Source organism: Ruegeria sp. CK2, from assembly GCF_056536585.1.
This window is the reverse complement of record NZ_JBQFPW010000017.1, coordinates 56,202-111,621: the sequence shown is the minus strand read 5'-3', so window position 1 is coordinate 111,621 and position 55,420 is coordinate 56,202. Positions and strand designations below refer to the sequence as shown.

Genomic DNA, 55,420 nt, shown 5'->3' with positions numbered 1-55,420 from the left:
GGGCCACTTTCCAAGATCGAGGCGGGCATCCAGGCAGCGCTCATTCCCGGCAATAACAGCGTATAAATCCACAGGACAAAGCCTACCGAAAGCCCAACCAACGCTCCGGTCCGCGTCGCCCCGCGCCAAAACAACCCTCCGACCAAAGCGGGCAGAATCTGAGATATCCCGGCAAAAGCAATCAGTCCGATCGACGACAGCGCGGTCCCGCCGCCAGACAGGCTGTAGTAGAAATAGCCCAGCGCCATAATCACGGCGATCGAAACCCGGCGTGCCATCAATACGATGTTGCGTACGTCGCCCGAAATCGAACCAGAACCTTCCTGAGTGCTCAGCCAGATCGGCATGACCACGTGGTTCGACACCATGGTGGACAGGGCCATCGCGGTCACAATCACCATGGATGTGGCCGAAGAAAACCCACCGATAAACGAAAGCATCGCCAGCCAGTCATTGCCTTGCGACAAAGGGACCGTCAGAACAAACAAATCCGGGTTTGAGCCTTCGGGCAGCAAGTCCAACCCAACAACGGCGATCGGAACCACAAACAGGCTCATCAGCAGCAAATACAATGGGAAGGCCCATGCAGCCGTCCGCAAATGGCCCTCGTCATCGTTTTCGACGATCATAACCTGAAACATACGCGGTAGGCAGACGAAGGCGGCGGCGGATAGAAAAATAAAGGTGGTCCAGCGCCCGGCATCCACATTCCACTGGCCGATTTCCGAGGCGTCGATGCGGTCCATCATCGGGCCCATACCACCCGCCACGCCCCAGACCACAAAGATACCCACCGCCAACAAAGCAAACAATTTGACGACTGATTCCAATGCAATGGCGGTAACAACGCCATGGTGACGCTCATTGGCATCCAGATTGCGCGTGCCAAACAGAATAGCAAACATAGCCAGCCCGACAGCCACCCAGAATACACTCGACCCTTCGCGATACAGACCCGAAGTGTCCGCTTCGGCAAAGATCGAGAAGGACAGGGTGATCGATTGCAGTTGCAACGCGATATAGGGCGTGCCCCCGAGGACAGCCAGAATGGTGACGCACACAGCTAAGGTGTTTGACTTTCCATAACGCGAGGACAGCAAGTCGGCAATCGAAGTGACCCTCTGACTGCGGCCTACGCGCACAAGCTTTCGCAATCCCCACCACCAACTCACCATGACCAAAGTAGGGCCTAAGTAAATGGTCACGAACTCAAGCCCGGATCGTGCGGCATTCCCGACTGCGCCATAAAACGTCCAAGCGGTGCAATAGATCGACAGGGACAAGGTGTAGATCACCGGAGACCGCAGCCACCTGCCCCGCCCAGCCGCAGCCATGCGATCGGCTGCAAACGCGACACCGAACAGCAAAACGACATACCCCAGACAAACCAGGATCAGGATGTTCAGCGTTGCCATCGATCGGTATCCGTTTCGGGGTCCTCGCGCGTCCTCAGACGGCGGGCCGCCACGCCGAAGATCAAGCCAACCAGGATCAACCCGCCCCAGCAAGCGAAGATGTAGAACATTGCCGAAGACAGTGGAACTGCCTGGCCTTCAACAGACTGCCCAGGCCAAAGCAACGGCAGTGCAAACAGCGCCGCCCCCAAAAACGGCAGCAAACGTGCTGCATCCGTAAGCCTGCGACGGCGATAACTCTGTCGCTCCAGAAAAACTGAGGGCCTTGGACCCGACGGCTTAGCTTCGGAATTTTCCTCTGCAGTCATAACCGCGTTGCCTGAGCATGCAGGTCGCGTACAGCGGTCAGCACCTCGGCATTTGAAAAGGGTTTGGTCATAAACCGGCTGACGCCGGCGTTTTCGGCCATTTCACGGTCACGGGACTGGCCACGCGCGGTCAGCATCAGCACAGGCAGGCTTTGCATGCCGTCCTGCTCTCGCAGGTCACGCAGAATGTCCATGCCACTTTTGCCCGGCAACATGACATCCAGAATCACCAGATCGGGATTCGCGGCCCGAATCACCTGGAGCGCATCCGCACCATCGCCATGCGTTTGAACCTGCCACCCCTCACGGGTCAGCAAAAACCGGATCGCCTCAGCTATGTTCGGCTCATCCTCAATCAACAGAACCTTTCGGCTCATATTTTCAATTCCTCCCCATGACGGATCGCACACATGGCAACCCGCCGCGACCAGATTAAGCGCTCTGTCAGGAAACTGTCAAAAACCTTCGCTCAAAATCGATGGCTCACGTCGCGACTCGCAGTCACCACTGGGGCAAACACGGCAGTTTGGACCGACAGTCGTCGCGGTCGTGCCAAGCGCGCTATCCCCCGCCGGACGCACCAGCATCACCGATCGATAGGCCGGAGTCAGGTCATAGCCAGACACCGAATGTGGCCAGGCATACGCGTGGCACTCGAACTCTGCCGCACTGCGCCCCAGCTGCACAACACGCCTTCGTATCGGCACCAAAGGTTGGTTCAAGGCAGAGTATAGCGGCCATAGTGGGCAGGCCTCGCCATGCCTCGGTAGGGCAAGGCCAGGAATCTGCTTGATAAACAAGATACCGCCGGACGCATCACATATCGCAAGGCCCGCGGGACGCTGCAGACAGCCTTCGGGCAAGAAGGCAAGTCGTCTGAGAACTGTGGCCATGTCGACGGAGAACATCTGCGCCAACTCAATCGGTTCAGGCTCTTTCTCCTTCAAGGCGGCCTTGAGCTTATTCAAGGGCATGGCACGCGCATCAGCAGCGCAGAGGTTCAGCAAATCGCGGGCAACTTTGCGGGCGGCCGCAGTGTTCAGGCCGCCCAGGTCAATAGCCCCGGCATCACCATCAGTTTCAAGCTGAGGAAAGCTGTGGCCCCGCGCTTCAAAGAAGGCTTCGACCTCCTCCAACGGGACCCCGCGCGGATCCGCGGCTGAGTCACTATCATCCAGATAAGTGACCAGCGCCTTGGAACTGTCTGCCAATCTTTCGGCATCCTGATGCAGGTTCCGGTGAAAACGATCCTGCCACTCATCGTCGATATCCTGGGTGTCCGCCAAAATGGCCGCGGTTGATCTGATTGCGGCCGCCGTAGAAAGCACCTCGTGCATAGATGCCGCAAGATGGGGATCATGAGTCAGCCTGTCGGACAGGGTCTCTACTGTGCGCTCCAACGACACGACACGCCTATGCATCTGCGCAAGAACGCCGGCCCATCCCGGGAAACGTCCGGCGAACTCCTCAAGCACGTCCAACTCGGCCTGGTGACCAACAGAGTCCACCGCGGCTTCGCGCAATGCCGAAATCAAAGTGGCTTCGATCCCCTGCGTCAAAAGCGAGGGTTCGACCGACAAAGCCCGCGCGATATCGACCAGGAGTTTCCCCCCAATCCGGCGTCGGTTGTGTTCAATCAGATTCAGATAGGAGGCTGAAATCCCGACCCGACGCGCAAGCTCGGCCTGCCGCAATCCTGCGATCTGCCGTCTTTCTCGGATTCGGCTTCCAGTCAGCGTATTGCGCATTCGTCACAATCCTCGTGGCAAGTGGCCCTACATTAGAAGCAATCACTTTTCAGAACATCTTATCAATTCCTGCGACTTACGCACTAGTTTTCAACTTTCCTTTACAGCTTTGACAACGAAAACACCGCCCGCCGCACCCGTGCCTTAGGTTCTGGTGGGCAAGACCATGCATCACCCCTTCATTTCCACTCGGTTTCCCTGCACCATAGGCAGATGAGTGACCCCGCCTTTGAATATGCTCCGATCGGACTGGTCGAATTGGAAAACCGGGTTATCCGACGCTGCAATTTGCAGTTTGCGCGGACCTTCGGCGGCGAAGAAGTCGAGTATCGCAACATGCCCTTGCTGCAACTCTACCCCTCGGTTGCTGACTGGGAGAGGATCGGCGAACGCAGCCTGCAGGTGATGAGGGACACCGGGTATTACTCCGACGAGCGCGTCATGCGTCGGCGCAATGGCGATTTGTTCTGGTGCCGTGCACGGGGGCGGTCTCTGACGCCCGAGGATCCGTTTCGCCACGGGATCTGGAGCTTTTCCGACATCTCAGAAGAGAGGCCACTAGTTGAGCTCACCGTCCGGGAACGCGAAGTGGCGATCCTGTCGTGCCGCGGCCTGTCTGCCAAGGAAATCGGCATAGAATTAGGACTGAGCTACCGCACGATCGAGGCCTATCGCGCCCGACTTCTGGAGAAACACGGTGCCCGCAAGTTGCCGGAACTGGTGGCGAAACTGTCGGGAATGCCCTTGTGATCGAGCCGACCGTTTCCGGGCCTGCTTGACCCTCGGATTAACATTGCCAGACTGCGCTTTTCATGACACATCGCATAGCTTATAACGCTGCGTAATCAGATCAAAGCCCGCATGAAACAGACGGGCCAAAGGGGAACCGTCGAGGACACTCATGACAGATACCAAACACGAAGCGGATGTTGCGTTCATCAAAGCACTGGCCGAATTGCTGCGTGACAACGACCTGACCGAATTGCAGGTCAAGCGCGAGTATGGCGAAGAAGACAGCCTGAACGTCCGCGTCAGCCGAATGATGCAAGCCGCCCCTGCACCGGTCCAGGTTGCCGTTCCAGCCGCTGCAGCACCTGCTGCTGCCCCAGCCGCGGCCCCTGTAGCAGAGACCCCAGCGGCGCAGGAAGATCCGGCCAGCCATCCCGGTGCCGTGACCTCGCCCATGGTTGGAACCGTCTATATGCAGCCCGAACCGGGCGCACCGTCTTTCATTAGCGTTGGCGCGTCCGTGTCCGAAGGCGACACGTTGCTGATCGTCGAAGCGATGAAAACCATGAACCACATCCACGCACCCAAATCGGGTACCATCAAGCGTATTCTTGTCGGTGATGGCGATGCCGTTGAATTCGGCACCCCCCTGGTCATCGTTGAGTAAGGCGGGCTCATGTTTGATAAGATCCTGATTGCCAACCGGGGCGAGATCGCCCTGCGCGTGATCCGCGCTGCCCGCGAGATGGGGATAAAGACGGTCGCCGTCCACTCCACCGCCGACAGCGACGCGATGCATGTGCGCATGGCCGACGAATCGGTCTGTATTGGCCCCCCGCCCAGCCCGCAAAGCTATCTGTCAGTGCCTGCGATCATCTCAGCCTGTGAAATTACCGGCGCGCAAGCAATCCACCCTGGCTACGGCTTTCTGTCCGAGAATGCCGAGTTTGTGCAGATCGTCGAAGATCACGACATCACCTTTATCGGCCCCACCGCAGAACATATCCGCGTCATGGGCGACAAGATCACCGCCAAGGACACCATGAAGGAACTAGGTGTTCCTTGCGTTCCCGGTTCGGACGGCGGCGTTCCCGATCTGGCTGCGGCCAAAAAGATCGGTGAGGAATTCGGCTATCCCGTCATCATCAAGGCCACTGCAGGTGGCGGCGGGCGCGGCATGAAAGTCGCGATGAGCGCGGATGAGATGGAAAGTGCCTTCATGACGGCGCGGGCCGAGGGTAAAGCGGCCTTTGGCAATGACGAGGTCTATATTGAGAAATACCTGACCACACCGCGCCATATCGAGATCCAGGTCTTCGGTGACGGTAAGGGCAAGGCCGTGCATCTGGGCGAACGCGACTGTTCCTTGCAGCGCCGCCACCAGAAGGTCTTTGAAGAGGCCCCAGGCCCCAGCATCACCCCGGAAGAGCGCGCCAAGATCGGTAAGGTCTGCGCGGATGCGGTTGCCAAGATCAACTATATCGGCGCAGGCACCATCGAATTCCTCTATGAGAATGGCGAGTTCTATTTCATCGAGATGAACACCCGCCTTCAGGTGGAACACCCGGTGACCGAAGGCATCTTCGGGGTCGACCTGGTCCGCGAACAAATCCTTGTCGCAGCCGGAGAACCGATGTCTTTCGGGCAAAACGATCTTGTAATCAACGGCCACGCGATCGAGGTTCGGATCAATGCTGAAAAGCTGCCCAACTTCTCGCCCTGCCCCGGCAAGATAACGGCCTATCACGCGCCCGGCGGATTGGGCGTGCGGATGGATTCAGCGCTGTATGATGGCTACTCGATCCCGCCCTATTACGACTCGCTGATCGGCAAGCTGATTGTACAGGGTCGCGACCGGGACGAGGCACTGGCGCGCCTGAACAGGGCACTGGGAGAGCTGATTGTAGATGGCATCGACACCACGGTACCGTTGTTTCACGAGCTTCTTCAGAACCCAGATATCCACAGCGGCGATTACAACATCCACTGGCTGGAGCACTGGCTTGCGGAGAATATGTCCGAATAACAACGCTGGGCTGGTGGGTCACTCACCGGCCCTCAGGCGACCCAAATGAGCCTGTCCCCTGAACTTTTGCTCCACGGTTACTCCATCGGCATCTTCCCGATGGCGGAACATCGTCATGATCCGGAGCTGTTCTGGGTCGATCCCAAAATTCGGGGCGTTTTTCCGTTGGACGGGTTTCACATCTCACGCAGCCTTGCCCGCCGGATCCGAAACTGCGGATTTAATGTGACCATTGATCAGGATTTTGCCGGTGTCGTGGATGGCTGTGCCGACCGCGCCGACACCTGGATTAACGACGAACTACGGAGCCTGTATCAGCGCCTGCACGTTTCGGGCCACGCGCATTCCCTTGAAATCTGGGACGGAACCTTGTTGGTGGGCGGAGTTTATGGCGTCGTTCTGGGGGCTGCATTCTTTGGGGAAAGCATGTTCTCGCGCCGCAGGGATGCATCGAAAATCGCGTTGGCCTATCTGACAGACCGTTTGCTGCAAACCGGGTTTCAACTGTTCGATACGCAATTTCTAACCGCACATCTCGCGTCCTTGGGGGCCATCGAAATACCGCGCAGTCGGTACCGTTCATTGCTGGAAGAAGCGATAAACACCAGCGCCGATTTCTCTGCGCCGCTGTCTCAGTCCGCCGAAGGCGTGATACAGCGGATCACCCAAACGTCATAGCGCGCGTGATCCAAAGCATTCAGCGCCGGTGAGGTCGCTATCATCCAGCCATCAAACAACTGATCCGCTTTGCCTGTGTCCCAGATTGTAAGATAGGCGAAGGCATCCCCGGTTGGATTGTCCACCGGATAGCGGCAATCGCCCAACGCCACATCCAGCCCAAAAACCGATTGGGTCTGGCCGTTCTGCATCTCAACATCAACGGTCTGCCCATTCACTTTGTCCAGACCGCGCAACAAGGCACCGGGACCGGATTGAACCTTTTGCTGTGCTGCGGCGCTTGTTCCCACCAGCAGCAAAGACATCAGGACCGCACGCATCATTCGCTGCCATCCCCGGCCACGAACTTGACCAGCAGAGAGATCAGGCTGACTGCGCCTTGGGTATCTTCGATCTCGTCCCCGGGTTCGAAAAAGAAAGGCGATCCGCCTGGCATAACTTCGACGAAGTTCCCGCCAAGCAGCCCTTCGGACGAGATCACGATGGCGCTGTCATCCGGAACAAGAATACCGTCTGCTACCGAAAACGTCGTATCGGCACGGTAAGTATCCGGGTTCAAGGCCACGTTTGTGACAGTGCCAATCTTGACACCGGCCAGCCGCACGTCAGTGCCGACACCAACGCCTTCAAGTGAGCGGAACGATGCGCCCAGCTCATACCCGGCGCTGTTTTGCGACAGGCCAGTGGATTGGCTGGCATATACACCAAACGCAACGGCACATGCCAATACAGCGCCACCGACAATAACTTCGGTCCAATTGTGGGACATTGCTCGCCTCGTTTATTCCGGGCTCCAGGCCTCGTAATCCTTACGCTCAACCGGTTCAGCCCGGCGCAACGACCCTGCGGGAGTATAGGCAAGGGCCGTTCCCGTCAGGTTCTCTTGATGCGGTTTTTCCCAAGATTTGTGTGGCAACGGCTTGTCTGTTGGTGGTTCATCCCAGGTCCGGTGCAGCCAACCGTGCCACTCGGGATCAACCCGGCTGGCCTCGGCTTCACCGTTGAAAATCACCCAGCGCTTGCTGTCATCTGCATTGCGGTAAAACACGTTGCCTTCGTTGTCTTCGCCAACTTTAACGCCCTTACGCGCGGTATAGATTTGTGTGTTCAGGGTTGCCCCGTTCCACCACGTCACGGCCCGCAAAAGAGTGTTCAGGATTCCCATTGGCTGCCTCCGGCATTTCGGTCGAGCAAAGGTATGGACCAAAGGCCCGCCAAGGTCCAGTGCCCGACCTAGGTTCAACGTTATTCAGGCAGAACTGCGGTGACTTCTATTTCGATCCGGTCTTTCGGTGTGATGAGGTTACATTCGACCACCGTTGCTGCGGGTGGGTTTGCACCGAATGCGTCCTGCAACAACGGCCAACACAGTTCGAATTCACTCATATCCGGCAAATAGTAGTTCACGCGGACCACATCTTTGAAACCCGCTCCGGCCTCGGCCAGGGCTTTTCCAATCGCATCCAAAGACGATTGGCATTGACCAACAATATCTTCAGGAATGTGATCACCTTGGGCGCAAGTTCCGGCGACGAAAACAAAACCATTTGCAACCACTGCACGGCAATAACCAACCTTCTTTTCATATTCTCCGCCGGAGTGAATTCGTTTGATCATTTGGCTACTCCTCAAACAGAAGCGGCGCGGGTATCACCGCGCCGCTTTTCGAACAATCTGCAGATACTCAACCGGCCGAAGCAGACTCCTGCGCAGCATCTGCGTAGATGATCAGCGGTTGCGCTTCCGAGTTTACAGCCTCTTCGTTCACAACAACCTCGGTCACGTTCTTCATACCTGGCAGTTCGAACATGGTATCCAATAGGATATCTTCGAGGATCGAGCGCAATCCACGTGCACCGGTTTTACGTTCGATGGCTTTCTTGGCAATCGCCTTCAGCGCATCGTCGGTAAAGCCCAATTCGGCATCTTCCAGCTCGAACAGGCGCTGGTACTGCTTGACCAATGCGTTCTTCGGCTTGGTCAGGATGGTGACCAGAGCGTCCTCGTCCAGATCTTCAAGCGTTGCCAGAACCGGTAGACGGCCAACAAATTCGGGGATCAGGCCAAATCGCAATAGATCTTCGGGTTCGAGCTCCTTGAAAATCTCGCCTACACCTCGATCATCATTGTCCCGCACATCAGCACCAAAGCCCATAGCCGAGCCTTTGCCGCGTTGCGCAATGATCTTGTCCAGCCCAGCAAAGGCACCGCCACAGATGAATAGGATGTTCGTCGTGTCCACTTGCAGGAATTCCTGCTGCGGGTGCTTGCGTCCCCCTTGCGGAGGAACGCTGGCAACAGTGCCTTCCATCAATTTCAACAACGCCTGCTGCACACCCTCACCCGATACATCGCGGGTGATTGAGGGGTTTTCAGACTTGCGCGTTATCTTGTCGACCTCATCAATATAGACGATGCCACGTTGGGCGCGTTCGACATTGTATTCGCTGGACTGCAGCAGCTTGAGGATGATGTTTTCGACATCCTCACCCACATAGCCCGCTTCGGTCAGCGTGGTTGCGTCAGCCATTGTAAACGGCACATCGAGAATGCGCGCCAACGTCTGCGCCAGCAACGTCTTACCACAGCCCGTTGGACCGATCAGCAGAATGTTGGATTTGGCCAATTCAATATCACTGCCAGACTTCTGAGCGTGATTGAGCCGCTTGTAATGATTGTGGACCGCTACCGACAGAACCCGTTTGGCGGTGGCCTGTCCGATCACGTAGTCGTCCAGAACCTCGCAGATATCCTTTGGTGTCGGCACACCGTCCGAGGACTTCAGCCCACTGGCCTTTGTCTCTTCGCGGATGATGTCCATGCACAGCTCGACACATTCATCACAGATAAAAACGGTCGGGCCCGCGATCAGCTTACGCACCTCGTGCTGGCTTTTGCCGCAAAAGCTGCAGTAGAGCGTATTTTTGCCGTCACCGCCTGAATTCGTCGCCATGATCTACCTTTCGGGCTCCATCCCTGCGCCCCTTTGCGGAACGCGTTTGCGCCTGTTCATGCAGCTTAGGCCAGCACTGTGACGGCTACAATCTCAAAATGACCCCCGCGCCGGTGACGCGGAGTTTTGGCATCAGGCCTCTTCCGTATCCATTTTTGCGCGGTTTTCGACGATCTCGTCGATATGACCCCACTCTTTGGCTTCTTCCGGGCTCATGAAATTGTCACGGTCCAGCGCTTTTTCAACCGACTTTTTGGTCTGCCCGGTATGACGAACGTAGATATCATAAAGGCGATCCTTGAGTTTCTGCGTCTCGGCCGCATGAATCATGATATCGCTGGCTTGCCCCTGATACCCACCGCTTGGCTGGTGCACCATGATGCGACTGTTGGGCAGGGAAAAGCGCATGCCATTCTCACCACCGGCCAGCAAAACCGACCCCATCGAGGCCGCCTGACCGATTACCAATGTCGAACACTTTGGCTTAATGTACTGCATTGTATCGTAAATCGACAAACCGCTGGTCACCACGCCACCCGGCGAGTTGATATAAATCGAGATTTCCTTGTTCGGATTTTCGGCTTCAAGATGCAGCAACTGGGCCACGACCAGATGGCTCATCCCATCGTGGATCGGTCCGTTGATGAAAATGATCCGCTCTTTCAGCAGACGCGAGAAAATGTCATATGCGCGCTCGCCCCGGCTGGTCTGCTCGACGACCATGGGAACGAGCGTATTCATGTAGGTATCTACTGGATCGAACATACGGAACCTGCCTGCTTTGCTATGGATCGGGATTTTATCCCAACGAGAGTTACCCGAGTCTTAGTATTGCCACCGGGGGGCTGCAAGGGGGGTGTTCGAGAACAATAGCCGATTGGTGCACCGCCCTAAACCACACAACGGGTCCAGCTATCGACCGGCACAGCCCGATCCTTATCGAGTGCAGCCTGTATTTGGCCTTTCGCGATACCGGGGAAATTCGCCTTTAGTTCCCCTTTTGCTCATCACAATATTCTGATTCATGCGCTTGCAAATAAGCATATAAGGCAAGTACAAATGCGGATCGTCCTTAAGGGTCGCACCGCCACTGGAGCAGCACCCAACTGACGGGTTCGCAAGGAAGACGATTATGGCACTCCCCCAGCTGTCCCACGACATGTCTAAGGAAGACATGGATCTTATGATCGACAATGCGACACGAGCATCAAATTTCCTTAAGGCGATAAGCCACGAGGGCCGCATGATGATCCTGTGTCACCTGACCTCGGGCGAAAAATCCGTGACTGAGCTGGAAGATCTTCTATCGGCGCGGCAAGCTGCAGTGTCGCAACAACTGTCCCGCCTGCGACTAGAAGGTCTGGTCACACCTCGGCGCGAGGGCAAAGCGATTTACTATCGCCTGGCAGATGAGCGTCCGCGCCGCATGCTTGAAGTCGTGTACGAGCTTTTTTGCAGCGATAACAACGCCTAAGGTCAACCGACCGATCGCAATAAATTCGAACCATGCCCATTCTCAAAAGATCAGCGCTAGCTAGGTGAATAGCCAAGTTGCGCTTTCAAACCAGCTTGTATCAATATGCGGCTAAGGCACTGGTTCAGGTGCGTAAAAGATGTTACCGAAGGAGAATTATGTACTGAGGAGACACGTATGATCCGCGTAATTTTGATTGGCCTGAGCCTGTTCGCACTGACAGCTTGCGAAACCGCAAAAGGCGCTGGCAAAGACATTGAAAACGCTGGCGATGCCATACAAGGCGCAGCAACTGACGTTCAGGAAAACCTCTGACCCGCAGCCAAGTGTAGCTGGCTTGTTTGCAACGCCTAAGCTGACCAAACACCGCATCACATGACGTGAAAACGGGGCTCTTTTGCTGTCGCAATGGGGCCCTGTCTTGCGAGCGTTTTGGGATGTAAAAACCCTCCCAAGCACAAAATCACTCGGCGAAACCTTCAATTCTCCCCACCGACCGACAAGGGCAGCATACCCTCGCTTAGATCGAAATTGCGGGATTTTGTACAGCACTCAGACCCCCAGTCTTTCGAGTTGCACAAAAGGCAAGGTCCAGATGATCTGGGCCGAAGAACGCCGCATTCTGGCGAAGTGGCGGACTGGATTCAATCGCGGGCGGCGAAATCGCCGCCCGGCCCACTTCCCCCCGATGGGGGCGTTGGTTCCGATTATGAGAAGCGCTCTGACCCGAGCGGGATACTGATTACACAATGCCGCGTTCAAATAATAACGGCGGTACATACCCCCTCAACCCGTCGGGCCAGAGACGCTTCAGTTCACCTGACGCTCTAGAACAACGCTGTACGCTGTCCCTCGGCGCAGGCTACGGAAATCCGCATAAATTTTACCGTCCTGATACTTGGCATCCACCAGTGCGTTCACACCAATCTCTGGGTCGGCCGAGCTTTCGACCAATCCGATCGTGCCTGACCCATCCAAGCTGACGGTGCCGGTGGCATCATATACCCGCCAGTCCGCATCGCTGTTCGGCCGCCACATGCTGGGTCCCCAGAACAGGTTTTCCTGCTGCGTTTGGATGTCGAGCACCCATTCGCCATTGTGGAAACGCGGGGCGTCACCGGTGGCAGTGCGGGACGGGGACACCTTGGTATAGGTGCCGATCCAGGTGCCGCGCAGGTCTGGCGATGTATCGGCCAAAGCGGCGGTTCCAAGAGTGAGGCTCGTGGCCAAAGCGGCTGCTCCGGCAGTCATATATCTGGTCATGGTCTCTCCTCCAAACTGTGTGGCCATCGTTGGCCGTCCTTAAACAGATTGGGAGGGTTCGGGGGGCATACAAGTTTTCTAAAGGAGGCTTAATGTTGGCTTCATGTTCGCCTCAGGCCCAGGCCAAAGCGGTGCCGAGGATGACCAGAGCGATGCCAAGCCCCTCGCGATACGAGAAGTTCTCGCCGAACAAAAAGAACGAGGCGATGGCGATCAGAACCACCTCGGCCCCCAGAATGCCGGTATAGATGATGCCCAGCCGTTCCTCGCGCAGCGCGGCGAGTTCGAGCGTCGCCCCGGCCAGAAGGGTCGCTACGATCAACAGGCCGAGGCCCACGCCGGGGAGCTTCCACCAGAACTTCATCGCGATCATTGCCACAGAATAGAGACCCGCCGACCCGAGGGCGATAAGGGGGATCATGGACGTGGACATCTGCGCCTCCTCGGACGGTTTCCGATGGATCAACAGTAGCAGGAGGGTGGAAGGGAGGCTGTGAGGTTGGTCACAGTGGATTGGGTGACCGGTTAAAACAAATTTTCAATAAGAGTTTTACTCTTCGAGAAATGCTTTTAAAGCTTCCGCAGCATTTAGCTTTCCAGTCAAAGTCCTTAGTTTGATTTCAGTTAAAGGTTCGGCTTGAAAGTTATCTGCCCAATTTAACCATCTCCGCGCCTCCTCATATTTTCCACGCTTAAAAAGGTGTTCGGCTAGTGACAGGTAATAGCTCACATCCGAGGGGTCTAGACTAATTAGCTTTTTTGCAATCTCCACATATAAGGCATCACGACCTTGCTGCTCTAGTAAATACAGATACGGTCGATAAACATTTTCGTCATCAGGAGAAAGTTTCAGTGCGAGCTCATAGCTCTCTGCGCTTTCCTCGATACGTCCCAAGGTTCTCAGGGCAACTGCCTTATTTCGAAGCCCTGCGGCTCGAGCTGAATGATCTTCATTTTCTACACTCTCTATGAATTTCTGAGAAAAATCAACCAACTCCTCATAGTAACTAATCTCGATCAAAGTGTCACAGATCCGTCGAAACCAATTCGTATTTCGCTCCGATATTACAAGACACTTAGATTTTTCTAACGCCATTTTTCTTTCTTTGTGCGATAGCTCGGCTAACAGCGCCAAATACTCAATCTTTGCAGACTTATTCTCTGGATCGGTTTCGTGAGCCTTCCTATACAGCTTCATAGCTAGTGATGTACGCTTCGCTTGCCGCATTAAATCGCCCGCCAGCTCCAAATCGGGTGACGTAACATCATCATGCTCCAAGAGCTTTAGGCATAGTCCCGCCTTAATTGCCGAGCTTTCAGATTCCCTCGCTTGAAGGTAGATATCGAAAGCGCTTTCGTTATCAACGTCTGGAATTGAGTCCCGAAGCTTTCCGAGTTGCTTAGTCGCCTGATCAAATAGCTCCTGTGTCGCTGCTTCCTTAATCGAGATTTCAGATGAAAACTGATCAAATCTTTCATTCAACTCGCTCATACGGGAAACTTGTCGTTGAAAAATTGAATCTGAGTTAGAAATCTTTTCTTGAATTGCAGAAAGAGTTTCACCAAGTTTTGCATTAATGATCTTTTCGGCAACTCTTTCGGTCTCTGCCCTATTGGCTTTAAACTCTCGAATCACAATATAACAAACAACAACAATGATAGTAACAGTAATAAGTGTTGGAAACTGTTTTGCTACTGCTTCGAAAAACTCATCCATGAAAACACCTCAAAAAGTATTCGGATTGAAACACACGCAAGAATAGATTACGATAACCACAATACTGCAAAATGTACACTACGAAACTGCAACCGACCACGTCAACCGGCTTGACAATACATTAGCCGCCCCACCCAACAAAGAGATATTGGAATGTTGCTCCGAGACTGTACGTGGGCGGCTCTGGGATGACCACGTTAATAAATTTCAAACATCATTTCCACGTGGATATCAAAAGAACCCCTTCGCATCGTCTTTCAAGTTTTTTCTTACAGTCAAAAAGGTAATGTATCTGCTGTTCTCGTCCCTACACGCTTCAACTATCCATCTTCAACGCTGAAATAAACGCCTCCTGCGGGATATCCACCTTCCCGAACTGACGCATCTTTTTCTTACCCGCCTTCTGCTTGTCCAGCAGTTTGCGTTTCCGCGTGGCGTCGCCTCCGTAGCATTTGGCGGTCACGTCCTTGCGCAGCGCCGAGAGGGTCTCGCGGGCGATGACCTTGCCTCCGATGGCGGCCTGGATCGGGATTTTGAACATGTGGCGCGGGATCAGGTCTTTGAGCTTTTCGCACATCGCCCGGCCCCGCATCTCGGCCCGGTCGCGGTGAACCATGGTTGACAGCGCATCGACCGGTTCGTCATTCACCAGCACCGACATCTTGACCAGATTATCCTCGGTATAGCCGGTCATCTGGTAGTCGAACGAGGCATAGCCCTTGGTCACCGATTTCAGGCGGTCGTAGAAGTCAAAGACGACCTCGTTCAGCGGCAGGTCATAGACGACCATGGCGCGGGTGCCCGCATAAGTCAGGTCCAGCTGGATGCCGCGGCGGTCCTGGCAGAGTTTCAGCACGTCGCCGAGGTATTCGTCGGGCACCAGAATGGTCGCCTTGATGCGCGGCTCCTCGATATGGTCGACCTTCGACGGGTCGGGCATGTCGGCGGGGTTGTGCAGCTCGATCATCTCCCCCTCTGAACCTTCTTTGGCTTTCATGTAGACGTGATAGATCACCGACGGCGCGGTGGTGATGAGCTCGATGTCATATTCGCGTTCGATGCGGTCGCGGATGACCTCGAGGTGCAACAGCCCGAGGAAGCCGCAGCGGAAGCCAAAGCCAAGTGCAGCCGAGGTTTCCATTTCAAAGCTGAAGCTGGCGTCGTTCAGCGCCAGTTTGTCGATGGCGTCGCGCAGGTCTTCGAATTCGGAACTGTCCACGGGGAAGAGGCCGCAGAATACGACGGGTTGCGCGGGTTTGAAGCCGTCCAGCGCGTCTTCGGTGCCGTTGCGGTCATTGGTGATGGTGTCACCAACGCGGGTGTCGCGGACCTGTTTGATCGAGGCGGTGAGGAAGCCGATCTCACCGGGGCCGAGGCTGTCGACCATCTCCATCTCGGGCCGGAAGACGCCGACGCGGTCGACATGGTGCAGGGTGTTGTTCGACATGAACTTGACCCGCATCCCCTTTTTCAGCGTGCCGTCCATGATGCGGACCAGAACGATGACGCCGAGATAGGCGTCGTACCAGCTGTCGACCAGCATCGCCTTGAGCGGCGCGTCGAGCGTGCCTTTGGGCGCGGGTAGATGGGTGACGATGGATTCCAGCGTCTCGTGAATGCCCTGCCCGGTCTTGGCACTGACCTGAATCGCCTCGGACGCGTCGATGCCGATCACATCCTCGATCTGTTCCGCCACGCGGTCACAGTCGGACGCAGGCAGGTCGATCTTGTTCAGCACCGGAACGATGTCATGATCGGCGTCGATGGCCTGATAGACATTCGCCAGCGTCTGCGCCTCGACGCCCTGCGTCGAGTCCACAACCAGCAGCGAGCCTTCGACCGCGCGCATGGAGCGGCTGACCTCATAGGCGAAGTCCACGTGGCCGGGGGTGTCGATCAGGTTCAGCACGTATTTCTCGCCATTATCGGCGGTATAGTCGATGCGCACCGTGTTGGCCTTGATGGTGATGCCGCGCTCGCGCTCGATATCCATGCTGTCGAGCAGCTGTTCCTTCATGTCACGATCCTTGACTGTCCCGGTCTCTTGGATGAGCCGGTCAGCAAGGGTGGATTTGCCATGGTCGATATGCGCGACGATGGAGAAATTGCGGATATGAGCGAGGTCTGTCATGGGTTGGGGATATGTAGAGGAATCGTGGGTTGGTCAAGGTGCGGACAGCGCAAGAACCGAGCAATGTGACATGACTGATGAACTTCCAAATAAGACCGTGCTCTTCAGGCACGCATTGCGTTTGTTTCCAATTGCGTTCAGAGAATCCGTTGCAGATGATTATCCAATCTTCAAGCTACATTTGTGTCGAACACTGATTAGCACATCGGTTGCACTAAGATCGCCACCCTCGACCCAGAATCACGAAGCTCTTATAGGATTTGAAGATTTACTCAACGAAAGCAGCCTCGAATCTTTGGACGAAATTCCAGTACTTTCTGATCCAATTTGGGCTAGAGGGCTAAACGGTCGGCAGATGACATGGATGGAGGCTGGTCCGTTGAGTTCTGCGACTAGAGCTCTGACTAGTGCCCTAAGAGTTACTCCAGATAATCCTTTGATATTGTCGCTCCAAGATGAATCTGAGTTTTTTGGAACGCACAATGAACTTGCCTATGATTTAATTGTCACCGAGAGTTCTTTGCTCCATGAACCTCTTTGGCCTTCAATTCCTCGAAAGAAAACTAGCGCAGAACCTGTCTTCAAAGTCGGCGTGCGAATGGCATCCTCTGAACAAACAGACCAATGGTCATTTTGGCGTGAGTAGTACCGATCCTTTCTGCTTGGTCATCCAATTAATTGGAACCTGGAAAAAAGCGTTTTACTAATCGCAGATGAAGTCTTGGATCTGGGGCCAGTTGCCATTGCGCACGAAATCGAGATCATCAAAGCTAGAGCACTGTCTAGTGCACTGCCTCAAGCCGAAATAATTGAAATGAACCCGGAGAACGAAAGGGTTCGAGTCATCCCGGTTCCGGTGCAAAACGCGCCGCTTTTGTCAGCTTTACTTACGAATGTATCGGACGCGCTAGACGATGCTCTGCAAAGGAACAACGGTCTTTCAGAGCGTTCTGGTGAATACCGCAAGATCAGCCGCGTCCTTACACGCTATGGCGGCAATCCGCAGCAAGCGGAATTGACACTGACCGCTGTTGCCAAGGGGCTAAGGCGGCAAATCCATGATACCAAGGAATTGCCGGACAGCGAGGACAACCTCGCTCTATTGGACGCGGTTGAAGATGGTGTCCGAGGCATACGAGCAAATCACCCGGAAGTCGCAGCCAATCGCGAACAGTTGGCACTGCAGGCGTTCTCAGAACTCGACGATGACGCCAAAAGTTTGCTGGAACAAGCGCAACCCGTATTGATCAAGTTAAGTGAGGGAGATTTGGCTGAGGACTTTGCCGAGGACATTTCATCGCTCATCAACGATGCTTTATTACCCTTACCGGACGGATCTCCGACCTTGCCCGGAGCAGATGCAGCAACACGTTTGTTTAGTCGAACGTCAAAGATGGCTCTGCTTACTGATAAGGCCGCAGAATGGCACGACAGCAAAGATAACAAGATGGTAAGACTCGGGATGCAGGCAGCAACAGCTTCAGGCATGTTGTACGCGTTGGTGCAACTTGGCCTGAGACTTCTTGGCGTCCTCTAAACAGAAACAAACTGATGCAGCTTTTGTGAATTGATTGAACAATCAGTTTGATTCATACTCCTCCGCAGACCGAGAGGGGCATCAGACCCGTCCGGGCAGGCAAATATCGAGGCATGAGCATGAAAAAGTTCCTCTTAATCGCATTCTGCGCCACGTCGATGGTGGCAATAGCTCCGGTCGTGGACGCGGCGCAGATCAAACGGGCGTGTCTGGCGTCTGACCGGTCGGCAGCAACGCGGGATCGGTGCAGTTGCATTCAGCGGGTGGCCAACCAGGCGTTGACCCGCAGCGATCAGAAGACCGTTGCCAAGTGGTTCCGCGACCCGCACCAGGCGCAAGAACTCAAGATGTCCAAGACCCAGCGCGACGATGCGCTGTGGGATCGGTATCGGAACTTTGGCCAGATGGCGCAGGCGATCTGCAACTAGGCTGATCAATCCTTGACCTGACCCGAACTGCGCCCCAGAAAGGCGCAGCGAAAGGGATATCTGATGGTTATGAAAGGGCTGACCCTGCGCGGTCTCGAAGTGTTCGAGGCGCTGGCGCGGACGGGATCGGTGGCGCAGGCCGCCGAGATCACGGGGCTAAGCCAACCTTCGGTCAGTCAGCAATTGCGCAATCTGGAAAAGGCATTGGGCACCGATCTGGTAGATCACGGGCGGCGTCCCATGCGTTTGACGCAGGCTGGGCGCAGTTTCCTAGGCCGCGCTGAATCGGTGCTGGCCGAGCTGCAGATGGCGCAGAGCGAGCTGTCGGTGATGGATCTGGGCCATCTGACCACGCTGTCTATCGGGTTGATCGACGATTTCGACAATGATCTGACACCGCGTCTGGCCACGTTGCTGGCTGACAGCCTGACCCGATCGAAATTCAAGCTGATCACTCTGTCCAGTCTCGATCTGTTCGAAGCGCTTGAGGCACAGCGGCTGCATCTCGCGATCTCGGCGCATAGCGGCGAGGTGCTGGAAGGCGTGATTGAATACCCGTTGGTTCAGGATCCATTCATTCTGGCGACACCCAAAGGCGCGGGCGGCGTTGAAGCGGCCCTGCGCGACCTGCCGTTTCTGCGCTACGCGCGCGAGCAATTGATCAGCCGGCAGATCGAAGGCCATCTGGCGCGGCAACAGATGGAGTTCGAGGAGCGGTTCGAGATCGGTTCGCATATGGCGTTGATGGCCATGGTTGCGCGTGGGCTGGGTTGGGCGGTCACAACGCCGCTGGGTTACATGCGGGCGGCCCGGTTCCATGACGGGTTAGAAGTGCATCCCGCCCCGTTTGGGGCGTTCTCCCGGACCATTTCCCTGTTCACCCGCACCGACTGGTCGGATCAGGTCCCGCAGGAGGTCGCAGGCATGATCCGGCGGCTGATGCAGAACCAGATTATTGATCCGGCGCTAGCGCAGGTGCCGTGGTTGAATGACCAGCTGAAGGTGATCGACTAGCGCGACAGATGCGCATCAAGCCCTGTGACCGCAGCTTCGATCAGGTCCAGCGCGCCGTCGAAATCCCGTGTGTAGTATGGGTCGGGCACATGATCAGCGCCGGTCAGGGGAGCGAACTCAGTCAGCAGGTGAACCGGTGTGGTATTTCCCAGAGGCCGCCGGTCTTCGATATCCGCGATGTTGTTGGCATCCATGCCGATGATCAGGTCAAAATCATCGAAATCCCGCGCCGTGAACTGGCGCGCACGCAGATCACTGAGATCGACACCCCGGGCGCTGGCGGCTTTTTGCATCGGCCCGTAAGGTGCGTTTCCGACATGCCACCCCATGGTGCCAGCGCTATCGGTTGTATGATGGGGCGCCCGGATGCGAAAGACACCTTCGGCGGCGGGGGATCGGCAGATATTGCCGAGACAGACAAAGAGGATACGGTGGGTCATGGGGCAAGGTGTAGCGCACGGAGGAGATATGGAAAAGATCGTCATACTGACGGGGGCCGGGATCTCCGCCGAAAGCGGGCTGAGCACCTTTCGCGATGAAGGCGGATTGTGGGCGCAGCATCGGATCGAGGATGTCGCAACGCCCGAAGGGTTCGCCCGTGATCCCGATCTGGTGCAAGATTTCTACAATGCACGCCGTGTCCAAGCGGCTCAAGTGCAACCCAATGCGGCGCATCAGGCCCTGGCCCGGTTGCAATCGGAATGGCCCAGCGAGGTGGTCATTGTCACCCAAAACGTCGACAGCCTACACGAGGCGGGCGGCGCTGAGAATGTGATCCACATGCACGGACGTCTGGACGCGGCGCTGTGTGCTGCTTGCGGGCATCGCTGGTCCGCTCCACCGGAAATGGCAGTGGGCGAGCCCTGCCCCGCCTGCGCCGAACCAACAGCCCGGCCGGATGTAGTCTGGTTTGGTGAGATGCCTTATCACATGGAAGAGATCTATTCCCACCTGTCCAGCGCGTCGGTTTTTGCAGCCATCGGAACCTCAGGTCAAGTCTATCCAGCCGCCGCCTTCGTGCATGAGGCGCAGGCTGCAGGTGCCCACACGATCGAGATCAATCTGGAACCAACGATGGGAGCGTCGGGGTTTGACGACCGGCTGGTTGGTAAGGCGACCGAAACGGTTCCTCAATGGGTCAACCGCCTGTTGCAGCAGAAGGATTAATCTGCGGCAGCGAAAACTAAAGACAGCCCTGTTCATTCTTGTTTATTCTGATCCCAAACTCGGTGGAGCGTGACATATGACAGACCAAGACCCCCAAACCGGCGAAATCGTGGATGATGACAGCATGGCGGGCCGTGATCAGTTGGGCAACCAATTGGCCAACCTGTGGTGGACTTTCCTTCTGCGCGGTGTTTTGGCTGGCGCTGTTGGCCTGGCGGCCCTGTTCTGGCCAACCAGCAGCATTGCGTTGCTGCTGCGGCTGGTCGGCGCTCTGCTGATCCTGGATGGCGGCTTAACCTTGCTGGGGTTCGGGCGTCGCGGTCTGGTCGGAGGGGCTGGCATCGCCGCTGTGCTGATCGGGCTGGTGCTGCTGTTGTGGCCCGAAGGTGCTGCTCGGCTCGCCTTTTTCCTGATCGGAGCCTGGGTGCTAATCATCGGGATCGGCTCGCTGATGGCGGGCCAACAAATGTACGATCAGGATCCGCAGCGCGCGACCATGCGCATCTCGGGCGGTGTCGCCTGCGTCATCGGTTTGGTGCTGATGTTTTGGCCTGGCAGCGGTCTTGTCGCCCTGGGATGGGCGATTGCATTCTCGGCGCTGACACTCGCGCTTGTTATGTTCTGGCTGGCTGCGCGGTTTCGTCAGGCCGGTGACCGGGTGGGCATGAAGACCATCCACAAATAGCGATGATCCCTGCCATGTATCAAACCCCTTGGCCATAACAGTAACAGGCCGGGCAATGCCCGGCCTGACGCATGGATGACGGCCGCAGCGCGGCTCGAAGACAGGCGTTGGCCTAGTTCGAATGTGACCCGTGGCCGCCCTTGTCCTGACGTTCAAGGTCGACCGGTACCTCAAGTTCGACCACGCCGGCCTGTTCGAAAGTCAATATAACCGGTACCTTGGCGTCCTGCTCGAACGGGGCTGTTAGGCCCATGAACATCACATGGTCCCCACCGCGTTGCAGCATGTGGGTTTCACCCGCCGGGATCACAAAACCCTCTTCGACATGAACCATCTTGGCTACGCCGTTTTCATCAATCATATGGGTGTGCAGTTCCACACGCGCCGCAACGTCAGAGGACGCGCTGATCAGACGATCATCGGTATCGCCCCGATTCTGGATCATCATGAAAGCTGCGCCTGCCTTGGCGGACTTGCCTACTGATCTGGCATAGGCGTCATCGACCTTGATGGCGCTTTCGGCGAGGGCGGGAAGCGCAAGCGCTGCGGCGGCCAGCGATGCAAGCAGTGTCGATCTGAGCGACATTGTGTCTCTCCTGTATAAAGTCTGAAAGATATGAAAGCTGTTCAGACAGGAACAGGCGGTGCCCGGGCTGGCCGTCGCGGCTTGGGCAAGGCAATAAGACTGCCGGTTTGGCGCTTAGGCGATGGCAGCCTCTGCTGCGATACTTCCGGCAGTGCCACAGAGGGGACCATAACCGCGCCCAGCAGCGAAAGTGCGTAGTCCGGGCAATAATGCGGGGGCGACGTGGGCTGCCCGTTTTCATCCATATAGACAACAACTGGGCCAGAACCGGTACATAGCACCATCTGGCCCACGGCATTGTCCATACCACGCGACGCTGCAACGCCCTGCCCGGTTAGAATCACGAGCAGGGACAGGATAAGGGGCAGAACTCTGTTTACAGCGGCTTTCATCCTGACCCGGGTATAGGCCGGCGGTTCAAGGCGCTTCAAGCGCCAAAGGGTCGCGCCTGAACCGGGCCTACCAGTCTAGTCCGGGTCGCTTTACAGGCCGTTCGGTCAGGTTGGTATGGGTTCGGTTCACCCGTCGTTGCATCCGGGCGCATGCCGAAACAACTTTGCCAAACACCGCCGCCAGCACCAGAAAAAAATAGAAACTCTTTAAAGACATAACTTGGCCCCCACCGACTTTAGATAGGTCCTAATGTAAGATACTCGCAGGCCCTTTGTATGTGAACCAAGTCACCAACCTGTGCAATTAATCTAGAAATGAAAACAATAGGGTTTAACCGTTTCGAAATTAAAAACAAAAAAAGCCCTGCACCGCATGGGTACAAGGCTGAATTCTTGCAACTGAGAAAGGATTAAGCCGAGGCTCGTGCCTTGGCGATTTCCTTCTTCACTTTCAGAGCGTCCGTGGACAGCTCATCATCCTTGGCTTTCGCCAGGAAGGCATCCAGACCACCGCGGTGGTCGACCGAGCGCAAGGCAGCCGCCGAGATGCGCAGCTTGACGCCACGGCCCAAGGTTTCCGACTGCAGGGTGACGTCGTTCAGGTTGGGCAGAAAACGACGACGAGTTCTGTTTTTGGCGTGGCTGACATTGTTGCCAGTCATCGGGCCTTTTCCGGTCAGTTCGCAACGGCGCGACATGGTTTCTTCCTTTGTTTCTGGTGGCCGGGCACAAGGCCCTCGGCCAAATCACAAGGGGCACAACCCGAAGTCGCGCCCGAAAACTGGTTGGATGCGTTTAGTGGGAATCACAACAAGGGTCAAGACGGACAAAGTGAAATCTTTGCACCCTTGCACTGATTGCCGTTCGATTAGACCGAACCCGCCGCCTGCAACAGAGGTTTGTTGTTTTTCAGGTGTCGCGCGACCAGTTGTTTTTGCAGCTTTCCGCACGGAATCATGCGTGCCGGATCAGCGGAATGGGTCATCTCGGACAGATCTGGGAAAATGCCAAAGATTTCCTGCCGTGCCTCATCGCTGAGGGCCTTGAGCGCTTCCGGACCCGTGAACAAGCTTTCCGTCGGCGCATTTTCGGCCCATATGACTTGATGCCTATCAAAGAGCAGGTGAAAGTATTCAATGCTCTCTACTTTTTCGTCGACAAAAATGCCCGGCAGCGAGGTCAGTTTGATCGCGGGGACCAGCACCTCGGTGGCGCCAAACATGCGCTGCGCGATTTGCGATTGCACCAGCATGCGGTGTTGCCGGGACACAAGCAGGTCGCGGCTGGGCAGACCTTGACCCAACGCACCCGCGACAATGCGCACGGGAAAAAGTCTAGGATTGTCCCGCAGCGCCGTTGCGTCAAAGCGACGACGACCGATCCACCGGATGGAAGAGGATCCGTTGCCGACGGTTTGAACAACGTCGCCGATCTTAAGGTCCTGTATCCGGATCTGGCCGCGCGGACTGCTTATCAGGGTATCGCGGGTAAAGCACGGAAACCCCGTTCCGGTTTCGAATGTCGTATAGGTCACCGTCTTGCCCGACGGCAGCGTGAAGGTACCGCTGGACAGCGAATAGCTGACCCCGGCTGCAACAGTGATCGGGCCGAAGGTACTGTCTGTAATCACAGTTCCGACCGGCAGGTTCAGAGCGTCCGTTCCGCTACCACCGCGCACATCGCCTGACACATCGGTGCTTTGAAAATTGAGCGTGTCATTGCCGCGACCCAGACGGATATCGCCAATGTTTGATCCCTGAACAGTGACCGTATCATCATCATTGCCTGCGTTGACTTGCCCATTCACCGTGCTGCCGGTGATGGTGATGTCATCATTGCCAGCATTGCCGCGGACCCGGCCAATGATGGTACTGTTGGTCACCGTGATCGTATCCGCCCCACCACGCGCGCGAATATCATCAATCGGCGACCCCTGCGCCGTACCGTTCAGGGTGCCGTTGTCATTGGTGACATCTATATTGTCGGCGCCATTTGTCCCTACAATATTGGGCATGTGGTCGGGTCCCGTTTGTCCGATCTAGCAAGCGCGTTTGCACAATTCCCAAAACACTTTCAACGCTTTGGCGAGAAACAACGCAAAAGCCGTATCCAGAGCCAGTTTAGCGGACCAATGGCGATTTCGCCACCTCCACGTTTTTTTTGACGTTCACCTGAGACCAACAAGACATAGAGGTTGGACGTGCGAAGTGGGATTAGCCGAATTCATCAGATGAACCGATCAATACATAGATTGCGCACCAAGGCTGTGGTGCAAAACCCCGTTTGATCAGAGCCGGCCCACTTGGCTTTGGAATAGTCCTGTGGCTGTCACGCCCACAAATACCAATGCTTAACTGCACGCCACATTTGCGTCAGATGGATATAATAGCGCTCGCTTGGTTTCGGGCTGCGAGGTCCCAAAAAGACATGGCTGCGTTGACTGGTTTAGGTTGGAGTCGAGCATCGTCGTGTCTCACCCAAGTGGAATTTTGTACGTTGGGGTTGCCCCAAATGGGCGTTTTCGGACGCGCGTCTTCAGCATATTGTCGTTCGCGCAATGAGTGAAAAACATCATGATACACCGGAGGCGTGGATTGACTTCTCGCAATCCTGCAAAAAGCTATTGATAAAGCGAACAGGCATCCATGTTTGTCGGTCGTGTAACCCTGCAAAGTGCTGACTGCTGTTTTGAAAGCAGGTCGGACAACCAATAGGTTTTTTGGCAATTGGTTATGAACCAACGTATATTGATTTCTGGCTGCTCTGGCGGCGGCAAGTCGGCCCTGCTCGCGGAACTCAGGCGTCGAGGGCAATGGACAGTAGCCGAACCTGGTCGCCGCGTCGCCGCAGAGGAGAAAACTGGCACCGGCGCGGCCCTTCCTTGGGTCAATCTAGAGGCCTTTGCACATCGCGCGCTGAAGATGGCGCACGAGGATCTTCGAACCGCCGCGCACAAGATCGGGTTTGTGTTCTTTGACCGAGGCTTGATCGATGCAGCCGTAGCCTTGCAGGTGGCAACAGGGGTGGACATCCACGAGACGCTTGGCCCCGAGAAGCACTACGCCACGGACGTCTTTTTAGCCCCGCCATGGCCGGAAAATTTCAAGCAGGATGAAGATCGTCGCCATGGGTTTGATCAAGCCGTGGCCGAATATGAGCGACTGGCAATCGCCCTTCGGGAGCTGGGGTATTCAATCACGCTGCTTCCAAAAACCTCGATCAAAAACCGGGCCGACTTTGTGCTTGAAAGGCTCGAAGGCCAGTCACGCATCTAGGTCTCAACTGCCGCCGGTCAGTTCGGCCAACATGCGTTCCGCAGCGGCGGTCGGGCTGGTCTGGCCCGTGCCGACTTCGGTTCCAAGCTGATCCATCAACGCGCGTGCGTGCGGGGTGTCGAGACGTGCCAGCAAGGCATGCCGGACCTCCTGATCGAACCAGAACCGCGCCTGTGTGGCACGGTTGGTGCCCCAATGGCCGTTGTCGCGGCGCCATGCCGTCAGCGCCTGCATCTCTTCCCATGCCTGCGCAAGCCCGTGTTCTTCAACCGCTGAAACGGTCATCGCTTTGGGAAACCCTTCGGGATCCTGCGGGCGTTTGCGCAGCAGCCGCAGCGCGCCGGAATAGTCCGCGCAGGTGCGGGTGGCCGTGGCTTTGAGATCCCCATCCGCCTTGTTGATCAGAATAATGTCGGCCATTTCCATGATGCCACGTTTGACGCCCTGCAATTCATCGCCGCCGGCCGGGGCGAGCAACAGCAAGAAGAGATCGGACATCTCGGAGACAACAGTTTCGGATTGCCCCACCCCGACGGTTTCAATCAACACGACATCAAACCCGGCGGCTTCGCAAAGGGCAATAGCCTCGCGGGTGCGGCGGGCGACACCGCCCAGATGGGTCTGGCTGGGGGATGGGCGGATAAAAGCGTTTGGGTCGCGGCTAAGACGTTCCATTCGGGTTTTGTCGCCCAGAATCGAACCACCCGACCGGGCTGAACTTGGATCCACTGCCAGAACGGCCACGCGCAGCCCCTGCTCTGTCAGCATCATGCCAAAGCTTTCGATGAAGGTGGATTTGCCCACACCGGGTGTTCCGGAAAGCCCAATCCGCAGGGCCTGACGCCCAGCGCCTGCCAGTTGCGCCAGCAATTCGGCCGCCTGCGCCCTGTGATCCGCGCGGCTGCTTTCGACCAGAGTAATCGCCCGGGCCAGCGCCCGACGTTCCCCATTCAAAATCCTGTCGCCAAGGCTGTTCGTCTGCATTCTGACCCCGATCATTGCGGCAGGAGTAGTTGCCGGTTTCCGGGGCGGTTTGTCCAGCCCGCAGAAGCCACGAATGTTCCCGATGCGGCGCATGCGTCATTTTGCACAGTTCGATTCAAAGCAAATCAAAGCAGGCAGGGGCACGGGGTCACACGCCTTCGCGGGAACTGGACGGCACCTTTGGGATGGCAGATAAGGATCGGATGACAATGCGACTGCCAATTGATGACGCCATTCCCCAGCTGCTGGATGCCCTACGCAAGCACGGTCGTGCCGTGCTGCAAGCCCCGCCAGGGGCAGGCAAAACCACGCGGGTTCCTCTGGCTATGCTCGAGGCGGGATTGTGCAACGGTAAGATCGTGATGCTGGAGCCTCGTCGGCTGGCGGCTCGGTCGGCCGCGGAACGTATGGCCGAAACTCTGTGCGAACGCGTGGGCCAGACGGTCGGTTACCGTGTGCGCGGGGATACCAAAACCTCTCGGACGACCCGGATCGAAGTGGTGACCGAAGGTATTCTGACCCGAATGCTGCAATCCGACCCTGACCTGCCCGGCGTCAGCGCAGTGATCTTCGACGAATTTCATGAGCGCTCGCTGAATGCTGATCTTGGGCTGGCACTGTGTCTGGAGGTGACGGGCGCGCTGCGGGATGACATGATCCTGATGGCGATGTCAGCGACGCTGGATGCGGAACCTGTGGGTCAGTTGATGGAGGCGCCGCTGGTTACCTCGGCCGGACGCAGCTATCCGGTGGAAACGCGGTGGCTCGACCGACCGCTGGCTGCGCGTGTCCGGCGGCTGGATGCTATGGTTGATCTGGTTGTGCAGGCGGAACGCGACACACGGGCCGAGGGTGGCGGGATGCTGGTGTTTCTACCCGGCGAGGGTGAGATCCGACGCGCCGAAGCAGCACTGTCCGGCCGCCTTTCTGAGGATTGCAGAATATGCCCGTTATTTGGGGCGATGCCTTTTGCCGCCCAGCGCGCCGCAATTGCTCCGGTGCAACGGGGGCGCAAAGTTGTGCTGGCGACGTCAATCGCGGAAACCTCGCTGACTATTCCGGATATCCGGGTCGTGGTTGATATGGGCCAGGCGCGGCGGGCGCGGTTTGATCCGGGTTCGGGCATGTCACGGCTGGTGACGGAGCGCGTCACACGGGCCGAGGCAACCCAGCGCGCGGGCCGCGCGGGGCGTGTTGCCGAGGGGCTGTGTTACCGCTTGTGGTCCAAGGGAGAGGATGGCGCTTTGGCCGCCTTCCCGCCCGCCGAGATTGAGGCCGCAGATTTGACCAGCTTGGCGCTGGAACTGGCATTATGGGGCGCGGACGCGACTGATCTGGCGTTTCTGACGCCGCCGCCCGAAGGAACACTGGCCGAAGCGCGGGCCTTGCTGTCCATGTTGGGCGCATTGGACGGAAACGGTCGGATCACGGGTCACGGACGCGCCTTGGCTGCGTTGCCTTTGCATCCCCGCCTGGGGCACATGCTGGTGGTTGCAGGCGCGCAGGCAGCCCCTTTGGCGGCGTTGATGGCCGAGCGGGACCCGCTGAGAGGAGCACCGGCAGATATGACGCTGCGGCTAGACGCCGTACGGGATATGCAAGCGTTTCAACGCAACCGGGTCTGGCAGGTGAATACAGGTGTTATCGACCAGATCAAGGGCGAGATCAAACGCCTGAACGCGCAGGCCGCGAAAGGGCCCGAAGACAAGGGCATCGCTGCCATGGCGGCACTCGCCTATCCCGACCGGATTGGGCAGCGGCGCAAAGGGGATGAGCCGCGATATGTGTTGTCCGGCGGCAAGGGTGCCATCCTCGACACTAGCGATACGCTGGCGGCGGCCCCCTATCTTGTGGTCACCGACACCGATGGAAACCCCCGAGAAGCGCGTGCCCGGATGGCAGTGCGGATTGCGGAACGCGATATCCGGGATTTGTTTGCAGATCAGATTGCTTGGGTCGACCGCTGCGAGTGGTCGAAACGGGACCGGCGCGTCATTGCGCGGCGTCAGGAACGGTTCGGGGCCATTACGCTGGGGGATCGTGTCTGGAAAGACGTTCCGCCGGACACCGTTGCCCGTGCGATGCTGGACGGCGTGCGGGATCTGGGGCTGCGTCTGGATGGGCCGGCGGCGCGGTTGGCTACCCGGGTGGAGCTGGTACGGGCCGATGACGTGGATCTGCCTGATTTCTCGACCGATGGGCTGATGACCAGTTTGGAAGACTGGTTGCTGCCGATGCTCGGTGGGGTGCGCAACGCCGATGAGTGGAAGCGGTTCAATCTGCTACCTGCTTTGCGGGCGCGACTGGACTGGGCGCAAACACAAGAGGTTGATCGGCGAGCGCCGGGATCATTTGAAACGCCACTGGGGCGAAAGGTTCCGATTGACTATGGCGGCGCTGCACCGGAAATCTCGGTCCGGCTGCAGGAATTGTTCGGGGTCACGCGACATCCGGTTGTTGGTGGCGCCCCGCTCAAGATCACCCTGCTGTCCCCGGCACAAAGACCCATACAGATCACCCGTGACCTGCCCGGGTTCTGGGTCGGGTCCTACGCGGATGTGCGCAAAGATATGCGGGCGCAATATCCCAAACATCCATGGCCCGAAGACCCGACACAGGCAGATCCAACCCTGAGAGCCAAGCGTAGATAGGGTGGACTGAGTCCGAATTGTCACAAGGCCCCCACAAAAACACCAGAAAACCAATCGAAAACAGGCAAGTTCCGGCGGTAACGTTGAATTTTTGACCTGCTCTTGCTATGTCTCTTCGGCTTCACATACTTCGAATAACATGACGCGCGACACATGAGTTCATGGCTACGAAACATCTGGGAAGAGGTCGGACGACCTCTGTTCCTGCGCCCTCGGCGGGTGCAGTTTGCGGCGTTGTGCACGCGTAAGCAGGGTGCAAGCGAAGATGTGCTGCTGATCACCAGCCGGGATACCGGGCGCTGGATCATACCCAAAGGATGGCCGATTGACGGGCTGGACGGCGCAGAAACGGCCGCGCAGGAAGCGTGGGAAGAGGCCGGAGTGCGGGCTGAAGCCGTCGAAAAGGAGCCGGTGGGTCACTATACCTACGACAAGATCTTGAACAACGGGTCGGCCCAGCCGGTTTTGACCAATGTTTATCGTATCAGGGTCAGTGAATTGTCAGATGACTATCCCGAGGTGGATCAGCGCAAACGCTGCTGGGTTTCCCCCTCGGTCGCCGCCAAGCGCGTGCGCGAGCCGGAACTGCAATCCCTGCTGCTGCAAATGTAACCCATCGTTGATTTTCTTGATGGCAGGCAGGTTGCCCCATCTGTGGTAAACTTATAGCTGCCTGCGTTTACCCAAATGCCGTGATTGAACAGATGCCGAATTCGAACGCAAAACCACGCTGGCAGACGCTGGACACGGACCTGCACAGGATCTCGCGGGTCGAGGTCGCAAACTCTCATGTGGCCCGGCCCCTGCTTGCGCCCGGAATTGCACTGGCGTTCATGGCTGTCGCCGGGCTGGTCGCGGCGGTGCTGTTTGGTCTGGCCGATGGCGGCTTCATTATTATAGCTGCGGCGGCTTTCGGAGCCTACATGGCGATCAATATCGGCGCCAATGACGTGGCCAACAACATGGGCCCTGCGGTGGGTGCCAACGCGCTGACCATGGGCGGTGCCATTGCGATCGCTGCTGTCGCCGAAAGCGCAGGTGCGTTGCTGGCAGGGGGTGACGTCGTATCCACCATCTCAGGCGGCATAATCGACCCGATGTCGGTTGAAAACAGCCACGTGCTGATCTGGGCCATGATGGCGGCGCTGATTTCTTCAGCCATGTGGGTCAATCTGGCGACCTGGATCGGGGCGCCAGTTTCGACCACACATTCGGTCGTTGGCGGCGTGATGGGCGCGGGGATCGCCGCAATGGGACTGGGCGCGGTCAATTGGACCACCATAAGCGCGATTGCCGCCAGTTGGGTGATCTCGCCCGTTCTGGGCGGTGTAATTGCAGCCGGGTTTCTGGCGCTGATCAGGGCGAAAATTCAGTCTCGGGACGACAAGATCGCCGCCGCCCGGCGTTGGGTTCCGATCCTTGTGGCGCTGATGGCCGCAGCTTTTGTGACCTATCTGGCCGTGAAGGGCCTGCAGCGTGTTGTGACCGTCAAGCTTGAAATTGCCTTACTGATCGGGGTGGCCACGGGGCTTCTGGTCTGGACAGTCACCGTCCCTTGGGTGCGGCGAAAATCTGAAGGGATGGAGAACAGGACACGCTCGCTAAAAACACTGTTTGGTCTGCCACTGGTGATATCGGCCACGTTTCTGAGCTTTGCTCATGGCGCAAATGACGTGGCCAATGCCGTGGGCCCTCTGGCAGCCATTGTGCACGCGGCCGAGTTCGGTGACGTCACTGCGCAGGTTCCTATTCCCACATGGGTGATGATCATCGGAGCCTTCGGAATTTCGTTTGGTCTGTTCCTGTTCGGGCCCAAGCTGATCCGGATGGTTGGCCGCCAAATCACCAAGCTGAACCCGATACGCGCGTTTTGCGTCGCCCTGTCGGCAGCGATCACCGTGATTTTGGCCAGTTGGCTTGGGTTGCCGGTTAGCTCTACCCATATCGCGGTGGGTGCCGTTTTTGGCGTTGGGTTCTATCGAGAATGGCAATCGAACCGGCGTAATCAGCCCGGGCTGCGTTTGGCGCGCGAAGAGTATCAGCGGCGAAAACTGGTGCGACGGTCGCATTTCATGACCATTATTGCCGCCTGGATCGTGACCGTTCCGGCCGCTGCGTCGATGTCGGCGATTATCTACCTGATCCTGACGGCGTTCGCGTAGAGATCGCGCATCGCCTAGACGGGTGTTGCAATCAGGGCCTGATCTGATCCGGAAACATCGGAGTTTCAGGCGCTTGGCGGATCAATTCCGCCACACGAGAGCATATCGGCGTCGGCAGGCCCGTTTGCTGGCCAAGATGCGTGATTTCACCTTGAAGACTGTCGATCTCCGTCGGGCGACCCTCCATCACATCATAAGCCATCGAGGTGCGCGCGCTGGGATCGATGGTCAGCATGCGCGCGGCAACGCGGCTGAACAGCGGAGTCGGCAGGCGCAGGATATGAGGGGTCATCCACGCGGGCAGCGGCGTGGTTGAGGCAACCGGATGGCCCGCCGCCTTCAAAACGGTCAGAGCCTCAGACATTTGATCAGCCATCAAACGACGCCAATTGCGATCCATCAGTTGGTTCACCAGCGTCAGGCCGGACAACGCGTTCAGGGCATTGTTGAGATTGATCACCAGTTTGCCCCATTGCACAGCTTCTATCTGATCACTGGCGGTGACCGGCAGGTCTGGGCTGCTGAGTTGCCCGGCCAGATCACCGGGTCCAGCCTGAATCACGATCTCGCCCGATGTGGCCCGGTGGTAAGTGCCCGGGTCCGTTGGGACCACGTTGAACGGCACCATACCGGCCCGAACGTCGTGATCGGGCAGGATCGAACGCAGGGTCCGGGCGTTCTCCATCCCGTTTTGCCACGACAGGACCGTTGCATGTGCAGGCGCGTGCAATTTGATCAACTCGGCCATCTCAGCAGTCGCGCCCGATTTCACGGTCACAATCACCAGATCGGCAAATCTAAGGCAGGCAGCATCCTCCGAAAGGATCATCGAGCTGGCAGGAACCGTGCGACGCAGTCCTGAATAGTCAGTGATGGTCAGACCCTGCTGCCGGATCGGCCCCAACACACGGGCACGCCCTAGGAGGGTCACCTCGTGCCCGGCAGCGGCCAGCAATGCCCCGCAATAGCACCCGATACTACCCGCACCCGCGATGACAAGCTTCATGGAAGTTTTCCTTGCTGTTGAGGGCTGGGTTGTTGCCATAGACATGGGTCTTCAAACAACTCCGTTAATGCCTTGCAAACAGGCGACAATAGCCCGCGACGCGGGCTATTGCGATTAAGACTCAAGCTCGTCCCATCTGAACGCATCCTGATCGGCCTTTACGCGCCCCAGAGAGGGCAGCATGAAATGGCTTCCCAATACGATGCAATTTGCCTCAGACGCGGTCTCCAACAGGTGCCTGCGAGAGGATTTTGCCAGATCCATGTCGGCGTCATAGATGAAGTGCCAATCAGGATGCCAGCATTGAGCCGTTGAATGCAGTGCATCGCCGGTCACTATGGCTTCCTGGCCTTTGCTTTTGATCTGAACGGAAACGTGGCCAGGTGTGTGGCCCGGCGTGGGTATCAACGATACTTCGTCGCCCAGCTTGTGACCGGGCTGGACGATGTCGGCCTGCGCCGCTTCGACAACGGGCAATACGCTTTCCAAATAGAGATCGCCGTTGCCCTGTCGCTGCATCTCTTCATCAGCGGCGGGTAGGATGTAGCGTGCATTTGGGAATGTCGGGACCCATCGACCGTCTTCAAGTTTGGTATTCCAACCTACATGGTCGGCGTGAAGATGCGTACAGAGCACGTAGTCGATATCCTCAAACGTCACGCCCGCCGCAGTGAGCGCAGCCACGAACCGCGTACCGGATCTTTTGTGCCAATCCGCATATTTCGGGATGGTTTTGTCATTTCCCACACAGCTATCAACAAGGATGTTGTGATCCGGTGTCTTCAACAGAAAACCTTGGACGGGCAAAATAAGCCGTCCCGATTGGGGGCACACGCCGCCTGGAACGCGCTTTTCAATTGTCGCCGCAACGTCGGGCCCTGCGTTGGGGTACAGTTCCTCCGGCAGCAAAAACGGGCCGTTGATTTCCAGGATTCTCCAGACCTCGACATCACCAATCTTACACAGCACAGCATTTCGTCCTTGTGACCAGAAAACAACCGAACCAAAGCTATCAGCCCCGACGTATCTTGCAACGGGGATTTCCGGTCGAGTGTTCGCTTAACAGTCGAAACCTTCGATCCCGTATCCGAGATCGTCTTTGGAATTGACGGTTCGGCGTTTAGCGCGCCCGTCTTGGCTTTGTGCGTTCAAGCTCTGGCGAGATCGGGATGAATTCCTGATCGTCGCCGGGCGGCAGGTGGAACGCTCCGTTGGCCCAGTCAGCGGTTTTCCACTCTCGGGTGGCGGTTTCGATCTTTTCTTTTGAGGATGAGACGAAGTTCCACCAGATGTAGCGATCTTCGTTCAGTGTCGCGCCGCCCAAGAGCATCAGGCGCGCACCCGTGGGCCCCGCCTTGACCGAGAGTTTGTCGCCCGGCCGGAACACCATCATGCGACCGGCGTCAAACACATCGCCCGCAATATCGACCGAGCCTTCGGTCACATAGACCCCGCGATCCTCGTGATCATCTGGCAAAGGAAACGATGCAGCCGGGTCCAGTTGCACGTCGAGATAGAACGTGTCGGACAGCATGGTCACCGGGCTGTTCTCACCATAGGCCGAGCCCAAAATCAGCCTTGCGCTGACGCCCGTGTCCCGAATATGGGGCAGCGCGCCCTGCTTGTGGTGTTCGAAATCGGGGGCCATATCCTCATGCGCTTCGGGCAGGGCAATCCACGTCTGGATGCCAAACAGGCTGTGCCTTTTGCCACGCGTTTCGTCACTTGTACGTTCAGAATGGGTGACACCGCGCCCGGCGACCATCCAGTTGACCTCACCCGGGTAGATCATCTGATGGGTGCCAAGGCTATCGCGATGTTCGAACTCGCCCTGATATAGGTAGGTAACAGTGCCCAGCCCGATATGGGGGTGCGGGCGGACATCGATGCCGCCTTCGGTGATGAATTCGGCGGGCCCCATTTGGTCGAAAAAGATAAACGGACCAACCAGTTGGCGGTTGACCGAAGGCAATGCGCGGCGCACTTCGAAGCCGCCCAGATCGCGGGCACGTGGAATGATCAGGGTGTCGAGTGCCGAATTCTCGGACGTACAATCCGGGTTGTGGGTCGGGTTCCAACTCATGCCTGCTCTCCCTCAGGTGTCGACGGGCCGAAACGGCGCATCGTTCGATCATGCATGAGATATTGCCGATCAACGGCAAGTAAAGCGCAATTTTGCACAATCAAAATGCGATGCGGGCCGCGCTAGCGAGGCCAGAGCTGCGGAAAAAACGAGCCGGCAATCCGATCGCCTTCGCGATAGCCTGCGGCTTCGAATTGTGCACGCTCATCTTTGGCCCAATCACCGCGATAGCGGATCATGCCATCGGGTGCCGTCATGCGCAGGGTGAACCGGCGCACGGTTTCGGATGGGGTGGTTGAAGACAACCCTCCATGCAGGGTGCGCATGTCGAAAAAGATGCAGTCGCCAAGGTCCATATCCCATTGCAGCAGGTCATAGGCCGTTGGGTCAGCGTTGATATCGGGGGGCGGATGATAGGTTTGGCCCGCGACTTCGGTCGGTTCATAGCTGGGATGCCCATCGGCAAAGCGCACCCGCATGAACAGCTTTTCCCACAGATGTGATCCTTTCACAAAGGCAATGCCGTTGTCCTTGCTCACCGGTTCCAGCGGCAGCCAAAGGACACACATCGTGCCTTCAAAATCGAAATAGGACAGATCCTGATGGAAGGGCGGGCGCGATGTTGAACCGGCTTCGCGCAGGAACCAGTTATCCATCACAAGATTGACCGAAGGGGCGGTTAGCAACTGCGCAGCAAGTGGCGCGCATGGGGACTTCCGGACAAACTCTTCAAATTGCGGGATCTTGTTCCAGGCCCAGTAATCTTCGAAATAGGCCGGAGCATTAGGGTCTTTGGTGTGGCGCGTGAAATTGTCAGTCGGTGTTGCAAGATCAGCGTCGATACCTTCGCGCAGCAGGGACAACCAGTCGGAGGTAAACCTGGAGCGCAGCACGACCGCACCATCGCGCCGGAACGCAGCGATGTCTTCGTCTGAGATTGAGGCTGGAGAAGTCATACGGCACCCTTTCCGGTGTGTTCACTTGGGTGGTGGTGAGGATTGCATCGCACAGGCAGACCGTCAAAGAAATTCAAGCCACCCGCCCTGCCCCGCGATCATCGGGGCAAAGGCTAGATAGCCCACAACCGGTTCAGGCTCGGAAAAGGTAACCATCGCACTATTATTTGTTTCTGGATGTACCTGCTCCTATCTTAAGGGTCAGGGTCGTCACGCATTACAGGAGATTTCTATGTCTGGTGCTCCAATTACTCGTCGTTCTTTGATCGCCGCCGGAGGGGCTGTGTTGACATCGGGTTTGCTGCTTCCCGCGCATGCGTCGGGTCTGGCCCCGACGCCATCGATGCGGGGTGGGTCCAACAACTATCGCCCCGGCGCACCCATCGTGGACCGGATCGGCGGTGGCGGATTCTGGATGACAGGAACCGTCCGGCGCGCCGGAGATGGCGCACCATTGTCAGGACAGCGCATTCAGATTTGGGCACATACGACCGAAGGGTATGAGCGCGACCCGCAGAGCCATGGCGCAACCCTAACCGACGCAAACGGAGAATTCCGGCTTGAGATGCCGCAGATCGTGCCGGCCTTTGGTCAACCGCACGGGCATCTGGCCTATGACAGCGCAGAGTACGAAACTGTGTTCTTGCGCCCGGTTATGTCGAGTTCCAAAGACAAAACACTGAGTGCGCATTTCGTGCTGCAACCGGCCTGACCGCAGCGGACGAATTTCGGTGAGCCGGACGCGTACGACTCTGATTTGGGGGGCTTTTGCAATTGTCGCCGTGGTGCCAATTGCCGCCGCAGCATACAGCCCGTTTCTGGCATGGCGGTCACCGGTGTACATAGCGGCCGGGTTTGCCGGGATCATCGGTATGGTTCTGTTGCTGATGCAGCCTTTGCTGGCGGGCGGATACCTGCCAGGACTGTCGGCATACCACAGCCACTACATTCACCGATGGGTCGGAGCAGCTTTGGTTACCGCGATCATTTGCCATGTGGCCGGTCTGTGGGTCACCAGCCCGCCGGATATGGTCGACGCGCTTTTGTTTGTCTCACCCACCCCGTTTTCGGCGTGGGGTGTTGTCGCCATGTGGGCGTTGTTCGCAGCAGCACTTTTAGCGCTTTTACGTCGTCGGTTGCATTTGCGATTTCGGACGTGGCGGCTGGGTCATACGACATTGACCAGCGTCACCGTTCTGGGCAGCGTGGTGCATGCGATGCTGATTGAAGGAACCATGGAGATTATGACCAAGACAGCCCTGTGCGTATTGGTCTTGTCGGCGAGCATTAAGACGCTCGCCGACCTGCGCGTCTGGGTGATCAGAACACGCCGGTTCGATTAAACACCCAAGCACCAGCGCATCACAGCCTTCTGGGCGTGCAGGCGGTTTTCGGCCTCGTCGAAAATGACCGAGTTGGGGCCGTCCATAATTTCGGAGGTCGCCTCTTCCTCGCGGTGGGCCGGCAGGCAATGCATGAACAGCGCATCAGGTTTGGCGTGGCTCATCAGTTCCGCATTGACCTGATAGGGGCGCAGCATGTTGTGGCGACGTTCTTTGGCGGATTGGGAATCATGCATTGAAACCCAGGTGTCGGCGACCACCAGATCCGCGCCTTCGACCGCCTTGTGCGGATCGCGTTCAACAACAATCTTTGAGCCCTTCTGACGGGCAAGACCGATGAATTCTTCCTCGGGATCAAGCTGCGACGGTCCGGTAAAGGTCAAATCAAACCCAAACTGACCTGCGGCGTGCAGGAACGAGGCACAGACATTGTTGCCGTCGCCGGTCCAGACGACTTTTTTACCCGCAATCGGTCCCCGATGTTCCTCAAACGTCAGCACGTCGGCCATGATCTGGCAGGGATGCGTGCGGTCAGTCAGGCCGTTGATCACGGGCACATCAGAGTATTCCGACATCTCGGTCAGGATGGTTTCATCAAAGGTCCGGATCATGATCATATCGACATAGCGCGACAACACACGCGCCGTATCAGCGATGGTTTCGCCATGGCCCAGCTGCATATCCTTACCCGACAGCACCATGGTTTGACCGCCCATCTGGCGCACACCCACATCAAACGAGACGCGGGTCCGGGTCGACGGCTTCTCAAAGATCAGAGCCACCATGCGACCGTCCAGAGGTTGTTCGTCATCAGGTGCGGCTTTGGGGCGACCAAGGCGGGCCCGTTTCATCGCACCAGCCTGATCAATCATAGTCCGCAATTCTGCAGCGTCTGTTTTGTGAATATCGAGAAAGTGGTTCATATTCTGTCACTTTTGTCTATCGACGGCCGGGGGCGCAGCCCCCGGGCCCCCGGAGTACTTCAGAAAAGGTGAAGATCAGGCGATTTCGAGAGTGGCCTCGACCTGAGTCGCGGCTTTGTCGAGGCGGATCACAGCTTGCGCGATGTCATCTTCGGTTAGTGTCAGCGGCGGCAGCAAGCGGATCACGTTGTCGGCCGCAGGGACGACGATGACCTGATTGTCATAGCCGGCGTTGACCACATCCAGGTTGGGTGCCTTGCATTTGAGACCCAGCATAAGGCCCGCACCGCGGACCTCTTCGAACACCTCGGGGTGATCCGCAATCAGGCCTTCGAGTTTTTGGCGGAACAAGCCCGCTTTGCGGTTCACACCTTCGAGGAAAGCAGGTGTCGCGACCTGATCCAGCACGGCGCTGCCCACGGCACAACCCAATGGATTGCCGCCATAGGTCGAGCCGTGAGTGCCTGCGGTCATTCCGCTGGCGGCGTCTTCGGTAGCCAGCACTGCACCGAGCGGGAACCCTCCGCCGATGCCTTTGGCAACCATCATGATATCTGGTGTGATGCCGGCCCATTCATGAGCAAACAGCTTGCCTGTCCGACCAACACCGCATTGCACCTCGTCGAGGATCAGCAACAGTCCGTTATCATCACAAATCTGGCGCAGGGCTTTGAGTTCGGCGTCAGGGACGGGGCGAATGCCGCCTTCGCCTTGGATGGGTTCGATCAGGATTGCGGCGGTTTGGTCGGTGATGGCGTTGGTGACGCCATCAAGGTCACCAAAGGCCAGATGGACAAAACCTGGCAACAGAGGGCCGAACCCCTTGGTCATCTTCTCGGACCCGGCGGCGGCGATACCGGCTGAGGAGCGGCCGTGAAACGAGCCGTCAAAGGTGATGATCTCGACCCGCTCGGGCTGGTCCTTGTCATAGAAATACTTGCGGGCCATTTTCACAGCCAGTTCGCAGGTTTCCGTACCCGAGTTGGTAAAGAATACAGTGTCGGCAAAGGTGTGTTCCACCAACTTATCGGCCAGCGCCTGTTGCTGCGGGATGTTGTACAGGTTCGACACATGCCATAGCGCATGCGCCTGTTCCGTCAGCGCCGCGACCAACGCCGGATGCGCATGACCCAGCGCGTTCACCGCGATGCCGGCGCCGAGGTCCAGAAAACGTCGGCCGTCTGCTTCGGTCAGCCAGGCGCCTTCGCCCTTCACAAATGTCAGGGGCGCGCGGTTGTAGGTCGGCAGAACGGACGGGATCATCGGATCATCCTTTTCAGGTAGGTTTGACCTCGTGACTGATACACTGAGGCCGGGTTCGTCAACTGATTTGGTGGAGTTTGCGCCAATTGGGCGGCGCAAATGGATCAAACGGGCCGGTTACGCGGCAAAGCGTCGGCGTCGGAGGCGCAGGATATATGCGAGTTTGATCATGCAGGCCGTATAGCGGGGTGCGCACAATCTGGAAACCCCGAATTTTGATTAATGCAAATAAACGGCTGAGGCGTCGCGGCGCATGTTTTTCGGCTTGCCATTTGCAACGCACTGCCGCACCGCTTGCGCATGTTTGTTCCAAAAAGCCATAATCCGCCCCTTGCCGCATTGCTCATCTTTGTTGCCAGTGCGTTTCTGGCCAGCACCACGCTCTTGGCCAAAGCATTGGGAACGGACACATTAGGCCCGCCATTGCATCCGATGCAAATCAGCCATGGCCGTTTCATGTTTGCGTTTTTGGTGATCCTCTGCGCGGTTGCGGTACTGCGCCCAACGCTACGGCGCCCACATTGGGGGCTGCATATCGGGCGGACAAGTTTTGGCTGGCTGGGCATTACGCTGATTTTTGCCTCGGTAGCGTTCATTCCGATGGCGGATGCCACAGCGATCTCTTTTCTGAACCCGGTTTTTGCGATGCTACTGGCTATCCCGCTGCTGAAAGAGGGGGTTGGCCCTTGGCGATGGCTGGCCGCAGCCGTGGCCCTAGCCGGTGCGCTTATCTTGCTGAGACCGACACCAGACAGCTTTCAGCCCGCGGCGCTGCTGGCGCTGACGGCTGCGGTGGTGATTGGGATGGAGCTGATTTTTATCAAAAAGCTGTCGGGCCGGGAAATCCCGATCCAGATCCTGCTGGTCAATAACGCGATGGGGTTGGCTATTGCCACCGTCGCAGTGAATTTCGTATTTCAGATGCCAACGCCCGCTCAATGGGCAGCGCTGGCGGGTATCGGGGTGCTGATGGCCTGCGCGCAGGCCTGTTTCGTCAACGGCATGGCGCGAGCAGATGCGTCCTTTGTCGCACCGATCAGCTATGCAACGCTGATCTTTGCGGCGCTTTATGATTTTGTTATTTTCAGCGTAATCCCGGATATCATTAGCTTCGTGGGGTCAGCGATTATTCTGGCCGGCGGCCTGATCCTCGTTTGGCGTGAGGCCCGCATAAGATAGCGGACGGTTGGCCAGGTCCGAAAGCGTCTAGGCCTTGAGCCGGTAGCCAGTGCGCAGCATCTGCCACGTGACAGCGCATACAAAAATGGTGGCACCGCTGCAGACTGCAAATCCCAGCAAAGGTGCGCTGTCAGAAACACCGATCATTCCATAGCGCAATCCGTCGATCAGATAGAAAACCGGGTTTGCGTGGCTGATCCGGTTCAACAGCGGCGGCAGGGCCTCGACCGAGTAAAACGTGCCGGAGAGGAAGGCCAAGGGGGTGACGATGAAATTGGTGATCGCTGCCATCTGGTCAAACTTGTTGGCAAAGATTCCTGCAAATAGCCCAAGCGCGCCCATGAATGCACCGCCCAAAATGACAAAGATCAGCGCGATCAAGGGGTGTTGCGGCACCACTCCAAGAACCAACGCCAAAGCGATGGCCACGACGCAGGCGATCAGCACGCCGCGCGCAACACCACCCGCCAGATAGCCCAACAGGATTTCGAGTGGCGACAGAGGTGGCATCAGCGTGTCAACGATGTTGCCCTGAACCTTAGCAATCACCATGGACGACGACGTGTTAGCGAAGGCGTTCTGGATCACGGTCATCATCATGATGCCCGGGGCCAGAAAGATCAGGAATGGCACACCCATCACATCGGGTCGGCTGGGCCCGATGGCAATATTGAAAATCAACAGGAACAAACCGGCCGTCACCAAAGGCGCCATCAGGGTCTGAGTCCAGACCGACAGAAAACGCAGTGTTTCGCGCTGAGCCAGCGTATAGAGACCCATCCAGTTGACCGCGCCGAACCGACGCTCTGACTGATCGGTAAGAATCTGCATCTTCTGCCCCCAAACTGATTCGAAGACTGCTTGTAACTCGGGCCGCAGTGTTTAGAATAGGGGGCTGAGACGAATTCCGAAGGCGGCCCGAATCCGGGGCCGCTTTCCCGCTTTTGAAAGGCAACCGATGTCCTGGACTGACGAGCGCGTAGAACTGCTGAAGAAAATGTGGGGCGAGGGCCAGTCGGCCAGCCAGATCGCCAAGGAACTGGGCGGTGTGACCCGCAATGCGGTGATCGGCAAAGTGCACCGTCTGGGCCTGTCGAACCGGGCCACCGGCGCAAGCCCGGCCAAGGCCGAGCCGAAAGAGAAACCGGCGCCCGCACCCAAAGCCGAGGCGAAACCAAAGCCTGCGCCCAAGACCGAACCGGCGCGGCCTGCCCCGGCGCCCGAAGCGAAACCGGCCATTCCCGCCCGCCGCCAGATCATTCCGGCCGGTCAACCCCTGCCGCCACAGCCCTCGGCCAACGAAATCAGCCCCGAAGCCTTAGCCAAGGTTAATGAGATCGAGAAAAAGGCCAAGAAGCTGACGCTGATGGAACTGACCGAGAAAACCTGCAAGTGGCCTGTCGGTGACCCGGCGACCGAGGATTTCTGGTTCTGCGGCCTGCCCGTTGAGGCCGGCAAGCCCTACTGCGAGGCGCATGTGGGCGTTGCCTTCCAACCGATGAGCTCTCGCCGCGACCGGCGGCGCTAAGGCCGATGCGCCAGGATCCGACAGCGATGGAGGATACCTGGCTGGCCCGGGCAAAACGATTGCTAGCGCTGGCCGAGACCGGCCAGCACTTCACCAAAGACCCTTTTGATCGCGAACGCTATGACGAGATTGCCCAGATGGCGCGTGCCATGCTGGCAGATTTAGGCCGTGTGCCCCTATCGCGGATCGACGGGCTGATTTCCGAACACGCGGGTGGCTATGCCACGCCCAGCATCGATATTCGCGGCGCGTTGATCAGGGATGGGCGTATCTTGCTGGTGCGCGAGCGGAGCGACGGGAAGTGGGCAATGCCGGGCGGATTCGCAGATATCGGCAGCTCTCCAGCAGAAAACATTGAACGCGAAGTTTGGGAAGAGGCCGGGCTGCGTGTCCGAGCGCGACACCTATACGCGCTGCGGCATAAGGCGCGGCATCCCTATCCGGCAGATGCGCGGGATTTTTTTAAGCTATTCTTTCTATGTGACGAAGTGGGCGCAGATGTCCCGCAAACCGGGACGGAAACAAGCGAAGTTGCGTTTTTTGCACCCGACGCGTTGCCGGACTTATCACTAACGCGAAACTTGGCACGTGATATTGAAGCTGCGCTCGAAGCGCAGCGATCAGTACCAGTTGAAACCTGCTTTGATTGATCGCATCCTGAAACCCAAAGTGCTGTTCTGCGCCTATGCAGCTTTGATCGTCGCGGCCTATATGCAGCCGCTGGATCGATCGTTGTTCACCCCTAATCTGGTTGGGAATACCCCTCCACCTTTTTTCGTTGGATTGTATCTTGCAACTTGGGTCGCACCGAGCCTGCCCGCGCTTATTGCCCTCCTGACCCAAGTTGGGTTGCGTCAGATTCCGTCGGTTTTCGCAAAGTTATTCACTTTTCTATTGGTTGCCGCTGGCCTCTGTTTGACGCTTGCTGCTGGAGTCTTTTCACTGTTTTCGGACACGCAGATATTGCATGGCCTAACCCTGACCATTGCCGTCGCCTCCAGCATACTTATTTGGTCAGGGGACGATGGAAAGCCCCGGCCTTCACGTGTGGCGAAACTCGGGATATCGGTGTCGACAATCGCCGCGCTCTGGAGCCTTATGACCGTTCCGATGATCCTAGGCCAGGCACGTTTTATTGCCGATGGATCGACATACTGCATTGCCCATCATTCGCGGAATTCCCCGGTCGAAACACTGCACGAACTGCGTGGATTCTCATTTTATACTGAGAAGACCGGTTGCAAATCCACGTCGGAATGGTTCTTTCACGGTCTGATGATTGTCGATCACCTCGAAGGTCAGAAGATCTACAACTGGTCTCCCAGAAGATGGCGGTTCGATCTAGTAGCTCGCCCGAACTTACTATTCGAACCTGTCAGTAACGTCTGCGTTCCAAATTGATTTCTACTGCGCCGGGTGCGACGGCAGATCCGGCATTGGGACCCAACGGGGCAATTCATCGGGTGAGACCGAAACATGCAGCTTTTCTGAACGGTCCCGACCCATTTTTCGGTGTTTGCGCAGCAGGAAAATCTTGCCCCAGCCCCGCCAAGTTCCAACGGAAGGTGCGGCTGCCGAGGTTGGAAAGCGGTCGCGCCAGCCTTCGGGCAGCGGAAGGCCATGCCGTTCCGCCTTGTCCAGCATCCAGATCAGCGAAATGTTGCTGAGCGGGCGGGCGTTTTCGAACCCGTTCAATTGCCCACCGACATCGCCATGGGTCCCACGAAACCAGACCTGTTCGACATGGCCCTGGAAATCCGGCGTACAAGTCCAAAGCACTGGCTCGTAAACCTCGCGGGTCTCATCCAGCGCCATGGCGTGATACCCGTGACGCGTCGCAGGGCCCAGTTGGTGGTTGTGAAAGGCATGGCGTCCCTCGGCCCAACGCCACAGCAGCGGCAGGCGAAGGCCAAGCGCTTTGACCGTATCCCAGACACCAACCATCTCGATCGCCACATCCTCATGGCAGAACCGACGACGGAATTCGACAGCCGCCGCGCTGCCCGTGTTGCATTCATAGTGCCGGTAAGCCTGCTTGATGTTGCGTTCTGTCGCGTGGTCAGCCTTGAGCAAACCAATCATGTCGATGACGCCAGCCAAACTACGAACACCATAAGCCCCACGAGAATAGCCGAAGAAGTAAATCCGGTCGCCGGGTTTGTAGCGGGAGGCCAGATAGCCATAGGCGCGGCGGATCTGTCGGTTGATTCCCCGCCCCATCATTACATCGAGCGAGGATTTCCAGCTTTCCCACTGCACCCCGGACTCGTAGAAAACCGAAACCTTGCTGCCCATCTCACAACTCAGCCGCAGGGTTTGACCGGCATGTGTTTCAAAGCCGGGTTCGAGCGTCGACATCGTGCCATCTAGGATGATCACATGGCTGACCGGTTCGCGATGCCGGGTCTCGGGTGAATGCTCGGACCGCAGGGGCCGCCCAAGCCATCCCAGAACCTTTCTACTTAGCCGAGACAGAACCATTATTCAGCAATTCCCATACTTTGTGTGGTGTAAAAGGCATGTCCGCCTGTCGCACCCCAAAATCCCAGAGCGCATCCTGAACCGCATTTGCCACCGCAGCCAACGCACCGACGGTCCCGGCCTCACCACAGCCTTTCATTCCCATCGGATTCGAGGTCGACGGAACCGGTGCCGAGGTAAACTTAATCATGGGTACGTCGGCAGCGCGGGGCAAGGCGTAATCCATGAACGAAGCCGTGAGCAGTTGTCCATCTGCATCATGCACAACCCGTTCCTGCAAGGCCTGACCGATGCCCTGAACCACCCCGCCATGGACCTGCCCTTCGGCCAGCATTGGATTGATAAGATTGCCAAAATCATCCACGACGATATATCGATCCACTGCCACCTCACCGGTGTAAGAATCAATCACGACTTCGGCAACATGTGCCCCGTTCGGATAGCTGCGCGCATCCAGGTTCGCGCGCGCCTCGTGCTGCAGCAGGTCGGTACGGCCATCGGCGCGCGCCATATCGGCGGCTTCGGTCAAGGTGGGCGTCAGGTTTGATCCAGACGCGCGAAAGGTCTCATGGTCGAAGGTCATATCATTTTCCTCGACCCCCATCTTATCCGCAAGGTAGGGCATGAATGCGGCAATCATTTTGTCGATTGTCACTAGCGTCGCAGTACTTTGAACCGTCACCGAACGGGATCCACCCGTACCGCCGCCATGTGTCAGCCGATCACTGTCACCCTGCACGATGGTGATCCGATCGACGGGTATGCCGGTCTGGTCGGACAGGAACTGGGCATAGACCGTTTCATGGCCCTGCCCGTTCGATTGTGTCCCGACACACAGGTTCACCGTTCCATCCTCACAAAACTCCACTTTGGCGTTTTCAGAAGGATCTCCCAAAATACTTTCGATATAGTAACACAGGCCCTGCCCGCGGATCAGGCCACGCTCGGCGTCTTCGGCTTTGCGAGCCTGGAATCCTTGTGTCTGATCCCCAGCAAGGCCAAGAACCATGTCAAAGTCACCCACATCGTAGGTTTCGTCTGTCGCCGTTTTGTAAGGGAAGGCGTCGGGTCTGATGAAATTCTTACGCCGCAACTTCCATGGATCGACATCCAGTTCGCGCGCCGCCCGGTCAATCACGCGTTCCAGGACATAGATCGCCTCGGGCCGACCCGCGCCCCGATAGGCATCGACCTGTGTGGTGTTGGTGTAAATCCCTTCAACGCGCAAATAGGTGGTCTGGACGTCGTAAACACCCATCAGAACCTTGCTGAACAGGTTGGTCTGGATCGCCTGCCCAAAATGGCTATTATATGCGCCCAAGTTGCATTTGCTGTGAACCCGGTAGGCCGTGATCTTGTGGTCTTCGTCAAACGCCAGCTCGGCTAGCGAGGTCAGATCGCGACCATGATGGTCGGACAGCATCGCCTCGGACCGATCCGACATCCAGTGAACGGGTTGGCCGAGTTCCATCGCTGCAACGGCGACCGAGAAGTATTCGGGATACGGCATCACCTTCATGCCAAACCCGCCGCCAACATCAGGGGTCGTGACCCGGATGTCTTCGAGATCAATCCCCAACTTCTGGGACAGTTGCGCCCGCATCGCCCAGACACCTTGCCCGCCGTAGGCAAAGTGCAATCGCCCATCTGCCCAATTGGCCTGACAGCCACGCGGTTCGATCGAGTTGATGATCACCCGGTTGTCCAACACGTTCAGCGCCACGGTATGGGCAGCCGATTGAAATGCTGCCTCGGTCGCAGCCTCATCACCCATGCCCCAGTCAAAGGCGCGATTATCGGGAGCCTCGCGATGCAAAGGTTCCCCGCCTGCTGCCAGATCGAGTTTGGCGGGCAGGTCTTGTGTGTCCATCCAGATCTGTTCCACCGCATCCTGCGCCTGAACTTGCGTTTCAGCGATCACCACGGCCACAGGTTCGCCCACGAACCGAACACGTTTGTCGGCCAGCATATGGCGTTGGGGGGCCGCCGCTTTTGTTCCGTCGCGGTTGTCGACAATAGCGGCATTCAAAACCGTATCGATGCCGGCCTCAACCAGATCCTCCAGCGTCATGACCAGCCGCACACCGTCTGCAGCACGTGCAGCATCGAGATCCAGAGAGGTGATTTCGCCATGAGCCACTGTGCTGCGAAAAAAGGCCGCGAACAGAGCATCTTCCGGCACATCGTCATCCATATAGTGGCCTTGCCCGGTCAGAAACCGTTGATCTTCGGTCCGTTTTACAGGTTGGCTTTTACCGAATTTCTCCACGGGGCACCCCTTCTGCACGATCTTTGGGCGAGCCTAGCCCGCGCGATTGGGATGTCCAGACGCAGGCCGGGAAATTCGTTTCCCTAGGCATCCAGTTGGGCTAGCCTGAGCCCTATGACCTGGACACATGATACCGTTTTCCCGTTCACCGCCCCCCTGACCACGGGGATTGAGACCACCCATGACGTTTACGTTGGCGGCGAAGGTCCCCCCATCATGATCCTGCAGGAATTGCCGGGGATCGGCACCGAGACGCTTGAACTTGCGCAGCGACTGAATGCGTCCGGTTTTCGGGTGTATCTGCCACATCTGTTTGGCACCTTTGGCAAAACAGAAACCGCAAAGAACTTTGCCCGCCTGTTTTGCGTCCGGCGTGAGATCAATATGTTTCTGAAAGGTCGCGAAAGCCCGATATCAGGATGGATGCGGGCGCTGACCCGCGACATCCGAGATCACGAAGGCAGCAAGGGTGTGGGCGTTATCGGCATGTGTCTGACGGGCAGTTTCGCCCTGACCCTGATGGCCGAGGATGCGGTGCTGGGTGGCGTGGCCAGCCAGCCTGCATTGCCGCTACTAGGCGGTGACAAGCTGCATATGAGCAAACATGACATCGGTGAAGCCTCGTCAGGCATGACCGCGAAAGGTCCCGCCCTGGCCATGCGATATGCCGAAGACAAGATGTCGCCTCAGCGGTTGATGCATGCGTTGGAAAACGCGTTTGGTGGGCTGGTGCAAACGGTCGAATTCCCCGGAAAGGGTCATTCCCTGTTGACGCTGCATTTCCACGAACCGGCCTATCAGAAGGTCGACACGTATTTCAAAGCGCGCTTTGGGATGACCTGAGCGCATAGTCGCCCTTCCCCTTCCCGCAACCATTCGCTATTGCAGGCGCTGACCCGAATTTGTTGACGCAGGACGCATCCTATGGCGATGGAAAAGACATTCAACGCGGCTGACGCCGAGGCCCGTATCTATAAGGCCTGGGAACAGGCCGGAGCCTTCAAGGCAGGCGCGAACCGCTCACGCGACGAAAGCTTTACCATCATGATCCCGCCGCCCAATGTGACGGGCGCATTGCATGTGGGGCACGCGTTCAACAACACGCTTCAGGATGTTCTCATCCGCTGGCACCGGATGCGCGGGTTCGACACGCTGTGGCAGCCCGGTCAGGACCATGCGGGCATCGCCACGCAGATGCAGGTGGAAAAGATGCTGGCGGCGCAAGGCAACGAAGGTCGGCGGGAACTTGGGCGCGAGAAATTCCTTGAGAAAGTCTGGGAATGGAAGGGCGAATACGGCGGCACGATCATCGAACAGCTCAAGCGTCTTGGCGCCAGCTGCGACTGGTCGCGCAACGCCTTTACCATGGCGGGCGCGCCGGGTGACCCGCGCACAGGCCACGAGAACTCGGCGAACTTCCATGACGCGGTGATCAAGGTTTTCGTCGAGATGTACGAAAAAGGCCTGATCTATCGTGGCAAACGGCTGGTCAATTGGGACCCGCATTTCGAGACCGCGATCTCGGACCTTGAGGTCGAGAATATCGAAGTCGCCGGGCATATGTGGCACTTCAAGTACCCCTTGGCCGGTGGTGAGACATATGAGTATTTGGAAAAAGATGAAGATGGGAATGTGATTTTCCGTGAAGAGCGGGATTATATCTCTATCGCCACCACGCGGCCAGAGACCATGCTGGGTGACGGTGCGGTTGCGGTTCATCCGTCAGATGAGCGATATGCGCCAATCATCGGGAAACTGTGTGAAATTCCGGTTGGCCCGAAAGAGCATCGCCGACAGATTCCGATCATCACGGATGACTATCCCGACCCCGATTTTGGTTCGGGCGCGGTGAAGATCACCGGCGCGCATGACTTCAACGACAACATGGTCGCCAAGCGCGGCGGTATTCCGATGTACCGCCTGATGGACACGCGCGGCGCGATGCGGGCTGATGGCGCGCCTTACGCCGAAGAGGCCGGCAAGGCGCAGGAATATGCCCGTGGTAAGGACTTCACCGAAAACGAAATCGACGCGATCAACCTGATCCCCGATCACCTGCGCGGCCTCGACCGGTTTGAGGCGCGTGCCAAGGTTGTCGAAGAGATCACCGCTGACGGTCTGGCCGTTATGACCCGCGCCGACAACCCGGTCCTGGGCATCAAGCTGGGCGAAGATGACAACCCTGCGGCTCTGGTCCCGCTGGTTGAGAGCAAGCCGATTATGCAGCCCTTTGGCGACCGCTCGAAAGTGGTGATCGAACCGATGTTCACCGACCAGTGGTTCGTGGATGCCGAAGAGGTCGTTGGCCCTGCTCTGGACGCGGTCAAGGACGGTACGGTCAAGATCATCCCCGAGTCGGGCGAGAAGACCTATTACCACTGGCTGGAAAATATCGAGCCCTGGTGCATTTCGCGTCAGCTGTGGTGGGGGCATCAGATACCTGTTTGGTATCTTCTGGGAACTGGTGAAAACGCTGACCCGAAACCATTCTGCGCTGCAAGTTTTGATGAATTAAGTGCGCGTTTGAAGCAGGAGTTTGGTTGTGACGAAGTGGTTGAGATCACAATCAACCCAGAGCAATTTGAACGTAGCGATTATGTCGCGCCAATGGACGTTCATCACGGAAACTGGGCGACAATCAACGAGGATTTTACTCCGAACGGAGTAAAGAAACTCCTAGTTTACCGCGACCCCGACGTCCTCGACACATGGTTCTCCTCCGGCCTCTGGCCGATCGGCACGCTGGGCTGGCCCGAGCAGACCGAGGAATTGGAACGCTATTTCCCCACGGACGTTCTGATCACCGGCTTCGACATCCTGTTCTTCTGGGTCGCCCGGATGATGATGATGCAGCTGGCCGTGGTCGATCAGATCCCGTTCCACACCGTCTACCTGCACCAGCTCGTCCGCGACGAGAAGGGCAAGAAGATGTCCAAGACCACCGGCAACGTCATCGACCCGCTGGAAATTGTGGACGAATTCGGCGCCGACGCGCTGCGCTTTACCAACGCTTCGATGGCGGCGATTGGCGGCGTGCTGAAACTGTCCCGCGAGCGCATCACCGGCTATCGTAATTTCGGCACCAAGCTGTGGAACGCCGTCCGCTTTGCCGAGATGAACGAAGTCTTCACTGACGCGGTGCCACAACTGGACGTGACCGACTTGAAACCCAAGGCCGCCGTCAACCGCTGGATCATCGGCGAAACCGCCCGCGTGCGGGCTGAGGTCGACGCCGCGCTGGAAAGCTATCGCTTCAATGACGCGGCCAACGGGCTTTACGCCTTTGTCTGGGGCAAGGTCTGCGACTGGTATGTGGAGCTGTCGAAACCGCTGCTGCAAGGCGATGATGCCGAGGCACAGGCCGAGACCCGCGCCACCATGCGCTGGGTTCTGGATCAGTGCATGGTCCTGCTGCACCCAATCATGCCCTTTATCACCGAGGAACTCTGGGGCCTGACCGGCGACCGTGCCAAGATGGTCGTTCACGCCGACTGGCCGACCTACACGGCCGCCGACCTGATCGACACCGACGCAGATCGTGAAATGAACTGGGTGATCTCAGTGATCGAAAACACCCGCTCGGCCCGCGCGCAGATGCGGGTTCCCGCTGGCCTCTATGTGCCGATGCTGGTGACCGAGATCGACGGCAATGGCCAAGCCGCTTGGGACCGCAACGAAGCGCTGATCAAACGACTTGCGCGGATCGATAGTCTGACAAAAGCAGATGAATTGCCCAAAGGCACCATTTCGATCGCCGCCCCCGGTGCAAGCTTCGGCCTCCCGCTGGCAGATATCATCGATATCAGTGCCGAAAAAGAACGGCTGGAAAAAGCCAAGGGCAAACTGGCCAAAGAACTCGGCGGGCTGCGCGGTCGCCTGAACAACCCGAAGTTCGTGGCCTCCGCCCCGGAAGAAGTTGTGGCGGAAGCCAAAGCCAACCTTGCCGCGCGCGAGGAAGAAGAGGCAAAGCTGAACGAAGCGCTGGCCCATCTGGCTGAAATCGCCTGATCTTCATCTTTTTCCAAATACTCAAATCCCAAACCCCGCCGCTTTTGCTGGCGGGGTTTTCTGTTCCCCTGACGCTTTTGACCTTGTTTCTGACAGCTTGCGATTGTTAGCAAGTGCGGGTGGCAGTTTCGAGGACGTGATGGCGCAGACTTTTCCTCCGATGCAAACCGTCTCAACCGGGCTGGTAGTGGCGGTTGTAGGCTTTTTCAGTTCCTTCCCCATTGTCCTGCAGGGGTTGGGCGCGATGGGTGCGTCACCGTCCGAAGCCGCCTCGGGCCTGATGAGTGCGGCCATTGCCATGGGTCTGGCAGCCGTCGTTCTAAGCCTTTGGTACAGGCTGCCGATCAGCGTGGCGTGGTCGACACCCGGTGTTGCCCTGTTGGCCGTCTCAGCGGCGCCAGCCGAGGGGTTCTCGGGCGCCATCGGAGCCTTCCTGTGTGCCGGTGCGCTGACAGTCATGGCCGGGCTGTGGAAGCCGTTGGGGCGGCTGGCCGCGGCAATCCCCACGACGCTGGCGCAGGCGATGCTGGCCGGGGTGCTGATGCCTCTTTGCATTCTACCTTTCAAAGCAGCGGTTGAGATACCCTGGCAGGCGCTGCCTGTGATCCTGACATGGTTCATTGCCGGACGGTTCAATCGACTATTTGCGGTTCCCGCTGCGGTCATCGCGGCAGCAATAGTTGTTATTCTCAACGCAGGGGGCGCAACGATCATGCCCGAGCGTCTGGTGGCGGCCCCGATCTGGACACCGCCGACATTCACACTGTCCTCGGCCATCGGGATCGGCGTGCCGCTGTTTATCGTTACGATGGCAACTCAGAACATCCCCGGCATCGCCGTCATGCGCAGCTTTGGCTACGCGCCGGTCACAGGCAGGCTGTTTTCAGCCGTCGGCGGAGCCAGCCTGTTATCGGCTCCGTTCGGCGCACCCGCCACCTGCCTTGCCGCGATCACCGCTGCGATGTGCTCCAATGAAGACAGCCACCCTGACCCTGCCCTGCGCTATTGGTCCGCGATCATGGGCGGTGTGTTCTACTGCCTGTTCGGCGTCTTTGCCGTGGCGATCACAGGCTTTGCCGCCCATGCCGACCCGCTGTTGATGGGAACACTGGCAGGGGTTGCGCTGATCGGTGTGTTGGCCAATTCGATCTTTGCGGCGCTGGAAGTTCCAGCAGAGCGCGAAGCCGCGATGCTGACCTTTGCGATCACCGCCTCGGGGATCACGGTGTTTGGTCTGGGGGCAGCAGTCTGGGGTCTGCTGGCCGGTGGAATTGCCTATTTGGTATCGAACCGGGTGCGGTAGTCGATTTTAGCGTTGCCCTGAACAGCCCCCTCCAACCGGAAGAGCGCTAAAGTTCTTGAGATGCAGATTGGTATTATACTCGGGGTCTGGCGGATCTTGCTGCGTTACTCGCGAGGCACAAACGCCCGGCTAGAAACAGAAACTGAATTTCCGGACGGGTCTTTTGCATTTGCGAACTGATAGCTGTCTGCCTGGTGAATTGCCCCGAACGTCAAACCTTTATGTAAGGCTTGAGCACAAAACGCCGGAACATCCATCACGTCGAACACCAGCTTAACGGCAGCCTGACCTTCGCGCGCGCCTCTGCCTGCCGGGTGCAACAGAAGATGCGCCCCGCTCGATCCGGGTTTCAACTCGATGATCCGGTCACCTTCTATCTGGCACGCTGTGTATCCAAAGTGAGTTTCGTAAAAGCGCACCATCTGATCGATACGCTTTGTGTACAAAATTAGCCGCGTGAGGGGCGGTGAATTCATTTGAACTCGGGCGTGCGGCCCTGCATCTGCGCCATCACGACCTCCATCTGATCCGGCTTACCGATCAGTTCCACCTGCTCGGCGGATTCGGCTAGTAGAACTTCGGCGCGCGGTTCAGTTTCAGCAATGTCGATCAGCCGCTTGGCGGCCCGGATGGCCGAGGGACTTTGGTTCGCAATGTTTTCGGCCAGAGCCAATGCTTCGGTTTGCGGGTCATCCGAAAGCTTGGTGACCAATCCCCAGTCTGCGGCCTGCTGTGCACCGATCGGGCGCGCCGTGTAGGTCAACAGGCGCAGCACGTCAGAGCGGACAAGGTGCGGCAGCAGAAGCATCCCACCCATATCCGGGATAATGCCCCATTTCATCTCCATCACCGCCAGTTTGCTGTCCGGATGGGCGATGCGAATATCAGCGCCCAGCGCGATTTGCAGCCCCCCGCCGTAAGCCACCCCCTTAATGGCACAGATCACCGGAACCGGGACGCGCCGCCAGACCAGCGCAAGCTCCTGCATTTCGTTGGCATCTTCGTGGCTGCGCGCCATCAGCCATTCGGTCGGGTCCTTGTGGGCCATGGACGCAAAGCTGGCCATGTCCAGCCCGGCACAAAAGCTTTTGCCTTCGCCCGATAACACCACCGCGCGGGCGTCCGAGGCGGCAACCTCTTGCCCGGCGGACAGGATCGCTTTGATCATGGCATCATCCAGCGCGTTCATCTTGTCACCACGGGTCAGTGTGACGTGGGCAATGTGGTCTTTGTATTCGACAGATACGCGCGCCATGCGGGCCTCCCAAAGCTTGTTTGTGCAATCATGCCCCAAAAGACGGGCTTGGTTCTACTGCGACGTCAGGGCATCTGGGCCACAGGCATTCGTCCGAACCAGGGCGAATCCAGCGTCATCACGTAGAACTGGTCCTCGGCGATCTTGCCGCCGGTCGTAATGCCCAACCGACCATCGGGATCTTGCAATGTCTGAAGGATGGTCCCGTCCCCGTCGAATTGCACCATCATTCCACGATGGATAGCGGCTGGCCGGACCGTCGGCCCCAGCCGCCAAATGATTTTGCGCAGAAACGGGTACGGCATCAACGCCTCGGCCGGCACACGTGGGCTGGCAAAGGCCATCCAATACGTACCATCGCCCTGAGCTTCGATATTGTCCGGATAGCCTGGCAGATTGTCGAGCAGGACCTCTTGCTGACCCGCCTTTGGACCATTGAGCCAAAGCTTATGGACACGTGCCCGGCCAGTTTCGGCGATCAACAGAAAGTCCTCTTCCGGCGACAGCGCGACACCGTTCGTATAGACAAACCCTTCGGCGATCTTTTCTGTGGTTCCATCGGGGCTATGTTTTGCGACATAGCCGGCGTTTGATTGCTCCCAAATTGTCATGACAGACGTGGGTTTTGTCCCGCCCATGGTTTCGGGATCGAACCGGTCGGATGAGTTCGAGAAATAGACCGTCCCATCCTGTGCCACGTCCAGTTGATTCGCATAGATGACCGAGGCGCCGTTGATATCCGAGACCACGGGTTCCAGCGTGCCCGGACCGCTCCAGCGCATCAGGCCCCGAAAACTGTCGGCAATATACAACGCACCGTCAGGGCCGGGTTTCAAGCCCAGTGGTCGCCCGCCCAATTGATCGATTTCAACCGGTTCTGCGCCGTCAATGCGGTAAAGGACGCCGGACAGGCTGGTGGTGTAGATGCTGCCATCTGGCAGGACAGCGATATCTTCCGGGCCGATTTCTCCGCCCGGCAAAGAGATTAGGTCCAGCCGATCCAGAGCATTGTTCTCAGCGAAATCGCCAGTGAAACCTTGCGTTTCGGGCAGCTCGTACGCGATTGGTTCAACAGGGATGGGCCAGAACAACAGATAGGCAAGGCCGATGAGAATGAGACCGATGAAATAGCGCATGAAATCCTCTTTGTTTAATTGCCTGCACACTGGCGGCGAATGTCCGGGGGTGCAAGGCTTGCCCCGCCGCCCGCCTTGCGATTAGGTGCGCGCATGACTGGTCCCCGATACACCCCGCTTGCCCAATCCCTTCCCGCAACCGCCCCTTTCGTGGGTCCTGAAACGCAGGAACGCCTGCGCGGCGCGCGCTTTGATGCGCGGCTTGGCGCCAACGAAAGTGTTTTTGGCCCATCCCCACGGGCGATCGAAGCGATGCAGCGGGCAGCAGGTGAGATCTGGATGTATGGTGACCCGGAGAATCACGATCTACGCCATGCCCTGGCGGATCATCACGAGGTCACGCCCGACCACATCGTGGTGGGCGAAGGGATCGATGGATTGCTGGGGTATCTGGTGCGTCTGGTCGTGGGTCCGGGGGATCCGGTCGTAACCTCGGACGGTGCTTACCCGACCTTCAACTATCACGTCGCAGGATTTGGCGGGATTTTGCACAAGGTTCCCTATTCCGATGACCAAGAGGACCCCACTGCGCTGATTGCCAAAGCCGCTGAGGTTGGCGCCAAACTGGTTTACCTAGCAAATCCGGACAACCCCATGGGCAGCTGGCATCGCGGGGCGGACATCGTGGCGGCGTTGGACGCTTTGCCCGAGGGCTGCCTGATGGTGCTGGACGAAGCCTATGTAGAATGCGCCCCGGACGGCACTGCGGCACCGGTCGCTGCGGATGATCTGCGCGTGATCCGAATGCGCACCTTTTCAAAAGGTTACGGTATGGCGGGTGCTCGGGTCGGTTATGCCCTTGGCGCGCCGGGCTTGATTTCGGCTTTCAATAAGGTGCGCAATCATTTCGGAATGAACCGCGCGGCACAGACAGGTGCGTTGGCGGCATTGCGCGATCAGACCTGGCTGGCCGACGTGCAGCAGAAGATCGGCCAGGCGCGTAGGCGGATTGGTAAGATTGCCGAGGAGAACGGCTTACGGCCTTTGCCTTCGGCCACCAATTTCGTTGCCATCGACTGTGGACGAGATGGGGTGTTTGCCAAGGCTGTTTTAGATGCGCTGGTCGCGCAGGGCGTCTTTGTGCGAATGCCGTTTGCGGCCCCTCAAAACCGCTGCATTCGGGTGAGCTGTGGCACTGAGGCGGATTTGGATGCTTTTGCAGCTGCGCTGCCGGTGGCGCTGTCCGTGGCCGCTGGCAACGCCTGAGTAATGACGGTTAAGGGGGCTGTCTGCCCCCTCTTGGCCTTAAGGCCAATTCACCCCCGAGGATATTTGTAGCCAGATGAAGTGGGGGCGGGTCTTTACTTGCCGCTAGATTTGTCCCGCCAACACGGCCGCAGCGGCATCCAGTGCGCCTGAGCCCC

The 55,420-nt window shown here is 57.7% G+C and carries 59 protein-coding genes (2 of these 59 only partly in view); 26 read left to right on the top strand and 33 right to left on the bottom strand.

The window, feature by feature from the left end:
• The 4 genes from ACR0BU_RS21215 to ACR0BU_RS21200 form a co-directional block, all read right to left on the bottom strand.
• On the bottom strand, positions 1–1,415 hold the 5' portion of the coding sequence (locus tag ACR0BU_RS21215; protein WP_480738816.1) for an ATP-binding protein. 1,264 nt of this gene lie to the left of the window's left edge; the window shows 1,415 of its 2,679 coding nt (coding positions 1–1,415); the start codon lies at positions 1,413–1,415; its stop codon lies off the left edge, out of view.
• A complete protein-coding gene (locus ACR0BU_RS21210; protein ID WP_480738814.1) occupies positions 1,403–1,723 on the bottom strand; it encodes a hypothetical protein in 321 nt (106 codons plus the stop codon). Before ACR0BU_RS21210 ends, ACR0BU_RS21215 begins: the two co-directional genes overlap by 13 nt.
• Positions 1,720–2,100 carry a response regulator transcription factor gene (locus ACR0BU_RS21205; RefSeq protein ID WP_298936945.1) on the bottom strand — a complete coding sequence of 127 codons (381 nt, stop codon included), beginning with the start codon at positions 2,098–2,100 and terminating at the stop codon, positions 1,720–1,722. The genes ACR0BU_RS21210 and ACR0BU_RS21205 overlap by 4 nt, the downstream gene beginning before the upstream one ends.
• 78 nt (positions 2,101–2,178) lie before the next feature.
• The gene (locus ACR0BU_RS21200) at positions 2,179–3,471 is read right to left on the bottom strand and encodes a helix-turn-helix domain-containing protein (RefSeq protein WP_480738812.1); all 1,293 of its coding nucleotides are present in this window, start codon (positions 3,469–3,471) and stop codon (positions 2,179–2,181) included.
• Between the two features lie 213 nt (positions 3,472–3,684).
• On the opposite strand from ACR0BU_RS21200, the gene ACR0BU_RS21195 reads away from it, so the two are divergent.
• From ACR0BU_RS21195 to aat, 4 genes are all read left to right on the top strand, one after another.
• A complete protein-coding gene (locus ACR0BU_RS21195; protein WP_299082659.1) occupies positions 3,685–4,221 on the top strand; it encodes a LuxR C-terminal-related transcriptional regulator in 537 nt (178 codons plus the stop codon).
• A gap of 151 nt (positions 4,222–4,372) precedes the next feature.
• Positions 4,373–4,867, top strand: coding sequence for an acetyl-CoA carboxylase biotin carboxyl carrier protein (gene accB, locus ACR0BU_RS21190; RefSeq protein ID WP_298936948.1), 495 nt, complete (start codon positions 4,373–4,375; stop codon positions 4,865–4,867).
• 9 nt (positions 4,868–4,876) lie between these two features.
• A complete protein-coding gene (gene accC, locus ACR0BU_RS21185; protein ID WP_480738810.1) occupies positions 4,877–6,226 on the top strand; it encodes an acetyl-CoA carboxylase biotin carboxylase subunit in 1,350 nt (449 codons plus the stop codon).
• 45 nt (positions 6,227–6,271) lie between these two features.
• Positions 6,272–6,904 (top strand): leucyl/phenylalanyl-tRNA--protein transferase, encoded by a 633-nt coding sequence (aat, locus tag ACR0BU_RS21180; protein ID WP_299082661.1) that lies wholly within the window; start codon positions 6,272–6,274, stop codon positions 6,902–6,904.
• On the opposite strand, the gene ACR0BU_RS21175 is transcribed toward aat, so the two are convergent.
• The 6 genes from ACR0BU_RS21175 to ACR0BU_RS21150 all read right to left on the bottom strand — a co-directional run bounded on the left by ACR0BU_RS21175 (position 6,859) and on the right by ACR0BU_RS21150 (position 10,622).
• Entirely contained in the window at positions 6,859–7,227 is a 369-nt protein-coding gene (locus ACR0BU_RS21175) for a DUF2155 domain-containing protein (RefSeq protein WP_298936951.1), read from the bottom strand. The two genes, aat and ACR0BU_RS21175, sit on opposite strands and share 46 nt — an antisense overlap.
• Positions 7,224–7,673: an outer membrane lipid asymmetry maintenance protein MlaD gene (gene mlaD / locus ACR0BU_RS21170; RefSeq protein WP_299082663.1), complete on the bottom strand. Its 450-nt coding sequence runs from the start codon at positions 7,671–7,673 to the stop codon at positions 7,224–7,226. The genes ACR0BU_RS21175 and mlaD overlap by 4 nt, the downstream gene beginning before the upstream one ends.
• Before the next feature lie 12 nt (positions 7,674–7,685).
• Complete coding sequence (locus ACR0BU_RS21165) at positions 7,686–8,069, bottom strand: NADH:ubiquinone oxidoreductase subunit NDUFA12 (protein ID WP_298936953.1); 384 nt, start codon at positions 8,067–8,069, stop codon at positions 7,686–7,688.
• 80 nt (positions 8,070–8,149) lie between these two features.
• On the bottom strand, positions 8,150–8,521 hold the full coding sequence (locus ACR0BU_RS21160; RefSeq protein ID WP_299082665.1) for a Rid family hydrolase: 372 nt from the start codon (positions 8,519–8,521) through the stop codon (positions 8,150–8,152).
• A gap of 67 nt (positions 8,522–8,588) precedes the next feature.
• Entirely contained in the window at positions 8,589–9,857 is a 1,269-nt protein-coding gene (gene clpX / locus ACR0BU_RS21155; protein ID WP_298936955.1) for an ATP-dependent Clp protease ATP-binding subunit ClpX, read from the bottom strand.
• A 132-nt stretch (positions 9,858–9,989) separates the two neighbouring features.
• Positions 9,990–10,622: an ATP-dependent Clp protease proteolytic subunit gene (locus ACR0BU_RS21150; protein WP_298936956.1), complete on the bottom strand. Its 633-nt coding sequence runs from the start codon at positions 10,620–10,622 to the stop codon at positions 9,990–9,992.
• 367 nt (positions 10,623–10,989) lie between these two features.
• On the opposite strand from ACR0BU_RS21150, the gene ACR0BU_RS21145 reads away from it, so the two are divergent.
• Positions 10,990–11,331 carry an ArsR/SmtB family transcription factor gene (locus ACR0BU_RS21145; RefSeq protein ID WP_480738807.1) on the top strand — a complete coding sequence of 114 codons (342 nt, stop codon included), beginning with the start codon at positions 10,990–10,992 and terminating at the stop codon, positions 11,329–11,331.
• Positions 11,332–11,508: 177 nt separating this feature from the next.
• Entirely contained in the window at positions 11,509–11,646 is a 138-nt protein-coding gene (locus ACR0BU_RS21140) for an entericidin A/B family lipoprotein (protein WP_120633371.1), read from the top strand.
• Positions 11,647–12,141: 495 nt separating this feature from the next.
• Here the strand turns inward: ACR0BU_RS21140 and ACR0BU_RS21135 are convergent, their stop codons facing one another.
• The 4 genes from ACR0BU_RS21135 to lepA form a co-directional block, all read right to left on the bottom strand.
• Positions 12,142–12,594, bottom strand: coding sequence for a hypothetical protein (locus ACR0BU_RS21135; RefSeq protein WP_480738805.1), 453 nt, complete (start codon positions 12,592–12,594; stop codon positions 12,142–12,144).
• Positions 12,595–12,706: 112 nt separating this feature from the next.
• A complete protein-coding gene (locus tag ACR0BU_RS21130; protein ID WP_480738803.1) occupies positions 12,707–13,027 on the bottom strand; it encodes a hypothetical protein in 321 nt (106 codons plus the stop codon).
• 117 nt (positions 13,028–13,144) lie between these two features.
• Positions 13,145–14,311 carry a tetratricopeptide repeat protein gene (locus ACR0BU_RS21125; protein WP_480738802.1) on the bottom strand — a complete coding sequence of 389 codons (1,167 nt, stop codon included), beginning with the start codon at positions 14,309–14,311 and terminating at the stop codon, positions 13,145–13,147.
• Between the two features lie 316 nt (positions 14,312–14,627).
• The gene (lepA, locus tag ACR0BU_RS21120; protein ID WP_480738800.1) at positions 14,628–16,442 is read right to left on the bottom strand and encodes a translation elongation factor 4; all 1,815 of its coding nucleotides are present in this window, start codon (positions 16,440–16,442) and stop codon (positions 14,628–14,630) included.
• Positions 16,443–16,512: 70 nt separating this feature from the next.
• Between lepA and ACR0BU_RS21115 the strand changes: the two genes are divergently transcribed.
• From ACR0BU_RS21115 to ACR0BU_RS21100, 4 genes are all read left to right on the top strand, one after another.
• A complete protein-coding gene (locus tag ACR0BU_RS21115) occupies positions 16,513–17,088 on the top strand; it encodes a hypothetical protein (RefSeq protein WP_480738798.1) in 576 nt (191 codons plus the stop codon).
• 75 nt (positions 17,089–17,163) lie between these two features.
• On the top strand, positions 17,164–17,979 hold the full coding sequence (locus tag ACR0BU_RS21110) for a hypothetical protein (RefSeq protein WP_480738797.1): 816 nt from the start codon (positions 17,164–17,166) through the stop codon (positions 17,977–17,979).
• A 119-nt stretch (positions 17,980–18,098) separates the two neighbouring features.
• On the top strand, positions 18,099–18,407 hold the full coding sequence (locus tag ACR0BU_RS21105) for a hypothetical protein (RefSeq protein WP_480738796.1): 309 nt from the start codon (positions 18,099–18,101) through the stop codon (positions 18,405–18,407).
• 63 nt (positions 18,408–18,470) lie between these two features.
• Complete coding sequence (locus tag ACR0BU_RS21100) at positions 18,471–19,421, top strand: LysR family transcriptional regulator (RefSeq protein WP_480738794.1); 951 nt, start codon at positions 18,471–18,473, stop codon at positions 19,419–19,421.
• On the opposite strand, the gene ACR0BU_RS21095 is transcribed toward ACR0BU_RS21100, so the two are convergent.
• Positions 19,418–19,861, bottom strand: a complete 444-nt coding sequence (locus ACR0BU_RS21095; RefSeq protein ID WP_480738793.1) for a low molecular weight protein-tyrosine-phosphatase — start codon at positions 19,859–19,861, stop codon at positions 19,418–19,420. The genes ACR0BU_RS21100 and ACR0BU_RS21095 overlap by 4 nt on opposite strands.
• Before the next feature lie 28 nt (positions 19,862–19,889).
• On the opposite strand from ACR0BU_RS21095, the gene ACR0BU_RS21090 reads away from it, so the two are divergent.
• Positions 19,890–20,588 (top strand): NAD-dependent deacylase, encoded by a 699-nt coding sequence (locus ACR0BU_RS21090; RefSeq protein WP_480738791.1) that lies wholly within the window; start codon positions 19,890–19,892, stop codon positions 20,586–20,588.
• Positions 20,589–20,664: 76 nt separating this feature from the next.
• Positions 20,665–21,273, top strand: coding sequence for an HdeD family acid-resistance protein (locus ACR0BU_RS21085; RefSeq protein WP_298936968.1), 609 nt, complete (start codon positions 20,665–20,667; stop codon positions 21,271–21,273).
• A 112-nt stretch (positions 21,274–21,385) separates the two neighbouring features.
• Here ACR0BU_RS21085 and ACR0BU_RS21080 read toward each other — a convergent pair whose 3' ends face one another.
• The 4 genes from ACR0BU_RS21080 to ACR0BU_RS21065 all read right to left on the bottom strand — a co-directional run bounded on the left by ACR0BU_RS21080 (position 21,386) and on the right by ACR0BU_RS21065 (position 24,265).
• Positions 21,386–21,859, bottom strand: a complete 474-nt coding sequence (locus ACR0BU_RS21080) for a copper chaperone PCu(A)C (RefSeq protein ID WP_480738789.1) — start codon at positions 21,857–21,859, stop codon at positions 21,386–21,388.
• 41 nt (positions 21,860–21,900) lie between these two features.
• The gene (locus ACR0BU_RS21075) at positions 21,901–22,251 is read right to left on the bottom strand and encodes a hypothetical protein (RefSeq protein ID WP_480738788.1); all 351 of its coding nucleotides are present in this window, start codon (positions 22,249–22,251) and stop codon (positions 21,901–21,903) included.
• Between the two features lie 410 nt (positions 22,252–22,661).
• A complete protein-coding gene (gene rpmB, locus ACR0BU_RS21070) occupies positions 22,662–22,949 on the bottom strand; it encodes a 50S ribosomal protein L28 (protein WP_480738786.1) in 288 nt (95 codons plus the stop codon).
• 170 nt (positions 22,950–23,119) lie between these two features.
• Positions 23,120–24,265 carry a Hint domain-containing protein gene (locus tag ACR0BU_RS21065; RefSeq protein ID WP_480738784.1) on the bottom strand — a complete coding sequence of 382 codons (1,146 nt, stop codon included), beginning with the start codon at positions 24,263–24,265 and terminating at the stop codon, positions 23,120–23,122.
• 718 nt (positions 24,266–24,983) lie between these two features.
• Here ACR0BU_RS21065 and ACR0BU_RS21060 point away from each other — a divergent pair.
• A complete protein-coding gene (locus ACR0BU_RS21060; RefSeq protein ID WP_480738783.1) occupies positions 24,984–25,526 on the top strand; it encodes an AAA family ATPase in 543 nt (180 codons plus the stop codon).
• A 3-nt stretch (positions 25,527–25,529) separates the two neighbouring features.
• Here the strand turns inward: ACR0BU_RS21060 and meaB are convergent, their stop codons facing one another.
• Positions 25,530–26,510 (bottom strand): methylmalonyl Co-A mutase-associated GTPase MeaB, encoded by a 981-nt coding sequence (meaB, locus tag ACR0BU_RS21055; protein ID WP_480738781.1) that lies wholly within the window; start codon positions 26,508–26,510, stop codon positions 25,530–25,532.
• 203 nt (positions 26,511–26,713) lie between these two features.
• Between meaB and hrpB the strand changes: the two genes are divergently transcribed.
• From hrpB to ACR0BU_RS21040, 3 genes are all read left to right on the top strand, one after another.
• Positions 26,714–29,161 carry an ATP-dependent helicase HrpB gene (hrpB, locus tag ACR0BU_RS21050; RefSeq protein ID WP_480738780.1) on the top strand — a complete coding sequence of 816 codons (2,448 nt, stop codon included), beginning with the start codon at positions 26,714–26,716 and terminating at the stop codon, positions 29,159–29,161.
• Between the two features lie 153 nt (positions 29,162–29,314).
• Positions 29,315–29,773 (top strand): NUDIX hydrolase, encoded by a 459-nt coding sequence (locus tag ACR0BU_RS21045; RefSeq protein ID WP_298936976.1) that lies wholly within the window; start codon positions 29,315–29,317, stop codon positions 29,771–29,773.
• Between the two features lie 92 nt (positions 29,774–29,865).
• Positions 29,866–31,323: an inorganic phosphate transporter gene (locus ACR0BU_RS21040; protein WP_480738778.1), complete on the top strand. Its 1,458-nt coding sequence runs from the start codon at positions 29,866–29,868 to the stop codon at positions 31,321–31,323.
• Between the two features lie 31 nt (positions 31,324–31,354).
• Here ACR0BU_RS21040 and ACR0BU_RS21035 read toward each other — a convergent pair whose 3' ends face one another.
• From ACR0BU_RS21035 to ACR0BU_RS21020, 4 genes are all read right to left on the bottom strand, one after another.
• On the bottom strand, positions 31,355–32,329 hold the full coding sequence (locus ACR0BU_RS21035) for a 2-dehydropantoate 2-reductase (protein ID WP_480738776.1): 975 nt from the start codon (positions 32,327–32,329) through the stop codon (positions 31,355–31,357).
• 114 nt (positions 32,330–32,443) lie between these two features.
• The gene (locus tag ACR0BU_RS21030; RefSeq protein WP_480738775.1) at positions 32,444–33,298 is read right to left on the bottom strand and encodes an MBL fold metallo-hydrolase; all 855 of its coding nucleotides are present in this window, start codon (positions 33,296–33,298) and stop codon (positions 32,444–32,446) included.
• Positions 33,299–33,449: 151 nt separating this feature from the next.
• Positions 33,450–34,412, bottom strand: a complete 963-nt coding sequence (locus ACR0BU_RS21025; RefSeq protein ID WP_299082707.1) for a pirin family protein — start codon at positions 34,410–34,412, stop codon at positions 33,450–33,452.
• A gap of 122 nt (positions 34,413–34,534) precedes the next feature.
• A complete protein-coding gene (locus ACR0BU_RS21020; protein ID WP_480738773.1) occupies positions 34,535–35,368 on the bottom strand; it encodes a phytanoyl-CoA dioxygenase family protein in 834 nt (277 codons plus the stop codon).
• A gap of 232 nt (positions 35,369–35,600) precedes the next feature.
• On the opposite strand from ACR0BU_RS21020, the gene ACR0BU_RS21015 reads away from it, so the two are divergent.
• Positions 35,601–36,080, top strand: a complete 480-nt coding sequence (locus ACR0BU_RS21015) for a peptidase associated/transthyretin-like domain-containing protein (protein ID WP_299082711.1) — start codon at positions 35,601–35,603, stop codon at positions 36,078–36,080.
• Positions 36,081–36,099: 19 nt separating this feature from the next.
• Complete coding sequence (locus ACR0BU_RS21010) at positions 36,100–36,711, top strand: ferric reductase-like transmembrane domain-containing protein (RefSeq protein WP_480738772.1); 612 nt, start codon at positions 36,100–36,102, stop codon at positions 36,709–36,711.
• Here ACR0BU_RS21010 and argF read toward each other — a convergent pair.
• Entirely contained in the window at positions 36,708–37,634 is a 927-nt protein-coding gene (gene argF / locus ACR0BU_RS21005; RefSeq protein WP_480738770.1) for an ornithine carbamoyltransferase, read from the bottom strand. The two genes, ACR0BU_RS21010 and argF, sit on opposite strands and share 4 nt — an antisense overlap.
• 75 nt (positions 37,635–37,709) lie before the next feature.
• Positions 37,710–38,897 carry an acetylornithine transaminase gene (locus tag ACR0BU_RS21000; protein WP_480738769.1) on the bottom strand — a complete coding sequence of 396 codons (1,188 nt, stop codon included), beginning with the start codon at positions 38,895–38,897 and terminating at the stop codon, positions 37,710–37,712.
• Between the two features lie 300 nt (positions 38,898–39,197).
• On the opposite strand from ACR0BU_RS21000, the gene ACR0BU_RS20995 reads away from it, so the two are divergent.
• Positions 39,198–40,076, top strand: a complete 879-nt coding sequence (locus ACR0BU_RS20995) for a DMT family transporter (protein WP_480738768.1) — start codon at positions 39,198–39,200, stop codon at positions 40,074–40,076.
• Positions 40,077–40,103: 27 nt separating this feature from the next.
• Here ACR0BU_RS20995 and ACR0BU_RS20990 read toward each other — a convergent pair whose 3' ends face one another.
• Positions 40,104–40,907 (bottom strand): ABC transporter permease, encoded by an 804-nt coding sequence (locus ACR0BU_RS20990; RefSeq protein ID WP_300072163.1) that lies wholly within the window; start codon positions 40,905–40,907, stop codon positions 40,104–40,106.
• A gap of 127 nt (positions 40,908–41,034) precedes the next feature.
• On the opposite strand from ACR0BU_RS20990, the gene ACR0BU_RS20985 reads away from it, so the two are divergent.
• The 3 genes from ACR0BU_RS20985 to ACR0BU_RS20975 are packed head-to-tail and all read left to right on the top strand — an operon-like array spanning position 41,035 to position 43,005.
• The gene (locus ACR0BU_RS20985) at positions 41,035–41,604 is read left to right on the top strand and encodes a GcrA family cell cycle regulator (RefSeq protein ID WP_010441710.1); all 570 of its coding nucleotides are present in this window, start codon (positions 41,035–41,037) and stop codon (positions 41,602–41,604) included.
• 26 nt (positions 41,605–41,630) lie between these two features.
• The gene (locus tag ACR0BU_RS20980; RefSeq protein ID WP_480738766.1) at positions 41,631–42,254 is read left to right on the top strand and encodes an NUDIX hydrolase; all 624 of its coding nucleotides are present in this window, start codon (positions 41,631–41,633) and stop codon (positions 42,252–42,254) included.
• Positions 42,247–43,005, top strand: coding sequence for a hypothetical protein (locus ACR0BU_RS20975; protein ID WP_480738765.1), 759 nt, complete (start codon positions 42,247–42,249; stop codon positions 43,003–43,005). Before ACR0BU_RS20980 ends, ACR0BU_RS20975 begins: the two co-directional genes overlap by 8 nt.
• A 3-nt stretch (positions 43,006–43,008) precedes the next feature.
• Here the strand turns inward: ACR0BU_RS20975 and ACR0BU_RS20970 are convergent, their stop codons facing one another.
• The gene (locus ACR0BU_RS20970) at positions 43,009–44,085 is read right to left on the bottom strand and encodes a DUF2235 domain-containing protein (RefSeq protein ID WP_480738763.1); all 1,077 of its coding nucleotides are present in this window, start codon (positions 44,083–44,085) and stop codon (positions 43,009–43,011) included.
• Positions 44,063–46,354, bottom strand: a complete 2,292-nt coding sequence (locus ACR0BU_RS20965; protein WP_480738762.1) for a xanthine dehydrogenase family protein molybdopterin-binding subunit — start codon at positions 46,352–46,354, stop codon at positions 44,063–44,065. The genes ACR0BU_RS20970 and ACR0BU_RS20965 overlap by 23 nt, the downstream gene beginning before the upstream one ends.
• Before the next feature lie 114 nt (positions 46,355–46,468).
• On the opposite strand from ACR0BU_RS20965, the gene ACR0BU_RS20960 reads away from it, so the two are divergent.
• The 3 genes from ACR0BU_RS20960 to ACR0BU_RS20950 all read left to right on the top strand — a co-directional run bounded on the left by ACR0BU_RS20960 (position 46,469) and on the right by ACR0BU_RS20950 (position 51,665).
• Positions 46,469–47,197 (top strand): dienelactone hydrolase family protein, encoded by a 729-nt coding sequence (locus tag ACR0BU_RS20960; RefSeq protein WP_480738760.1) that lies wholly within the window; start codon positions 46,469–46,471, stop codon positions 47,195–47,197.
• 81 nt (positions 47,198–47,278) lie between these two features.
• Entirely contained in the window at positions 47,279–50,362 is a 3,084-nt protein-coding gene (locus ACR0BU_RS20955; protein WP_480738759.1) for a valine--tRNA ligase, read from the top strand.
• A gap of 139 nt (positions 50,363–50,501) precedes the next feature.
• Positions 50,502–51,665, top strand: coding sequence for a benzoate/H(+) symporter BenE family transporter (locus ACR0BU_RS20950; protein ID WP_480738758.1), 1,164 nt, complete (start codon positions 50,502–50,504; stop codon positions 51,663–51,665).
• A 104-nt stretch (positions 51,666–51,769) separates the two neighbouring features.
• Here ACR0BU_RS20950 and ACR0BU_RS20945 read toward each other — a convergent pair whose 3' ends face one another.
• From ACR0BU_RS20945 to ACR0BU_RS20935, 3 genes are all read right to left on the bottom strand, one after another.
• Positions 51,770–52,141, bottom strand: coding sequence for a VOC family protein (locus ACR0BU_RS20945; protein WP_480738757.1), 372 nt, complete (start codon positions 52,139–52,141; stop codon positions 51,770–51,772).
• Positions 52,138–52,920 carry a crotonase/enoyl-CoA hydratase family protein gene (locus tag ACR0BU_RS20940; protein WP_300072180.1) on the bottom strand — a complete coding sequence of 261 codons (783 nt, stop codon included), beginning with the start codon at positions 52,918–52,920 and terminating at the stop codon, positions 52,138–52,140. The genes ACR0BU_RS20945 and ACR0BU_RS20940 overlap by 4 nt, the downstream gene beginning before the upstream one ends.
• Before the next feature lie 65 nt (positions 52,921–52,985).
• Entirely contained in the window at positions 52,986–54,056 is a 1,071-nt protein-coding gene (locus ACR0BU_RS20935; protein WP_480738755.1) for an SMP-30/gluconolactonase/LRE family protein, read from the bottom strand.
• Positions 54,057–54,149: 93 nt separating this feature from the next.
• On the opposite strand from ACR0BU_RS20935, the gene ACR0BU_RS20930 reads away from it, so the two are divergent.
• The gene (locus tag ACR0BU_RS20930) at positions 54,150–55,262 is read left to right on the top strand and encodes a pyridoxal phosphate-dependent aminotransferase (RefSeq protein ID WP_480738754.1); all 1,113 of its coding nucleotides are present in this window, start codon (positions 54,150–54,152) and stop codon (positions 55,260–55,262) included.
• Between the two features lie 105 nt (positions 55,263–55,367).
• Here ACR0BU_RS20930 and ACR0BU_RS20925 read toward each other — a convergent pair whose 3' ends face one another.
• On the bottom strand, positions 55,368–55,420 hold the end of the coding sequence (locus ACR0BU_RS20925; protein WP_480738752.1) for a pyridoxal-phosphate-dependent aminotransferase family protein. The gene runs 1,144 nt beyond the window's last position; only the last 53 of its 1,197 coding nucleotides appear in the window; the start codon falls outside the window, past its right edge — the gene reads right to left on this strand; it ends in the stop codon at positions 55,368–55,370.

Bases quoted from the DNA above. Each gene is read 5' to 3' on its own strand.
- ACR0BU_RS20935 (WP_480738755.1), bottom strand. From the start codon at position 54,056: ATGCGCTATTTCATCGGTCTCATTCTCATCGGCCTTGCCTATCTGTTG.
- ACR0BU_RS21020 (WP_480738773.1), bottom strand. From the start codon at position 35,368: ATGACTTCTCCAGCCTCAATCTCAGACGAAGACATCGCTGCGTTCCGG.
- ACR0BU_RS21015 (WP_299082711.1), top strand. From the start codon at position 35,601: ATGTCTGGTGCTCCAATTACTCGTCGTTCTTTGATCGCCGCCGGAGGG.
- ACR0BU_RS20960 (WP_480738760.1), top strand. From the start codon at position 46,469: ATGACCTGGACACATGATACCGTTTTCCCGTTCACCGCCCCCCTGACC.
- ACR0BU_RS21065 (WP_480738784.1), bottom strand. From the start codon at position 24,265: ATGCCCAATATTGTAGGGACAAATGGCGCCGACAATATAGATGTCACC.
- ACR0BU_RS21165 (WP_298936953.1), bottom strand. From the start codon at position 8,069: ATGGGAATCCTGAACACTCTTTTGCGGGCCGTGACGTGGTGGAACGGG.
- ACR0BU_RS21205 (WP_298936945.1), bottom strand. From the start codon at position 2,100: ATGAGCCGAAAGGTTCTGTTGATTGAGGATGAGCCGAACATAGCTGAG.
- ACR0BU_RS20970 (WP_480738763.1), bottom strand. From the start codon at position 44,085: ATGGTTCTGTCTCGGCTAAGTAGAAAGGTTCTGGGATGGCTTGGGCGG.
- ACR0BU_RS20980 (WP_480738766.1), top strand. From the start codon at position 41,631: ATGGAGGATACCTGGCTGGCCCGGGCAAAACGATTGCTAGCGCTGGCC.
- hrpB (WP_480738780.1), top strand. From the start codon at position 26,714: ATGACAATGCGACTGCCAATTGATGACGCCATTCCCCAGCTGCTGGAT.
- ACR0BU_RS20955 (WP_480738759.1), top strand. From the start codon at position 47,279: ATGGCGATGGAAAAGACATTCAACGCGGCTGACGCCGAGGCCCGTATC.
- ACR0BU_RS21060 (WP_480738783.1), top strand. From the start codon at position 24,984: ATGAACCAACGTATATTGATTTCTGGCTGCTCTGGCGGCGGCAAGTCG.
- ACR0BU_RS20940 (WP_300072180.1), bottom strand. From the start codon at position 52,920: ATGGCGCGCGTATCTGTCGAATACAAAGACCACATTGCCCACGTCACA.
- ACR0BU_RS21040 (WP_480738778.1), top strand. From the start codon at position 29,866: ATGCCGAATTCGAACGCAAAACCACGCTGGCAGACGCTGGACACGGAC.
- meaB (WP_480738781.1), bottom strand. From the start codon at position 26,510: ATGCAGACGAACAGCCTTGGCGACAGGATTTTGAATGGGGAACGTCGG.
- ACR0BU_RS21095 (WP_480738793.1), bottom strand. From the start codon at position 19,861: ATGACCCACCGTATCCTCTTTGTCTGTCTCGGCAATATCTGCCGATCC.
- ACR0BU_RS21035 (WP_480738776.1), bottom strand. From the start codon at position 32,329: ATGAAGCTTGTCATCGCGGGTGCGGGTAGTATCGGGTGCTATTGCGGG.
- ACR0BU_RS20950 (WP_480738758.1), top strand. From the start codon at position 50,502: ATGGCGCAGACTTTTCCTCCGATGCAAACCGTCTCAACCGGGCTGGTA.
- ACR0BU_RS20990 (WP_300072163.1), bottom strand. From the start codon at position 40,907: ATGCAGATTCTTACCGATCAGTCAGAGCGTCGGTTCGGCGCGGTCAAC.
- lepA (WP_480738800.1), bottom strand. From the start codon at position 16,442: ATGACAGACCTCGCTCATATCCGCAATTTCTCCATCGTCGCGCATATC.
- ACR0BU_RS21125 (WP_480738802.1), bottom strand. From the start codon at position 14,311: ATGGATGAGTTTTTCGAAGCAGTAGCAAAACAGTTTCCAACACTTATT.
- ACR0BU_RS21195 (WP_299082659.1), top strand. From the start codon at position 3,685: ATGAGTGACCCCGCCTTTGAATATGCTCCGATCGGACTGGTCGAATTG.
- clpX (WP_298936955.1), bottom strand. From the start codon at position 9,857: ATGGCGACGAATTCAGGCGGTGACGGCAAAAATACGCTCTACTGCAGC.
- ACR0BU_RS21075 (WP_480738788.1), bottom strand. From the start codon at position 22,251: ATGAAAGCCGCTGTAAACAGAGTTCTGCCCCTTATCCTGTCCCTGCTC.
- ACR0BU_RS21045 (WP_298936976.1), top strand. From the start codon at position 29,315: ATGAGTTCATGGCTACGAAACATCTGGGAAGAGGTCGGACGACCTCTG.
- ACR0BU_RS21085 (WP_298936968.1), top strand. From the start codon at position 20,665: ATGACAGACCAAGACCCCCAAACCGGCGAAATCGTGGATGATGACAGC.
- argF (WP_480738770.1), bottom strand. From the start codon at position 37,634: ATGAACCACTTTCTCGATATTCACAAAACAGACGCTGCAGAATTGCGG.
- ACR0BU_RS20985 (WP_010441710.1), top strand. From the start codon at position 41,035: ATGTCCTGGACTGACGAGCGCGTAGAACTGCTGAAGAAAATGTGGGGC.
- ACR0BU_RS21140 (WP_120633371.1), top strand. From the start codon at position 11,509: ATGATCCGCGTAATTTTGATTGGCCTGAGCCTGTTCGCACTGACAGCT.
- mlaD (WP_299082663.1), bottom strand. From the start codon at position 7,673: ATGTCCCACAATTGGACCGAAGTTATTGTCGGTGGCGCTGTATTGGCA.
- ACR0BU_RS21175 (WP_298936951.1), bottom strand. From the start codon at position 7,227: ATGATGCGTGCGGTCCTGATGTCTTTGCTGCTGGTGGGAACAAGCGCC.
- ACR0BU_RS21000 (WP_480738769.1), bottom strand. From the start codon at position 38,897: ATGATCCCGTCCGTTCTGCCGACCTACAACCGCGCGCCCCTGACATTT.
- ACR0BU_RS21100 (WP_480738794.1), top strand. From the start codon at position 18,471: ATGGTTATGAAAGGGCTGACCCTGCGCGGTCTCGAAGTGTTCGAGGCG.
- ACR0BU_RS21145 (WP_480738807.1), top strand. From the start codon at position 10,990: ATGGCACTCCCCCAGCTGTCCCACGACATGTCTAAGGAAGACATGGAT.
- ACR0BU_RS21200 (WP_480738812.1), bottom strand. From the start codon at position 3,471: ATGCGCAATACGCTGACTGGAAGCCGAATCCGAGAAAGACGGCAGATC.
- ACR0BU_RS21160 (WP_299082665.1), bottom strand. From the start codon at position 8,521: ATGATCAAACGAATTCACTCCGGCGGAGAATATGAAAAGAAGGTTGGT.
- ACR0BU_RS20995 (WP_480738768.1), top strand. From the start codon at position 39,198: ATGTTTGTTCCAAAAAGCCATAATCCGCCCCTTGCCGCATTGCTCATC.
- ACR0BU_RS21025 (WP_299082707.1), bottom strand. From the start codon at position 34,412: ATGAGTTGGAACCCGACCCACAACCCGGATTGTACGTCCGAGAATTCG.
- accB (WP_298936948.1), top strand. From the start codon at position 4,373: ATGACAGATACCAAACACGAAGCGGATGTTGCGTTCATCAAAGCACTG.
- ACR0BU_RS21115 (WP_480738798.1), top strand. From the start codon at position 16,513: ATGACTGATGAACTTCCAAATAAGACCGTGCTCTTCAGGCACGCATTG.
- ACR0BU_RS20930 (WP_480738754.1), top strand. From the start codon at position 54,150: ATGACTGGTCCCCGATACACCCCGCTTGCCCAATCCCTTCCCGCAACC.
- ACR0BU_RS21130 (WP_480738803.1), bottom strand. From the start codon at position 13,027: ATGTCCACGTCCATGATCCCCCTTATCGCCCTCGGGTCGGCGGGTCTC.
- rpmB (WP_480738786.1), bottom strand. From the start codon at position 22,949: ATGTCGCGCCGTTGCGAACTGACCGGAAAAGGCCCGATGACTGGCAAC.
- ACR0BU_RS21090 (WP_480738791.1), top strand. From the start codon at position 19,890: ATGGAAAAGATCGTCATACTGACGGGGGCCGGGATCTCCGCCGAAAGC.
- ACR0BU_RS21210 (WP_480738814.1), bottom strand. From the start codon at position 1,723: ATGACTGCAGAGGAAAATTCCGAAGCTAAGCCGTCGGGTCCAAGGCCC.
- ACR0BU_RS21080 (WP_480738789.1), bottom strand. From the start codon at position 21,859: ATGTCGCTCAGATCGACACTGCTTGCATCGCTGGCCGCCGCAGCGCTT.
- aat (WP_299082661.1), top strand. From the start codon at position 6,272: ATGAGCCTGTCCCCTGAACTTTTGCTCCACGGTTACTCCATCGGCATC.
- ACR0BU_RS20945 (WP_480738757.1), bottom strand. From the start codon at position 52,141: ATGAATTCACCGCCCCTCACGCGGCTAATTTTGTACACAAAGCGTATC.
- ACR0BU_RS21105 (WP_480738796.1), top strand. From the start codon at position 18,099: ATGAAAAAGTTCCTCTTAATCGCATTCTGCGCCACGTCGATGGTGGCA.
- ACR0BU_RS21135 (WP_480738805.1), bottom strand. From the start codon at position 12,594: ATGACCAGATATATGACTGCCGGAGCAGCCGCTTTGGCCACGAGCCTC.
- ACR0BU_RS21150 (WP_298936956.1), bottom strand. From the start codon at position 10,622: ATGTTCGATCCAGTAGATACCTACATGAATACGCTCGTTCCCATGGTC.
- accC (WP_480738810.1), top strand. From the start codon at position 4,877: ATGTTTGATAAGATCCTGATTGCCAACCGGGGCGAGATCGCCCTGCGC.